At 43.4% G+C, this 47,273-nt stretch carries 41 protein-coding genes and 1 pseudogene; 31 read left to right on the top strand and 11 right to left on the bottom strand.

Annotated elements, in window-relative coordinates; genetic code table 11:
• The 24 genes and pseudogenes from ACGF7G_RS15535 to ACGF7G_RS15650 form a co-directional block, all read left to right on the top strand.
• Window positions 1–117 (top strand): annotated as a pseudogene (locus ACGF7G_RS15535) (class A beta-lactamase); the annotation flags it as partial.
• 231 nt (window positions 118–348) lie between these two features.
• Entirely contained in the window at window positions 349–642 is a 294-nt protein-coding gene (locus ACGF7G_RS15540; RefSeq protein WP_133813015.1) for a DUF1778 domain-containing protein, read from the top strand.
• Window positions 626–1,141: an N-acetyltransferase gene (locus ACGF7G_RS15545; protein ID WP_133813016.1), complete on the top strand. Its 516-nt coding sequence runs from the start codon at window positions 626–628 to the stop codon at window positions 1,139–1,141. The genes ACGF7G_RS15540 and ACGF7G_RS15545 overlap by 17 nt, the downstream gene beginning before the upstream one ends.
• Before the next feature lie 313 nt (window positions 1,142–1,454).
• Window positions 1,455–3,176 (top strand): phospholipase, encoded by a 1,722-nt coding sequence (locus ACGF7G_RS15550; RefSeq protein WP_387466660.1) that lies wholly within the window; start codon window positions 1,455–1,457, stop codon window positions 3,174–3,176.
• A gap of 387 nt (window positions 3,177–3,563) precedes the next feature.
• Window positions 3,564–3,935 (top strand): VOC family protein, encoded by a 372-nt coding sequence (locus tag ACGF7G_RS15555; RefSeq protein WP_207627138.1) that lies wholly within the window; start codon window positions 3,564–3,566, stop codon window positions 3,933–3,935.
• Window positions 3,936–4,664: 729 nt separating this feature from the next.
• On the top strand, window positions 4,665–5,201 hold the full coding sequence (gene tssB, locus ACGF7G_RS15560) for a type VI secretion system contractile sheath small subunit (RefSeq protein WP_387466661.1): 537 nt from the start codon (window positions 4,665–4,667) through the stop codon (window positions 5,199–5,201).
• 7 nt (window positions 5,202–5,208) lie between these two features.
• Window positions 5,209–6,690 (top strand): type VI secretion system contractile sheath large subunit, encoded by a 1,482-nt coding sequence (tssC, locus tag ACGF7G_RS15565; protein ID WP_133813025.1) that lies wholly within the window; start codon window positions 5,209–5,211, stop codon window positions 6,688–6,690.
• 66 nt (window positions 6,691–6,756) lie between these two features.
• Window positions 6,757–7,251 (top strand): type VI secretion system tube protein Hcp, encoded by a 495-nt coding sequence (locus ACGF7G_RS15570; RefSeq protein WP_036847187.1) that lies wholly within the window; start codon window positions 6,757–6,759, stop codon window positions 7,249–7,251.
• A 54-nt stretch (window positions 7,252–7,305) separates the two neighbouring features.
• A complete protein-coding gene (tssE, locus tag ACGF7G_RS15575; RefSeq protein ID WP_387466663.1) occupies window positions 7,306–7,746 on the top strand; it encodes a type VI secretion system baseplate subunit TssE in 441 nt (146 codons plus the stop codon).
• An 11-nt stretch (window positions 7,747–7,757) separates the two neighbouring features.
• Window positions 7,758–9,569: a type VI secretion system baseplate subunit TssF gene (gene tssF, locus ACGF7G_RS15580; RefSeq protein ID WP_387466665.1), complete on the top strand. Its 1,812-nt coding sequence runs from the start codon at window positions 7,758–7,760 to the stop codon at window positions 9,567–9,569.
• Window positions 9,560–10,531 carry a type VI secretion system baseplate subunit TssG gene (tssG, locus tag ACGF7G_RS15585; RefSeq protein ID WP_387466667.1) on the top strand — a complete coding sequence of 324 codons (972 nt, stop codon included), beginning with the start codon at window positions 9,560–9,562 and terminating at the stop codon, window positions 10,529–10,531. The genes tssF and tssG overlap by 10 nt, the downstream gene beginning before the upstream one ends.
• A gap of 21 nt (window positions 10,532–10,552) precedes the next feature.
• Entirely contained in the window at window positions 10,553–12,559 is a 2,007-nt protein-coding gene (locus ACGF7G_RS15590; protein WP_387466669.1) for a type VI secretion system Vgr family protein, read from the top strand.
• 33 nt (window positions 12,560–12,592) lie between these two features.
• On the top strand, window positions 12,593–13,177 hold the full coding sequence (locus ACGF7G_RS15595; RefSeq protein ID WP_387466671.1) for a DUF6931 family protein: 585 nt from the start codon (window positions 12,593–12,595) through the stop codon (window positions 13,175–13,177).
• A gap of 11 nt (window positions 13,178–13,188) precedes the next feature.
• Window positions 13,189–13,488 (top strand): PAAR domain-containing protein, encoded by a 300-nt coding sequence (locus tag ACGF7G_RS15600; protein ID WP_021323682.1) that lies wholly within the window; start codon window positions 13,189–13,191, stop codon window positions 13,486–13,488.
• Window positions 13,489–13,501: 13 nt separating this feature from the next.
• On the top strand, window positions 13,502–14,599 hold the full coding sequence (tssA, locus tag ACGF7G_RS15605; RefSeq protein ID WP_387466673.1) for a type VI secretion system protein TssA: 1,098 nt from the start codon (window positions 13,502–13,504) through the stop codon (window positions 14,597–14,599).
• Window positions 14,592–15,254 carry a type VI secretion lipoprotein TssJ gene (locus tag ACGF7G_RS15610; RefSeq protein ID WP_387466675.1) on the top strand — a complete coding sequence of 221 codons (663 nt, stop codon included), beginning with the start codon at window positions 14,592–14,594 and terminating at the stop codon, window positions 15,252–15,254. Before tssA ends, ACGF7G_RS15610 begins: the two co-directional genes overlap by 8 nt.
• Before the next feature lie 4 nt (window positions 15,255–15,258).
• Window positions 15,259–16,656 (top strand): type VI secretion system baseplate subunit TssK, encoded by a 1,398-nt coding sequence (tssK, locus tag ACGF7G_RS15615; RefSeq protein WP_387466677.1) that lies wholly within the window; start codon window positions 15,259–15,261, stop codon window positions 16,654–16,656.
• Window positions 16,653–17,276 carry a DotU/TssL family secretion system protein gene (locus ACGF7G_RS15620; protein ID WP_387466679.1) on the top strand — a complete coding sequence of 208 codons (624 nt, stop codon included), beginning with the start codon at window positions 16,653–16,655 and terminating at the stop codon, window positions 17,274–17,276. Before tssK ends, ACGF7G_RS15620 begins: the two co-directional genes overlap by 4 nt.
• 15 nt (window positions 17,277–17,291) lie before the next feature.
• Window positions 17,292–20,795, top strand: a complete 3,504-nt coding sequence (locus ACGF7G_RS15625; protein ID WP_387466681.1) for a type VI secretion protein IcmF/TssM N-terminal domain-containing protein — start codon at window positions 17,292–17,294, stop codon at window positions 20,793–20,795.
• Entirely contained in the window at window positions 20,788–23,334 is a 2,547-nt protein-coding gene (gene tssH, locus ACGF7G_RS15630) for a type VI secretion system ATPase TssH (RefSeq protein WP_387466682.1), read from the top strand. Before ACGF7G_RS15625 ends, tssH begins: the two co-directional genes overlap by 8 nt.
• 181 nt (window positions 23,335–23,515) lie before the next feature.
• A complete protein-coding gene (locus tag ACGF7G_RS15635; RefSeq protein ID WP_387466683.1) occupies window positions 23,516–24,760 on the top strand; it encodes a hypothetical protein in 1,245 nt (414 codons plus the stop codon).
• A 3-nt stretch (window positions 24,761–24,763) separates the two neighbouring features.
• Complete coding sequence (locus ACGF7G_RS15640) at window positions 24,764–25,390, top strand: response regulator (RefSeq protein ID WP_387466685.1); 627 nt, start codon at window positions 24,764–24,766, stop codon at window positions 25,388–25,390.
• Window positions 25,391–25,393: 3 nt separating this feature from the next.
• Window positions 25,394–29,002, top strand: a complete 3,609-nt coding sequence (locus ACGF7G_RS15645) for a transporter substrate-binding domain-containing protein (RefSeq protein WP_387466687.1) — start codon at window positions 25,394–25,396, stop codon at window positions 29,000–29,002.
• Between the two features lie 372 nt (window positions 29,003–29,374).
• Window positions 29,375–29,956 (top strand): nucleoside deaminase, encoded by a 582-nt coding sequence (locus ACGF7G_RS15650; RefSeq protein ID WP_387466689.1) that lies wholly within the window; start codon window positions 29,375–29,377, stop codon window positions 29,954–29,956.
• 123 nt (window positions 29,957–30,079) lie between these two features.
• Here ACGF7G_RS15650 and ACGF7G_RS15655 read toward each other — a convergent pair whose 3' ends face one another.
• The gene (locus ACGF7G_RS15655; protein ID WP_387466690.1) at window positions 30,080–31,246 is read right to left on the bottom strand and encodes a cupin domain-containing protein; all 1,167 of its coding nucleotides are present in this window, start codon (window positions 31,244–31,246) and stop codon (window positions 30,080–30,082) included.
• A gap of 237 nt (window positions 31,247–31,483) precedes the next feature.
• The gene (locus ACGF7G_RS15660; RefSeq protein WP_387466692.1) at window positions 31,484–31,816 is read right to left on the bottom strand and encodes a hypothetical protein; all 333 of its coding nucleotides are present in this window, start codon (window positions 31,814–31,816) and stop codon (window positions 31,484–31,486) included.
• A gap of 551 nt (window positions 31,817–32,367) precedes the next feature.
• Here ACGF7G_RS15660 and ACGF7G_RS15665 point away from each other — a divergent pair.
• Together ACGF7G_RS15665 and ACGF7G_RS15670 are read left to right on the top strand one after the other, a co-directional pair.
• Window positions 32,368–33,246, top strand: a complete 879-nt coding sequence (locus ACGF7G_RS15665) for a PhzF family phenazine biosynthesis protein (protein WP_387466694.1) — start codon at window positions 32,368–32,370, stop codon at window positions 33,244–33,246.
• A gap of 144 nt (window positions 33,247–33,390) precedes the next feature.
• A complete protein-coding gene (locus ACGF7G_RS15670; protein WP_387466696.1) occupies window positions 33,391–34,722 on the top strand; it encodes an aspartate aminotransferase family protein in 1,332 nt (443 codons plus the stop codon).
• Window positions 34,723–34,838: 116 nt separating this feature from the next.
• Here the strand turns inward: ACGF7G_RS15670 and aac(3) are convergent, their stop codons facing one another.
• Window positions 34,839–35,669, bottom strand: a complete 831-nt coding sequence (gene aac(3), locus ACGF7G_RS15675; protein WP_387466698.1) for an aminoglycoside 3-N-acetyltransferase — start codon at window positions 35,667–35,669, stop codon at window positions 34,839–34,841.
• A gap of 268 nt (window positions 35,670–35,937) precedes the next feature.
• Here aac(3) and ACGF7G_RS15680 point away from each other — a divergent pair, with 268 nt between their 5' ends.
• The gene (locus tag ACGF7G_RS15680) at window positions 35,938–37,113 is read left to right on the top strand and encodes a P1 family peptidase (RefSeq protein WP_387466699.1); all 1,176 of its coding nucleotides are present in this window, start codon (window positions 35,938–35,940) and stop codon (window positions 37,111–37,113) included.
• 130 nt (window positions 37,114–37,243) lie between these two features.
• Here the strand turns inward: ACGF7G_RS15680 and ACGF7G_RS15685 are convergent, their stop codons facing one another.
• Together ACGF7G_RS15685 and ACGF7G_RS15690 are read right to left on the bottom strand one after the other, a co-directional pair.
• Window positions 37,244–37,399 (bottom strand): type II toxin-antitoxin system RelE/ParE family toxin, encoded by a 156-nt coding sequence (locus ACGF7G_RS15685; protein WP_387466701.1) that lies wholly within the window; start codon window positions 37,397–37,399, stop codon window positions 37,244–37,246.
• Between the two features lie 231 nt (window positions 37,400–37,630).
• Complete coding sequence (locus ACGF7G_RS15690) at window positions 37,631–37,897, bottom strand: LCI family antimicrobial peptide (protein ID WP_387466702.1); 267 nt, start codon at window positions 37,895–37,897, stop codon at window positions 37,631–37,633.
• 435 nt (window positions 37,898–38,332) lie between these two features.
• Between ACGF7G_RS15690 and ACGF7G_RS15695 the strand changes: the two genes are divergently transcribed.
• The 3 genes from ACGF7G_RS15695 (at window position 38,333) to yafC (ending at window position 41,891) form a co-directional block, all read left to right on the top strand.
• Window positions 38,333–39,565: an ABC transporter permease gene (locus tag ACGF7G_RS15695; RefSeq protein ID WP_387466703.1), complete on the top strand. Its 1,233-nt coding sequence runs from the start codon at window positions 38,333–38,335 to the stop codon at window positions 39,563–39,565.
• Window positions 39,566–39,666: 101 nt separating this feature from the next.
• Window positions 39,667–40,851, top strand: a complete 1,185-nt coding sequence (locus ACGF7G_RS15700) for an HlyD family secretion protein (protein WP_387466705.1) — start codon at window positions 39,667–39,669, stop codon at window positions 40,849–40,851.
• Between the two features lie 143 nt (window positions 40,852–40,994).
• Entirely contained in the window at window positions 40,995–41,891 is an 897-nt protein-coding gene (gene yafC / locus ACGF7G_RS15705) for a DNA-binding transcriptional regulator YafC (protein WP_387466706.1), read from the top strand.
• Between the two features lie 89 nt (window positions 41,892–41,980).
• Here yafC and ACGF7G_RS15710 read toward each other — a convergent pair whose 3' ends face one another.
• The 4 genes from ACGF7G_RS15710 to ACGF7G_RS15725 all read right to left on the bottom strand — a co-directional run bounded on the left by ACGF7G_RS15710 (window position 41,981) and on the right by ACGF7G_RS15725 (window position 45,046).
• A complete protein-coding gene (locus tag ACGF7G_RS15710) occupies window positions 41,981–43,081 on the bottom strand; it encodes an alkene reductase (RefSeq protein WP_387466708.1) in 1,101 nt (366 codons plus the stop codon).
• A gap of 70 nt (window positions 43,082–43,151) precedes the next feature.
• Window positions 43,152–43,958 carry a 2,5-didehydrogluconate reductase DkgB gene (gene dkgB / locus ACGF7G_RS15715; RefSeq protein ID WP_387466709.1) on the bottom strand — a complete coding sequence of 269 codons (807 nt, stop codon included), beginning with the start codon at window positions 43,956–43,958 and terminating at the stop codon, window positions 43,152–43,154.
• A 265-nt stretch (window positions 43,959–44,223) separates the two neighbouring features.
• A complete protein-coding gene (locus ACGF7G_RS15720) occupies window positions 44,224–44,376 on the bottom strand; it encodes a hypothetical protein (protein WP_387466710.1) in 153 nt (50 codons plus the stop codon).
• A gap of 262 nt (window positions 44,377–44,638) precedes the next feature.
• Window positions 44,639–45,046, bottom strand: a complete 408-nt coding sequence (locus ACGF7G_RS15725; RefSeq protein ID WP_133813054.1) for a type II toxin-antitoxin system HicB family antitoxin — start codon at window positions 45,044–45,046, stop codon at window positions 44,639–44,641.
• 362 nt (window positions 45,047–45,408) lie between these two features.
• On the opposite strand from ACGF7G_RS15725, the gene ACGF7G_RS15730 reads away from it, so the two are divergent.
• Window positions 45,409–45,618, top strand: a complete 210-nt coding sequence (locus tag ACGF7G_RS15730) for a P1 family peptidase (protein ID WP_387466712.1) — start codon at window positions 45,409–45,411, stop codon at window positions 45,616–45,618.
• Window positions 45,619–45,766: 148 nt separating this feature from the next.
• On the opposite strand, the gene ACGF7G_RS15735 is transcribed toward ACGF7G_RS15730, so the two are convergent.
• Both ACGF7G_RS15735 and ACGF7G_RS15740 read right to left on the bottom strand, forming a co-directional pair.
• Entirely contained in the window at window positions 45,767–46,645 is an 879-nt protein-coding gene (locus ACGF7G_RS15735; RefSeq protein ID WP_387466713.1) for an Insecticial toxin, read from the bottom strand.
• Window positions 46,646–47,036: 391 nt separating this feature from the next.
• Window positions 47,037–47,273, bottom strand: a 237-nt coding sequence (locus ACGF7G_RS15740) for a carbohydrate-binding protein (RefSeq protein WP_387466714.1), incomplete at its 5' end; no start/stop codon positions are given.

A 47,273-nucleotide genomic window follows, 5' to 3' on the forward strand; every position in this document is an offset into this window, starting at 1 on the left:
GAGGGGGGTTCACCTGTCATTCTGGCGGTTTATTTTACCCAACATCAGAAAGACGCTGAATCACGCCGTGATGTGTTGGCTTCAGCAACGCGGTTGGTGATGGCACATTTAGCCTAATTTTTCCTGGAATGCTAAAAGTGTAAGTGGCAGCAACGTTGCACCCCTAATATTATGTATTTTGATAGCCTGTTTCCAGATCAATCAAATTGTATACTTTATGATTGATTGATAATTAAGCTCACCTCTGCAAATGTGTGTCATTATGGCAAACAAATTGACAATTGTGCTTTTTGTGTGCCATAATGACACTAGTACGAATTTATCAACACTACCAATAAAGGTAACATTATGGTCACTAATACAGAGCGTAAAGATACTCGCCTGGTTGCACGAACATCTACAGAAATACAAGAAATTATTCAAAGGGCAGCCGATTACTGCGGTGCAACCCTTTCACAATTCCTTATTGAGTCAGCAATGGATAAGGCCCTTAACGTAATTGAACGAACCGAAACATTGCATTTATCAATGGCTGGTGCGGATGCCTTGTTAGCTGCGCTGGATAATCCTCCAAAAGCAAGCAAGAAGCTGCTTAAAGCGGCCCAGGGTTACAAGGATGTAGTAAATGTCCATAACCATTGAAGAGATAACCCATCAACACAATCGCAAAGTGTTTGATTGCGGCATCAATGAATTAAATCAGTTCTTACAGCAGCAAGCCCGGCAGAAAACAGTAAAGCACAGAGCAAAAACTTACGTGGCCTGCCGGAGTTCAGCACTCACAACTATCATCGGTTACCATACGCTAACGGGATATTCAGTTACAGTACCGCCTGCTTGCAGAGAATATAAAAATTATCCTCATCCACTTAATGCGGTAAAACTGGCTCGACTTGCTGTGGATTGTTCGCACCAAGGACAGCGATTAGGCGAAAAGTTACTGGTTGATGCTATCTATAGAACGGTGTTGGTCGCACAACAAATATCAGCCATTGGACTATTTGTTGATCCGATGACTCCGGAAGTCATTCCGTTTTACCAACAGTATGAATTTTTATCCGCCGAACCCAGTGATCCTTCACGTCTAGAAATGTGGCTACCCATTAAAACCTGTATTGAGGTTGCCAGCACCTTGTTGTGAGTGAATGATTGGAAAATACCAAAACACGTATTTTTTCATTTTACAATTGGGTTATTTCAAAGCAAAACAGCAATTTTTCAACTTTTATAGAATACCTGTTTGTTCATAGTTTATAACTTCAAAAGCTGTGCTGTTCGCCAGCATCGTTCTTTCTAAACTATTAGTTTGATCCCATTAGAAAGAGTGAAATGAGTCCGGTTTTATCTTTTTTAGCCTCCCCCCTCAAAAATTAGCTATGATTATAAATAGCTTGCCTGATGCTGGCAGGCTGTTGATTGATATATAAGAAAATTGTTTCCCGGAGGATGTATATATGAATTTATTGGATGGTTTACAAAAAAAACTGGACGGTTACTTTAATAAAACAAGTGAAAACAACTATGTAAAAATATTTGACACTCCCAAAATATGGGGGCTTCCTTTTGGAAGGGATATAATGCCACAGGCTGTTAAAAGAGAAGCGGAATTTGAAGATGCTGTTGTAAGCATTCTGGAAAACATGCGTTACCGCTGTGATATTTCCTCCTTAAATGCCCCAGATGCAGAGTGGAGAAAAGTTATCCTGGCAGCTATTGATCGTGCATTTACAAAAAAAATAAACAGGAAGGACAGAACTCAGATAAGGTTCTTATTCGCTCAAACACCGACATCTTTGTTAAACGGTGTGAGTTCATACTTTGAAGGTACTCCTGAATATCTGGCATTGAAGAATGATATTATTAAATTAATTCAGGGAAGGGGAAATAATTGGGAGTGTATACCTGAAATATGGATTGGTAGATTTTACAGGATAACAGACGGACTTAAAGTATCATTAGAGAAGAAACTGCTGTCAGAAGATATGATTCCAGAAGCTGATACCAGAATGACATGGAATCATACAAAAATCATCGCAGTTGATGGAGTTGAATCATTTGTCGGGGGCCATAATTTAAATATGGATCTTTTTAAAAATTACCCTCCAGTGCATGATGTCTCTGTTAAAGTTATAGGGGCGGCATCATTAAGCTCACAATTATTTTTAAATAACATGTGGGAAGCTGATACAGACCTCTTAACTAAAGAATTCTTTGATATAAATACAAATAGCTGGGTTAATGCAGATGGTATTGTGGGAAAGCCGGAAGATCCATTAAAAAAAGAGCACATTGCTGAATATATAAGCAAAAAACAAGAAGAAGGTCTAAAAAATCCACCTGAGGACCCGGAATATAAGAAAGCAAGCAGGATATTATCCGTAGGTAAATATTGGTCTGGGCCTAGTATGCGAACGGATTATAAAAAAGGCTCTGAAATAATGAAAGAGTTTATAATAAAGAATGCAAAGAAAAAAATTCGCATGTCCCAACAGGATCTTGTCAGTGCATGGAAAAAACAGTGGCGAGACCATCATGTGTGCCGATGGTTGATCGAAGCATTACTTTCCAACCCTGAGCTGGAAGTTCAAATTGTTGTATCGCCACTTGATGCGGCAGCAGGTGCTTCTGGTGATCAATATTCTTTTGGTTCTGGCGCCAAAAGAACGTTTGAAATATTTAAATACTATTTGACACATGATGAGCATACCGATGAGAAACTGGAAGATCCGGATGGAATCAGGCAAGCTGCACTGAAAAGAATAGAAGTTGCCCCTTTTTTCTTTACAGACAAAGTGCCTGAAGATCTTTTGATTGAAGGTACGACATACAAATGGCCAACTGCGGAGGAAAGTTCTTATACTTCTACACTAAAAGAACCGTCTCTCTCTGAAAGACCTCCACAGGTAGGTGCTATAGGACGCCCATTCCGGTCTTTAATTAAAGGAAGTGGTCCGGTATATCCCAAAGTCCCCCCAGCTCCTGGGAATCATGCAAAAGTAACAATAATTGATGATGAACTATACGTGGTTGGTTCTGATAATCTCTATCCGGGATATCTTTCGGAGTTCAACTACCTTATTGAGGGAGAAGATGCGGTGAAAGCTTTCATAGAATCTTACTGGGAACCGTTGTGGAAATACTCAGGAACACATTCATTTAATTATAAAAATACCTGATGTAAGTAACAAATGTACTGTATATTCCCGCCAAATGTTGGTGGGAATATGGTAAGAGCTTCAAACCTCTAGCACCTGCGTTATTCTTTCGTTGGTTTCCAGGAGTACCGCGAACGGAGCTGAAACTGAATCAGTCGTTTGATTATGTTCAGGATTGCCAATCCAGATTTTTATCCTCTGCTGTCTTGCTTTGAACGACTGCTAAGTCGGTTTCGTGTCGTCGACATGGAATTTGTGAAGACAGTCATTACATGTATATATATACATGTAATCAACATTACGTTAAAATGATAAGTGCAATACAGTAACAAACTGTTACATGTTGAGTTATATAACAGTTTGTTTTTACTTTCTTATATTGAATCAAGCTTACATGAGAATGACATGATGACAGTATCTCCCAAACCCAACCTACAGCTTGTCTACGTATCTGATATCGAACGTTCGACAGCCTTCTACGAAACAATTTTCAATGCTAAACCGGTGTTTTCTAGTCCCCGCTATGTGGCATTTGCTGCCGATGGTGAAGCACTGTTTGCTATTTGGTCTGGTGGAACCAAGCCAGATGTCGCGGTTCCGCGGTTCTCTGAGATCGGTATTATGTTGCCATCTCACGAAGATGTAGATCGCCTCTTTGAGGAATGGCGGAAAAATCCCGACATCAAAATCGTGCAGGAACCTTACACTGAAGTCTTTGGCCGTACTTTCCTCGTTGAAGATCCTGACGGTCATATTATTCGGGTATGCCCCCTAGATTAGCAAAAATCGCCGTAAACCCTCGTCTTGTCCGGCAGGGCGAGGAGCTGCCATATGTACCTAAAATTGACATTTCACTTGATTGGATTAATGTTAATCACTATGACTCAATATTAATCGTAATCAATCACAGTGCAAGGCGCTCTCCGATCTAACTCGCTTATGGTAACAATGGATTATTTTTCAGAATTGAAAATAATATTTATTCATATCATTTTCATTCCCTATTTTCCACTCTGTTATTTCCATTTAATTAAACACTTTAAAATCTAACAAATTGATAATCAATATAACCATTTCAGGTTAATTATGATAAAAATCATAATTAACCCTTTAATTAAATCTATATTCTATTTTTTCTGACTAATCAGAATTCCACTGCTATAAATAACAGATTAAAAAATAGGACAAGTATGAAAATACACTTTACTTACAATGCATGATTTTTAATTTAATCTTTAAATACAAATAGTTGAATTAATTTAAGAGATTTTCGATATTATATTTAATCCCATAAGTATTGCATTAAATTAATATACATGAGAACTTATTTACCAGCCGACACACGGTGGAGTTTAAATATCATTAAATGTGTAACAGCAGATTAGATTGCTATAAATAGACGTTAATTGATCTCTTCGTCTATCTCATCTTGTTCGGTTATTCAATCAGGTTTGGTGCGGTTTAACGTAAGTTTGCACTTCCTGTCATATATAAAGGTATAAAGGTGCCATGAATACTCAACGTAAGCTTGATAAAGTGAGACCGCCCCGAGTTCAGATTACTTATGATGTTGAATTAGGTGGTGCGGTCGAGAAAAAAGAATTGCCTTTGGTCATTGGTGTCATTGGTCAATTTGCTGAACAATCAATTCCTATGCGTGAACGCCGTTTCATGCATATTGATAAGGATAATTTTAATGCGGTAATGGAAGGTATGACACCTTCATTGGAATTACAGGTTGAAAGTGCACTGCCTGGTCAAAGTGGATTTATTAATGTCGATTTGCAATTTAAATCAATGGCGGACTTTACCCCTGAGAATTTGGCGAAGCAGATTGAACCGTTGCGTAATTTGCTGGAGGTTCGCAGCAAATTAAGCGATCTGAAAGGCCGCACATTGAGCAATGAAAAATTGCGTGACCGTCTGGCGGATATTCTTGCTGAACATGCGGACAAATTACCGCAAGTAAATAATGAAGAGACAGAAACGCCAGCCACAGAAAATACGGCGGATGATGTCACTCCGGAAAATAACAATGCACAATGAGGAAAACATGGAACAGAGCGTTGTTGAACAGCAAGAATTGAAAACGCCGGAAACAAGTGGTGATTTTCTTGATCAGATTATTGATAACACCCAAGCTATTCGCCGGGAAGCCGATCGTGATCGGGTCAAAAGCCAACTCGACCAGTTTCTGACCGAAGTAACGTCAGGTTCGCTGGTGGTTTCTGGTGATTTAGTAAACAGTATTGAAGAGCGTATTGCCGCGATTGACGCGCTGATGTCCGCTCAACTGAGCCTGGTGTTGCATCACCCGGAATTCCAGCGTCTGGAATCGTCTTGGGTAGGGCTTAAAGGATTACTCGACCAGAGTGAAACTGATAATACCCAGATCCGCATGTTGAACGCGACAAAAACCGATTTGATTAAGGACTTTAAATCGGCGTCTGATTTCGATCAGTCAATGTTGTTTAAGAATGTTTACGAGTATGAGTACGGCACCTTTGGTGGTGAACCTTACTCAGCATTTGTCGGTGATTTTGACTTTGATAACAGCCCGGAAGATCTTTACTTACTGGAGCAGATTTCCCATGTGGCCGCAGCAGCCCATGCACCATTTATCAGTTCAGCCAACGCAGGCATGTTGGGGCTGAATGATTTTGGTGAACTGCCACGTCCACGTGATTTGTCCAAACTGTTTGAAACATCCGATTATCTGCGCTGGAAACGTTTCCGGGAATCTGATGATTCCCGCTATGTCGGCTTGACTTTGCCGCGAGTGATTGGCCGTTTACCTTACGGGGCAAAAACCATCCCGGTTGAACAGTTCTGTTTCGAAGAGCGGGTAAAAGAAGGGGACAGCAGCAGTTATCTGTGGATTAACGCTGCTTATGCATTGGCAGGCCGCATGGTGGCTGCATTTGAACAATATGGCTGGTGCGCGGCGATTCGCGGTGTGGAAGGCGGAGGATTGGTAGAGGCATTGCCGACCCATCATTACGCCTCTGTGTCTGGTGAAAAGATGCTGCAATGCCCGACTGAGGTGGCCATTTCTGATCGCCGTGAAAGAGAATTAGCGGAATTAGGGTTCATTCCTCTGGTTTATTATAAAGGTACTGACTATGCCGCCTTTTTCTCGGTGCAGTCGCCTAACAAACCGCGGAAATATAATTCCGACCTGGCAAATGCCAACGCAAAATTATCGACACAATTGCAATACATTATGACGACTTCTCGTTTCGCCCATTATTTGAAAATGATCGTGCGTGACAAGGTGGGTAGTTTTATGTCCCGCGGAGAATGTCAGTCTTATCTGCAAAGTTGGATCAACCAATATATTGTTGGCTCTGATACTGTCGGCGCAGAAATTAAAGCCAGTCATCCATTGCGTGAGGCAAGGGTTGATGTTGTTGAAGTTCCAGGAGCACCTGGAACATATCGAGCGGTAGCTTATTTAAGGCCGCATTTCCAATTGGAAGGATTAAGTATGTCTTTACGGCTGGTTGCTGATTTACCGCCGTCATCGGCGGCTTGATTATTCTATTTATTAAGATTTGTCCTATTTGTTTTTATTTATTACAACTAACTGGAGTAGTTAATTATGAGTTCTTCAATTTTTTTACAAATCGACGGTATTAAAGGTGAAAGTACCGACAGCAAGCATAAAGACTGGATTGAGCTGGAGCATGTCAACTTTGGTGCGTTCAACCACGCACGTATTGCAGACAGTGGTAAACGTAAGATTACCGTTGGTGCAGCGGGTTTCCGTACCATTGACTGTGTGAAGGTGATGGACATCAGTTCTATCAAATTGCTGTCCGCAGTAGCGCAGGGTACGGCGATTAAGAAAGTGAAACTGGAAATCTGTACGATTTTCAAAGGGGAAATGCATCCTTACGCGGAAGTGGAAATGGACGAATGTATTATTTCCGACGTCCATGAAACCTGTTCACGCGGTGGTGAATTTCCACAAGAGCAGTTTTCTATCACCTATTCCAAAATTAAATGGACATTCACCCCACTCAGCCCAGATGGAACCAAAGGCAACAAAGCAGGTCCAGAAGGTTGGGATCTTATCGAGAACAAGAAACAGTAATTTTTACTGTTTACTGCCGGCCTTTGGCCGGCGGTTTCTACCCGGAAAGATATTATGATTCAGCCCTCATTTCTCCATTGTCTGAAAGACGATTACCCACAAGATGAAAAACGTGGTGTAACGCTGAACTGGTCACGTCAGGAAGTCGTACAAAGCCTGATTTTCGATTTGAGTATGCTATTTTCATCAAGACCGATCTCTGCAAATTCACCATTATTTGGGGAGTTGCCGAAATCAGTTTTAAACTATGGTGTTTCCGATGTCATTAATGTGGATATTTCCGATGATGAACGTATTGATGCACTGAGCAATAATATTTACCAGGCTATTTCCTGGTTCGAACCACGCTTGAAAAATGTCGTTATTACATTACAGAAAAATACGCCGGAGAATATTACTTTCTGGGTGAATGGAGACTTTTTCAATGAACAGGTGGTATTTTCTATTTCATGGAGCAGTACCGCATATACCTATTCAATTTCATGGGATAAATAATAATAAACAATATGATGCTATTACCACAGAAAATACTGACTTATTACAACCGGGAATTAAATTATTTAAGACAATATGGCGCTGCGTTTTCTCAGCGTTTTCCTAAAATAGCCAAACGTCTTGGATTCGCGGAGGGCGTTTCGGAAGATCCGCATGTCGAACGTCTGGTGGAATCTTTTGCTTTTCTAACGGCAAAAATCCATCAACGTATTGATGAAGATATGCCGGAGCTAAGTAACGCAATGTTGGAAGTGCTAGCGCCGCAATTTTTACGTCAGGTACCGTCGGTATCGCTGGTGCAATTTCAACAGGATCCGCAGACATCCGGCGTTACCGGGATGATGTCGGTAGCACGGCATACATCATTGATTTCTCAGCCGGTAGGTGATGTGGCATGCCGTTTCCGTACAGTATATCCACTGGAAATGTTGCCGTTAGATTTAACGCACGCGGAGCTGACGCCGGACCCTTACGACCGGGATTTTATCTTAACGTTGAATTTTACGTTGTGGCCAGGCGCCAGTTTTCAGGCTCGCCATATCCGTTTGTACTTACATGGCGCACCAGTGCTGACTCACAGCTTATATGAATTGTTGTCGGCACAAGTTAAGCAACTGGAATACCGGTTGGGTGAGCGCACATTCGGCATGAATAGTCGGGATATTCAAGTGGTGGGTTTTGATCCACAAGACAACTTGTGTGCCGATGATTTATTGATAAATCCAGCTCACCACCTGTTCCGCGATTATTTCAGTTTTCCGGAAAGATTTTTGTTTCTGGATATTCCGCTGCCTGATGCCGGTTTGATCACCAGTTCATCAGGCGAATTGCAATATCGTTTCCGGCTTAAGGATTGCATCGCGTTGCGTCGTATTGAACGCATGAGTGATAAAGTCAGCAATGAAACCTTCCGGCTGAATTGCGTACCCATCGTCAATCTGTTTCCTCATCAGGCGGAGCCGATTATTCCGCTGGAGACCGAGCATGAATACCTGGTTCAGCCGGATGCACGTCGTCCACAAAGCATGGAAGTTTATACCATCAATCAAGTTGAGGTTATCAGCCGTCAGCAGGAGCAATTGAGTTCCAGACCGATACCGTCGTTATTTGGCATTGAACATACACAATATGACGAGCAGATTCCGTTGTTCTGGCAGGCGTCACCGCGCCCCTCACTAAGACATGACGACACAGGGATGAATATGTTCATCGGTTTTTCTGATAGTCGCGGCGAACATCTGAAACCAGAAACCGATGTGGTGATACTGAGTCTGACCTGTACCAACCGCGATGTACCACAGCAGTTGAGCAACGGTCATCCTGACGGTGATTTCGAATCGGAAAGTGCCTTGCCAGGTGTGAAAATTCTGGGATTGATCCGCCCCCGATTGCCGGTACGCCCACAACCCAGTTGTGCGTTGAACTGGCGGCTGGTGTCGCAACTTAATTTGAACCAAATGTTACTGAGTGGTCCACAGGGAGTTCAGTGCTTAAAAGAGACGCTGGAACTCTACAACCTGCTCAGTGATCCGGCCATATCGAGGTTGATTGCACAGTTGCAGCAGATTGCTATTGCGCCGGTAAGTGCACGCTTAAACCCCGCAGACCCTTATTCTCTGGCGAGGGGGCTGGAGGTAACACTGACCTTTCAGGCACAAGCGGGCGAATTTGTCGATTTTTATCTGTTTTGCAGTCTGTTGGAACGTTTTATCGCTATGTATGCACCAATTAACAGCTTCACGCAAACCGTCACACAGTTAGAGACGGTTAATAATAGTACGCGTCGCTGGCCACGTCGCAGCGGGAAACTGACATGGCTTTAGTAAGCAATAATGTAGAAAACAAAGTGCGTTTGGTGGGCGGTCGTTTTTATCAAAATGTACGTCGGTTGCTCAAACGTCATCGTCAAAATGAAGAAACAGTGATCGTCCCTGATGATGTGGTGCAATTCAGCTCTGTACCAACACTGGAGGCACCGGAAAGGGAAGTAGAATCCCTGATGCCTCCTCAAGAGGGGCATGAACAGTATCGCATGGCGGTACATCACTTTGGCCTGTTAGGGACTTTTGGTGCATTACCGTTGCGCTATACCGAATGGCTGATCGACAGGCGTTATCGCTATGGTGATGAATCAGCTCAGGCATTTATTGATATTTTTACCCATCGGCTGCTGAGTTTGCGTTTTCAGACATGGCAGAAATACCGGTTATACGTCAACGCAGAACTGCAAGGCGCTCAGGCACTGCCGGCAGTCATTGCAGCGGCAGCCGGACAATTGACCGAGAGCAAAACCCAACGCACTCATCCTGCTTGTGTTGGATTACTGGCGACACCGGTTCGCACAATGGTGAACTTACAGCATCTGTTGCAGCGGGAATTTAACATGCCGGTCAGCATTAATCCCTTTAAAGGGCGCTGGCAATATGCCGAACCGGCACATTGTTGTTGCCTGGGCCGCAGTCTGTTGGGTGATAACCCGATGTTGGGTCATGCTTATTGGGATATTCAATCTGGGTTTCATATTCAGTTGGGGCCATTTTCCGCCTGGCAGCACGCCGCTTTTATGCCGGGAAATGAAAAACATCGCAGATTGACGCAGTGGGTATGGCAATTTGCCGGGCCGCTGCTCTCCTTTTCACTGGAATTACTGGTGCAGCATAGTGGGCAGGGCAATATGTTAAATGGCAGCCGCCGATTGGGGTGGGATGGTTGTTTAGGGGATACCGGGGATAGCAATATTCAGCGTGTTTATTTGGCTGAATGTGCGAGTCCTTACGCGGTTTGAATAAAAAATGCAGGTAAAAATATGCTGTTAGGGCAAAAAAATCGTTTTTTACAGGTTATCGGTAGCCTGTCGGATATTGTGGCGCTGAGTAAAATCGAAGGTGAAGAACACCTGTCTCAGCCTTATTCATTTTCTGTTCAGCTCTATTCCAGCGCAGACTGGGACAAGTTGGAGCCTTATATCGGTAAATCACTGGCATTTCGTATTGGTGAAGCGCCAAATTACCGTATTGTGCATGGCATATTGACTGAATTACAGCAACACGGTTTTACCGACGGCCAGTTTTGTTATCAGGCACGCATTGAACCGTGGCTGAAAATGCTGACGTTAACCCGCAATCTGCGCGTTTATCAGCGCATCAGTGTGCCGGATATGGTATGCGATATTTTCCGTAAACGTGGGTTTAACGACGTTGAACTGGCGTTAAAAAGCCGTTATCCGAAGCTTGAATATTGTATGCAATACAAGGAATCGGATTTTGACTTTGTGACGCGCCAGCTGGAACAGGCGGGTATTTTCTATTTCTTCCGTCATGAAGAGGGGCGTCATGTACTGGTGTTGGCTGATCACCCTTCGACATTTACTAATGCGCCTTTAGCCGTATTGCCGTATCAATCGAAGATCGGCGATCAGCAAGGATATGGGCTACGCGCCTGGCATATTCATCGCATGATTATCCCAGGTTCAGCGGAAATGAATGGTTATAACGTTAAAAACGCCGCAGCAGTCAGCGCCAGTGCCAAAGCGAACAGCGGCTATTCCGTCAATCCCAAGCTTTCTATCTATGACGACCGACGTCAGGAGGAGCGTAATCAACTGGAGGCACAGGCGGCGTTGTGCATGGAACAGTGGGAATCACAGTCACACTACGCACGTGCCGTTAACAGTTATCCTGGTTTACAGGTTGGGCATCAATTTACGCTGAAAGGACATGCCAGTGCCGATGGTCGATATGCGGTGGGCCACCAGCAATTAAAAGCGGAAAGTAACCTGGAAGAAGGCGGATTACTGTTTTCGTCGCAAGTCGCTTTATTTCCGGCGAATAAAGTATTTCGCCCACGTCCTTCTGTCATCCGGCCCTATATTTCCGGAGTGTTGTCTGCGCTGGTTGTCGGTCCATCGTCAGAAGAGATCCATACCGATGCTCAAGGGCGTATCAAAATCCAGTTTCACTGGGATAAAGAACACAAAAAAGATGATGACAGTTCTTGCTGGGTGCGAGTGAACCAATTCTGGAATGGCGCAAAATTTGGGGCGCAATTTGTACCACGTGTGGGTAGTGAAGTACTAGTAAGTTTTGTTGACGGCGACCCGGATAGTCCGTTGGTAACCGGAACAGTTTATAACGGTGTGAAGATGCCCCCGTTTGGGCTGCCAGGGCAGAAAACGCAAAGCGGCATTGCCACGCGCAGTAGCGCAAAAGGTACGGTGGAGCAAGGGCATCAGCTCTGTTTCGAAGATAAAAAAGGTGAAGAATTTATTTTGCTTCATTCACAAAAAGATATGCGTCTGAAAGTAAAGAATGATTTTTCGGCGCAGATCGATCGCAACGCGCAATGGGAAATCGAAGAAAAACGCGATACCCAAATTAAAAAGGGCAATGACACGTTAATTCTGAGTGAAGGTAGTGCGTTAACCGAGGTAAAAAAAGGCGACAAGAAGCAAACGTTAGATCGCGGCAATTTCACCACGACCGTTAGCGCAGGTAATTACACACTGGAAGTATCCAGAGGTACCGCTAAAATTAATGTTGGTCAGAAATGCACGATTACCGCAAGTCAGGGGATTGAGCTGAAAGTCGGCGCCAGCAAATTATCGATTACCCCAGCAGGAATTACCATCAAAGCACCGTCTGTCACAGTAGAAGGTTCAGGAAAATTGGCGTTAAAGAGCAGCGGCATAGCGGAACTCACCGGGACCACAGTAAAAGTAGCAGGCAGCGCCATGGCACAATTAAAAGGCGGCATTGTTCAGGTGGATGCTACCGGCATTGCTATGGTGAAAGGGATTTTGACCAAGATCGGTTAATGCAGGATCAACGGATAATAAGAGTTTAGAACAATGGTTAAATTACGATACTGCCAACTTTCTCCACAGGCGGAATTGGTATTACAACAACATGCAGTACATGAACAGAATTTATCGGCGCTCAATAAGGAAATGTTGTGGCAAGACGCAGTGTTCTACACCATTTTCATGTTGCCGTATGCTCAGGCTTTAGAATTGGCATTGACATTTATCTCCTGCGTTTACGAACGAGACCTGATGCAAGAACAGCGTTTGTTACTGCAACAAGTACGGTGCTGGCGCGCTAATGGCGGTGATCCGCTGCGTCATGAGTTATTCGAACAGGCGCAGATTGTGGGGTTTGATAACCCGATTTCCTGTCTGGCGCTTTCAGTTTTCTGGAATGAAGGCAGCATGACAACACCCGATCTGGAAGCGGTCTATCCGCAACCGTGGCAGTCACTTGCAGTATTGGCAGATACGTTGTGTCTGATCCTGCATGTCTATGGCGAACAACCGGAACAGCAAGCGCTGTACATTGAACAATTTTTTCAACTGGCACACAGCCAACTGAAGCAATTGCCACCGTCACAGGATCAGGGACGCAAAAACTATCTGTACCACGAAGCCACGTTATAAGGAGAACAATGATGCCAATGCCAGCAGCCCGTGTGGGTGATATGCATATTTGTCCAATGATGTCGCCGGCGGTACCACCAATACCCCATGTGGGCGGACCAATTATGCCGCCAGGCGTACCAACGGTACTGATTGGTGGTTTGCCGGCAGCAACAATGGGATCCCTGTTGGTGTGTGTCGGACCGCCGGATACGGTGGTGATGGGCAGCCCGACAGTGTTGATTGGTGGGAGACCCGCGGCCAGACTTGGTGATCTGTGCGCGCATGGCGGCACAATTACCACAGGTTACCCGCTGGTGATTATTGCCTGAAATGGAAATCACTGTGAATTTAGCACAAACAGATATCGCCCGTTTTTTACATCCTATTTCTGCTGATGAACCGGCAGGATGTGATATCGAATACGAACCTATTTTTGAACAAATAAATGCGGCACGCGAAACCGATGAAGAGTTTCTCCAGGACGATACATGGGGATGTGAAACCCGTCAGGCTGATTGGATACAGGTTTCAGCGTTATGTCAGGAAGTACTGGAAAAACACAGTAAAGACTTACAGATAGCGTGTTGGTTAACCCAGGCACAAGGGGAGCTGTATGGTTTGGAAGGTATCGCCGGAGGTATCACGTTACTGACCCGCTTGCTGGAAACTTTTTGGCCGGTGCTTTATCCGCCTCTGGATGATGATGAAGAAAACAGTGCGGATGCCCGTCTCGGCCGCCTGAGTTGGCTGGATAAACAACTGGTGAAACAGTTGGACAATCTGACACTGACTGATGATGACAAATTGAGCCTGAATGTCTGGCAACGGGTGCAATATTTTGAACAACGTATCGCGGTTAATAGTGAATTACGTGCTCCTCTGATCAGTGATGGCTATTTTGGTATCGCTGAATGTGACGACAGTATTCGCACCATACCAGCCGGGCGGTTTAACCGGTTACTGGAACAGGCCGAACAGGTCCGCAACGCACTGGAAGCATTGCAGCAAATCATGCTGGGTTTGTTGCCAACATCCGGCAACAGTATGAGCGCCAGTACGCAGCATCTGCAAAGTTTAGTGGCATTAATCGAACGTTTTCGTGAAATTGTTGCTCCGGGATCAGCCCAGAAACACAGCAGTGAAGAAACCGTGCCAGGAGGAAAAGAGTCAAACGGCATTAACACGACTTTTTTGGCGGAAGGTCGGACACATCATGAAATGCGCGCTATTGCCATTGAGCAAATGATCAACATCGCCAATTATTTTCGACAGAATGAACCTACCAGCCCAGTGCCATATTTAATGGAGCGAGCAGCACGTTGGGCGAATATGGGAATGGCCGAATGGCTGGAGGAAATGATGGAAGATAATACCTCCGCGCTACAAGAAATTATGCGCGTGATAAAAGGGCCGGATAAAAACAGAGGACAAGATGAATAATATAAATTTTTATAATGTCATTAAACGCAGCTTTTTAATATTAACAGTAATTTTTCTAATAAGTGGTTGCAGTGATTCCATTTCCAATAATGAAAAACGCTTGCAGGCGATTGAACAGGCCAAACCGGTTTATGCCAGTAATGCTATTCGTTTAAAAATGACTGCCGATGCGCAACTGAATGTTTTTAATAATATGCCGAATAGTTGCACGATATTAATTGCTCAGGCGGAAAAACGCGAACAACTAGACAAATTACTGGCTAATCCGGTGTTGTTACGTAATTTATTTGCCGGCACCGGTGCGACAGAACAGATATTACAGCTTGATAATTATGTGATGATGCCGGGGCAATCTGTCTCTTTACATATTGATAGAGCAGAACAGACACGTTATATCGCACTGATTGCCGGTTATTACCCTGCACCAACAAATCGTACTCATGTACGTGTGTTATCACTACCATTGCGTCTTGAGCCGCACGGTTGGTGGAATAAATCTTGGAATGCTGAATTTATTCCGATGAATGTTGAGCTGATGTTGGGGCGTTATGCCATTACCCACAGTGATTTCTCCGCAGGCAACGCTGGGGATGAGGTGATTTTCCCCGGACAGACAGCCGGATCCGGCAATGACAGAAACCCATTGAGGAAGTAACGTCATGTTTGAATATAAACCGATGTATTGGTATTCAGGATTGTATTTACAGCCGCAGCACTTTCAGGCGCATGAGCTGCAACATGAATACTGGCAAGGACGTTATCAGTTACTGACTCAACCTTATGCGTTTGGTGTGGTGAAGTTAGCGTTCAATCTGGCTGCGCTAAGTGATGAAGTGCTCAGTGTCCATAATGCCTCGTTCATTTTTCCCGACGGTTGTTATGTGGATTGTGGTGTCAATGGGGTACTCAGTGCCCGATCATTACGTGATTGCTGGCTGGTACGCGAAAAACCGCAGCGCATTTATGTCGGCTTGCGTATGTTCAGCCACAATCAGAGTAACGTCACCGGCATCACGGATAGCGGAAGTGTCGGTAATATTACCAGCCGTTGGGTAACATGGCCGCAAGAACAGCATATGCGGGATGCTTTTGGTGAGGGGCCGGAAGCAGAAGTACAACAACTTACCTATAACTTACGTTTTTTCCTGCACGATGAGATTGCACAAGCAACGGGTTATACCCTGTTGCCAGTGGGTCAACTGCACTGTACCGGTGACGGCATTGAGTTGGATAACCGCTATCTGCCACCATGTTTGACGCTATACGCTGCGCCACAACTGGGGCAACGCATTGAACAACTGTGCCAAGAGCTGACCGGACGTGTCCATCAACTGGAAGAATTGAAACGTCCACAAACGTTGGAAGGGGAAGTTTATACCCAGGAAAAAAGCACACTATTGCTGACATTACGTACTCTGGCGCGTTATGTCGTGCAGTTGCATCATTTTCAGGAAGCTCGGGATGTGCATCCCTTACAGATTTTTGGGCTATTGCGTCAATTGATCAGCGAGCTTTCCTGTTTTACCGACCGTTGCTCTTTTTTAGGGGAATGGAACGGGCAGGAAGAAATGCTGGAAAAATATCAGCATCTGAATCTGGCCCTGACTCTCGATAGTTGTGAACGGACAGTTACCGATTTACTCAATGCGTTGGTGCTGGAGCCAAATACGGTTATTCCTCTGCAACAGGAAAGCCGCGGTTATTATCATGCCATGTTTAATGTTGCGGGAGCCAGTGAACAGCAGCGAGCTTATCTGGTGCTGCGTTCTGACAGCTTTACCCATAGCGAACGTGACATTCCTGACGATCGTTTGATTAAGCTGGCTGCGGCAGAACAGATCGACGGCATTATTAATCGTGCTTTGCCTGGTGTACGTTTGTATTACCAGGAAATTGCGCCGCATGGTTTACCTAACCGGACAAATACATGTTATTTCCGGGTAGAAAATCGTGGTGCTCTGTGGCGACAGATAGAAGAGAGTGAGCGTGTGGCGGTGCACTGGGCTGATGCGCCAGACGATTTACAAATAGAGATCGTTATAGTGAGAGCATCATGATGCGTTTGTTAGATTGTTACATTCCGGTATTCACTGGTGTGCTGCGCATGATCCAACAGCAGGTGAATCAAGCCGAAGAGTTGCGGCAAACACTGTTAGCCGCGCTGACGCAGGCACAAAATAAAGCGCGTCAGCAAGGTTATGGATTGCAGGATATCGAAGAGGCAAACTTCGCCGTGGTGGTTTGGGCAGATGAAGCCATTCTGTGCGCAGGTCAAAAAGAATTGAGTGTTTGGCGACAATCATCATTGCAGGCAGAGCTTTATGATGCCGAGCTTGGTGGAAACACGTTTTTTGATCGTCTTGCCGCGTTGGTGCCGGATAATTACCAGGTTCGGCTAGTCTATATTTTTTGTTTGCTTTCTGGGTTTTATGGTCGTTATGGCAAACGTGACAATCTGGAATTGCATAATATTATTCATCAGGAATTAGAGAATCTTCCTGATACTTTGCGTCGTTATATTTCCTTAGAAAATCATCGGCTAATGAATACATGCGATAATCTTCTGAAAAATAGACGATCCAATAATAAATGGAGAGTTAAATTAATATTATTAATGTTATCTCTTATATTAATTTATATTTTCATCAACGTCTATTTATTGAATATTGGCCGATAAATTCGGAAATTAAACATGAAAAAGTTATTTTATGCCATTGGCTGGTTCTGCGTGATGGCTATCTTTCTGCTACTCAGTTTAGCTATTGCAGTAGCGCTTTCATGGCCGACAATAGGTGGCCTGTTATTGTTTCTTTTCCTATTACTATTGTTATTAGTGCTGCGTGGAGCAATGGCATTCTTACCGCAGATAACGAATAAACTGCGCGGGGTAAATAAATTCTGGCGGAAGGGAAATAACCGCCTGGAATATTTACTGTATCAGCACTGGTGGTGGGGAGGACGTTTACAAAGCTGGCGCCGGTTTCGTTCGCTGTTACACCGTAACGGATCTATGCCACCGTGGTTTATGGTGGTGGGAGAGCGTGGTAATGGTAAACAGGGACTATTAGCTCACTGTAATGTGGTGCCAATGACAGGGAAGAATCTGCCATCGTCTACAGAGAATAACTTTACCTGTCGCTGGTGGTTTTTCCGCCGTGCTATGTACATGGTGGTTTCTGGTCGTTATACCGAAGGGCAATCGTTGTACCGGCAAGCATGGCTGCGTCTGATACGCTGGATCGCGCAAGTACGTAAGCCCGCCGGTGTATTGGTTTGTCTGTCAGTGGAGCAGTTGCTAAAAAGCGACAACAGAGCGCTGTATATAGCAGCACGCAATGTGCGGGCGCAGTTGGAGCCATTACAGATACGTCTGGAACGCCGCCTGCCGGTTTGGTTGATCCTCACACATAGTGAAACATTGCCGGGTTTTAACCACTGGTGCGCACAACTATCGGTAGAACAACGTGCTGAATTGCTCGGCAATTTTATTGAGCATCACACGGATAGTCATGTCACCGATGTGCTGGACAAGAGTATGAGCACTATTGTCAACGCTTTGAAAGCTATGCGCCTTAAACTGCTCAATCAGCAACGGCAACAGCCCGAAGCGGAAGTGTTGGCGTTACCGGAAACTGTTACGCAACTGCAACCGGCACTGGGCTACTACCTGAGCGCATTATTTGATCATGACCATTATCTGGAACATGGTCTGTTGAGTGGCATGTTTTTTACTGCGGAACATCAGGCAGAACCTCAGCAAATTGAAGGCGTTTTTAGCCACCGTTTATTAGGAGAATATCTGCCCGAGCAGGTTCACCGTAATGATGCCGTTTTACTGACAGGTTGGCGAACACTGACCAAACGTGCGTTGATTGTCATATTCAGTTTGATGCTGGTGTACGGAGCAGGTAACGCATTAGTCACTACCTGGCGTGGTGTCATGCAGCTTGAAAATATCCATGGGACAAACCCGCTTGAGCGCAGTTACTTGCGTTATCGGCAGGTTGAATACTGGTTGCAGGAAACCCTGTCACATCTGATTTTTTATCCGGTTACCCATACGATTGAACAACGTATGGCGAGGGACTATCAGCAACAAGCACCTGTTAAAGCATTCAACCCGGAATCGGTGGTTACACACTTGCTTACACGCTTCCATAACGCTGAGGCACCACAAAAACGGCTGTTGGCTTTACATTGGGCGCGTTTTATCAATATTGAACAAGCAATGGCGCATGGCGCTCCGCTGGAAACTTTGCAACGTATGCCAGCTTATTCTGCTTCACTGTTAAGCGGTGAAAATGATCCTTTATCGGCAGAACAGCGCGTGGCTCTGCGTCTGGCGCAATATCAGCAGGACAACGCACAGCAGGAATTTGATCAATGGCGGAATGTATTGCGCTCCTTACTGGAGGATACCGGTAATTGGCAATGGCTTTTAGCCGACGAACAACCCGCAGGAACACGTTCGCTGACGCTGGCTGATTTCTGGCCGCTGGCCAGCGATGATGCCACCAGAATTAACGCTCGTATTCGCGGCATTTATACCCGGGCAGGTGAGCGCGATATTCAGGCTACTCTGGATGAACTGGCACAAGCGCTTCACAGACCAGCGGTTTTTGTTCCTTTGCAGCGCTCGTTTCATCAACAGTATCAGAATCAACGCCAGTCAGAATGGTTAGCATTCGCCCAAGTTATGCCACAAGCGGAAGAGTGGGTACGCGGCAAGAAAAACTGGAGAGCGCTGATATTGGCAACAGGTCAATATGATAGCCCCTATATCGCTTTCTTAAAGCAGTTGGAGAGTGACTTATCTACAGTGGCGCAGGAGGATCAGCAGCCTTGGTTGCAGACGCAACAGCGTTTATGGCAACTGCATGGTTATGTGCAAAAAAGCAACGTGATGCAGCGCGTTTCACTGGGAAACATCTCTTTGCGTCAGCGCATCATGTCATGGCTTGGCATTTCACCACAGATCTCTGTGCAGCTGGATGACAACACGCTGACACGCTATCGCGCCTACCGGCAGGCTGTACAGTTAAATAGCCAGCGTGAATTGCTCAGTGATATGGAAACAGGGTTGTTGGTCAAAAATGCGCTGAGTAGCGAGAAAGGGGAGCTGAATGATAACGGTTTACGGACCTTATTTAATCTTTTCACTCTGTGGCGTCATGAGACCGAAAATAAGCAGAATGAAGTTGTCAATGAAACCTTGTGGCGACTCTATCAGGGTGATGCACATCTGGTATTGCGTTATGCATTCTTAAGTGCCGCCAGCCGTTTGCAAACACAATGGGAAAGCAAAGTGATCTGGCCGATGGAAAAATTAAGCAAGCAGGAACTGTTTGATGGCCGGGAATTGAACGCACGGCTGTATGAGTACAGCAATGCGTTTGTGCGGGATACCGCAGAGTATGCGCTGGATATTCGTCCTGAGGGTATTAAACGCCAGGCAATAGAAGATGTGGTCTTTCCGTTTAACGATGATTTCATTTTCTATATCAATAACCTGATCCAGCCGAACAACATGCTTTCATCGACATCTGATATTCGTCGTCGCCTGCAAGAGAAACTCAACTTGCTGGAAAGTGAGCGTGAACTGGCGACTGAGCAGCAGGAACCGAAACAGGATCAATCGGCGGAGGTGATGATTACCAGTCAGCCAGCGACTGCCAATCGAGGAGCCCGGGTATTGCCGGTTGGCAGTTCAGTGACGCTGAGTTGTGATGATGGTGTACAGCAGCTCAAAAGCATGAATTTCAATGACAGCAGGACCTTGCACTGGCGTCCGGGATCATGCAGCAAGGTACAGATTGAGGTGTATTTCCCCGACTTTACGCTAAGTAAAAACTACGCTGGTACTGATGGTTTGCTGCAATTTATCCATGCCTTTTCCAGTGGTGAATTGACGCTGGCGGCACAGGCATTCCCGCAGCAACGCGATGAATTAAGTGCGCTGGGGATCAATAACATCACCGTGCGCTATCAGATCAGCGGAGGGAAGGAAGTTTCAGCATTGTATCGGCAATGGCAACAACATCAGCAGCAACAAACGGTGTTGTTGGAACAACGCAACCGACTGGACAGCCAGTTATTAAATTTAAGTGAACCGGTAGTGGCGAAAGGAACCTTTTCTACGTTGCCGTTACAGATCACCACATATTGGAATGAATTAAGGAAACCTAAAAGTGAGTAGTTATCTTAAACAGATCGTCAGTAAATTAACGGTGGAAGCGCGTCAATGTCTGGATGAGGCCGCTAATCTGGCAGTACGGCGCACCCATCATGAAGTGGAAATTGAGCATCTGTTGCTGGCTTTGTTTGAAAAACAGATGCCAATGATGGAACAGGTGTGTCACCACGGTGGTATTGATGCTATTGCGTTGCTGAATGCCTGCCAGCGGTCACTGACGTTATTACGCAGCGGTAATCATCGTCCTCCGGTACTTGCGACTAACTTGACAGAATGGATGGAGCAGAGCTGGATGTACGCCAGTACCCACTGGGGGGCGTTGCAGATTACCCAACAAGCGCTGATTGCGGCACTGATAATGAATCCGTCACTGCATCATTCACTCACATCGGAGCTACAGCAGGCGTTACAGTGTAACACTGATGCTATAGAACAGTGGCTGCGTACACAGGTAAATACAGAACCGCAACACATCACAGCTCCCGTTGGGGATAAGACCCAATCCGCGTTGGCGCAATACACTCATCACCTGACGCAAGCGGCGCGTGATAACAAACTGGATCCGGTTTTAGGCCGTGAACGGGAGATTCGCCAGTTAATTGACGTGCTACTGCGTCGTCGCCAAAACAACCCGTTATTAACCGGCGAAGCCGGTGTCGGTAAAACAGCGCTGATCGAGGGGCTTGCACAACGTATTGTTGATGGCCGTGTACCGGAAGTGCTGGCACAAGCTGAATTATTCACGCTGGATATGGGGCTGTTACAAGCGGGGGCCAGCGTAAAAGGTGAGTTTGAAAGTCGCTTGCAGAAATTATTGGATGAAGTGAAAGGGTATCCCACACCCGTGATTTTGTTCATTGATGAAGCTCATACTCTGATTGGCGCTGGTGGTCAGGCCGGACAAAACGATGCGGCCAATCTGTTGAAACCGGCGTTAGCACGTGGTGAATTGCGTGCTATCGCGGCAACTACTTGGGCGGAATATAAGAAGTACTTTGAGAAAGACGCAGCATTAGCGCGTCGTTTCCAGGTGATCAAAGTTGAAGAGCCTTCGATCGAACTGGCGATAGCCATGTTACGGGCTATGACTCCGGCGATGGAAAAGCATCATGGCGTCAAAGTACTTGCAGAGGCGGTGACAGAAGCCGTTGTATTATCCAGCCGTTATATCAACGGACGTCAGTTGCCGGATAAATCGGTGAGTCTGTTGGATAGCGCTTGTGCCCGTGTTGCTGTTTCACAGACTGACGAACCTGCACCGATTGAAGATCTGCGTGCCATGTTGGCAAACATTGCTACCGAACAGGAAGCATTATTGCGTGAAGGTGGTCATGAAACCCAATTACAGAAGTTGGCACAACGTCAAACCGAATTGCAGGTATCCCTGGAGAAAATTTTGCCGGAATATCACGCTCAACGTCAGTTAGTGAACGACATCCTTGCCTGTGAGGAACAACACGACGAACGGTTACCTGTGCTGCGTGCGGAACTGCGTCAACGTCACCATCAGCATGCTTATGTATTTGACTGTGTTGATGCTGCCTGTGTCGCCGATATTGTTGCCGGTTGGACCGGGATACCTCTTGGCCGGATGGTGGAAAATGAACGCGATGTGCTGCGTCAGTTGGAAACGCGCCTTAGTCAGCGGGTAATGGGGCAAGATCATGCACTTAGTCAGATAGCCCGTCAAATTCGGATTGCTAAAGCACAACTGGCTGATCCGGTAAAGCCAACCGGTGTATTTATGCTTGCCGGTCCTTCTGGTGTGGGGAAAACCGAAACTGCCCTGGCATTGGCGCATGAGTTGTATGGCGGTGAACATCATCTGATCACTATCAACATGTCGGAATATCAGGAAGCACATTCTGTTTCCGGTCTAAAAGGTTCTCCCCCAGGATATGTTGGTTATGGACAGGGCGGAGTGCTGACTGAGGCGGTTCGCCATCAGCCCTACAGCGTGGTATTACTTGATGAGGTCGAGAAAGCGCACCCCGATGTACTGGAGCTGTTCTTCCAGGTGTTCGATAAAGGCATGATGGAAGATGCTGAAGGGCAGCAGATTAATTTCCGCAATACGTTGATTATCCTGACCACTAATGCCGCATCGGATTTAGTGATGCGTGCAGCGATGCAAGGCGTGAAAATACAGGGGGAAATTCATCCGGCAACACTTGAAGATATTCAGGAAATTATCCGGCCGGAACTGCAACGTATTTTTACGCCTGCGTTTTTAGGTCGCTTGCAGGTCATTCCTTATTTGCCGGTACATGGCGAAATTCTGCATGCCATTGTGCATCATAAACTGAATAAAGTTGTGATGCGTTATCGTCAAGCAACCCAATGCGAATTGCACTATAGCAATGCGCTGGTGGATTTTATTGCTGAAGGATGCCGGATCGCGGAAAGTGGTGCCCGTGAAATTGATAACCTGTTAACCCAGTTCGTCTTGCCGCTGTTATCAGATCAATTGCTGTTAGGAGATGCGCCAGTGAATGAGGATGTACGCCTGGATGTTATCGAAGGCCAAATACAGTTATCATAATAACAAAGGAAACTATAACCATAAAACTATCAGGCATGATCAATTAGGGTAAAAAGCGGCCTTCTCTGCTATTATTACCTTATGATGTAACATTTAGTGTTACGTATTATCTTGTGATGTAATATTGAATGTTGCATATTATCTTATGATGTAACATTCAGTGTTACGAAATGAGATCCTGATGAAAATGAAAAAGATAGTGGTCTTTTGGTTTATTTTTACGCTAGTCAATTTTGCGCTGGCATTGCTGAGTTTGCAAGTGCGTGATGTCTGGAGCCTGTCGTCATTGGTGTGGTTTCCGGCGGGCCTGTTACAAGGTATTTTTTGTGCCAGGGCACCACGGTACTGGCCTGTTTGGTTAATAACGAGTGCTCTGATTTCGCTAACAGCCAGCCAATGGTATGGCAGACCGGTGGGCGTCTCGCTGATATTTTCTTGTATCAATGTAGTGATGCTGGTAGTAACAGGGTTGGTCTGGCAATTTTTCTACGGTGTAATGTGGGCCCCGAAGCGGGCAAGTGACATCTTCAATCTGACAGTACTTTGCTCGTTAAGCGGAATTATTGAGCGATTTATGGCGAAGTGGGTACTTCATTTATTGGATTACCCTATCGATATATCTATTTCATTACCGATTGTTGTCGGCTCTGTGTTGAGTTATCTGCCGTTTACGTTTTTTGTTATTTCTTTCATCACCTACAAGAAAAGTCGGGCTGAAGACAGGAAAACCTATGGTTTATGGTTGGTAGCCGTGTTTGCCATGACAGCATTGTTTACCAGCCCACCACCTGAAACCGGGAAAATACATTGGCAAGGAGTAGCGCTCCTATTTTCCTTCGGCCTGCCGATGCTACTGGCGTTAAGAGGTGATTTGCTGGTATTAAGCGGCTTTTTATCCTTATGTACGGTAGGGATTGTGAGTGCAACCATTTTTGGCTTTGGGCCATTCGCATCCCGATTAATGAGCATCCAACAGAACGTGCAAATTGCGGCATGGTACAGTACCGCATTTACCCTGCCTGCGTTGTTATGCTGTAGTTGTTTATATAACACAATCAATGCATTACATCGCCGTAAAGCGCATTTTTTGTTAATGAGAGCTATGCTGGAGCAAGAACAGATTAATTGTTTTCGGTTAAGTGCCGACGGGCATCTGTATTGGCATCATGACGCGGCCTGGATGCGGTGTGGTAAAGCCCCCGTCTGCTGGTCGCAGTTACTGGCTTGGGTGCATACAGAAGATCGGCAGAAAATCGAACAGCTTAAACGTTCCGTCTCGCGTATACCCCAGACGTTAAAAATTCGGATTGCTGATGGTAAAGGCGAATTTAACCCGGTGATTATCGCCTTGATCGTTCATGTAGGCGAAAACGCCGGTTTTATTGAAGGAACTATGCGTGAAATAGAGAATAATATGGAGAAATAACCAATGTCGAGACAAGTCATCATTGCTGACGATCATCCAGTCTTCTTATTAGGACTACGCACCGTATTGGCAACATTACCCGAGAATTATCAGGTTGTGGGGGAGGCGCATGATGTGACTACACTTTTTTCTCTGCTGGAAGAAAAAGAGGCGGATATGCTGATTACGGACTTCAATATGCCAGGTAATAACCAGATCGACGGTTTGCGGATGATTAGCCGAATTCGTGAGCAATATCCGAATTTGCCTGTTGTGGTGATCACGATGATCAGCGACCGGAAGATAATAGCTTCATTAATTGATTATAAAGTGAAAGCGATTTTGAACAAAAACAGTCTGTCTCACGAGTTAGTGAAAGGATTGTACAGTACAACAGGGCACGATAAGCCTTATTTGAGCAAGCAATTTATTGAATCTCCGGACGAGGAAGTGGTAAAGGCGCTGACCGGCAAAGAGCTGGAAGTCATTAAATTATTGGGGCAAGGGTTGAGTGTGAATGATATCGCTGCACGTTTATACCGTACCAAGCAGACGATAAGTGCACAAAAAATTAGCGCGATGAAAAAACTGGGGTTAGATAATGAAGCCGCGCTTTATAATTATTTGCATCAGGTTGGATTGGGATTGTAATAGATGAAAGGCGGTCGAAAAGGATCACGATGGTTAGCTGTATTGATACTCCTGTTGCCATTATCTGGCCGGAGTCTCAATCTGTTTGAATACCGTAATGCGCAAGAGCTGCCTTCAGACGGGCTACCGGTGGAGTTTTATTCGAATGTCATCACTCAGGAATTTACGCCATTACCCGTCAAATTACCTATCGAAGAACAAGGTATTTCGGTTTTACACTTTCCAACACTAAAAGTCGGCATTCTCTGCTGCATTGGTGCGCCATTGGTGATCCATCGTTGGGATGGCAAGTTGGAAGGGATTTACGCTGACTATCTGCGCCTGATTGAAACCGTATTAAAAAGGCCAGTGGAGGTACGGCTGTTTGGTAACTGGGAATCAGCCTATGCGGCATTACAGCGTGGAGATATTCAGTTGTTATCACATTCTGCTTCACCCCAGATGGAAAATAGGAAGGATGACACTTACCCGATTCTGGTACAACCGCTTGCCCTGATTGTGCGCAAAGAACAAGTCAATAAGCCGTTTGCACAAATGAATATTATGGCAGTACCAGGCAGTAACCCGAATACCATTGAGCAATTGCGTAAACATTACCGCAGTGTTTTGGTGGCGAAAAACCAACAGGAGGGAATACAAGCAGTGGTGGATGGTGAAGTTGATGCCTATCTGGACGGACAAAGCCAGATTGCCTATTTGCTGGCTTTTCGCCCGTTTACAAAGCTGACTTACCGTCGGGATATTTCTCAGGGAGAGCGGTATGATTTTCTTGCCCACAACGGGGATGGGATGGTTGAGACCATAGATCTCATCCTGACTGCTATTCCTCACGAAATCAGAAATAAGGTTTATCAACGTTGGGTTTCCGGGCTGGCTCTGAGCGGCAATAACGATACGATGACCTTTACGCCGCAAGAAAAAACCTGGATTAAAAAAAATCCGGTCGTCAATGTCGCGATTAGTCGTGCCGCTCCGCCTTACTCATTTCTGGATAAAGATGGGCAACTCACTGGCCTGGATGTGGATATTTTACGTTTGCTGGGAGAGAAAAGTGGCATTACCTTTAATTTTATCCCGGCGGATGGCGCGGTGGGGGTCAAAAAACTACTAAAAGATGGCGAAGCCCAAATGACCTCGTTAGTTAGTACGCCGGAACGTCGTCGTTGGCTCTCTTTTAGTCATCCCTATGGTACTGTGGAATGGGTGATGATCACTCGCAATGAGCGTAATGCTCCCTATGAGTTTGAACAACTTAAACACCATCGGGTAGCGATTCAGCGCGGTCATGCTCTCCTGTCGGTATTGAAGCAATATCCGGAGATCTTCGTCATGGAAGTTGATAATGTGACGCAAGGTGTTGATATGGTGCTAGCCGGGGCAGCAGATGCAACTTTTGATAGCTTGATAAGTGCTGATTATCTGCAAGCAAGTCATTATGGTACCAATATTTCTATTCAGTTTTTTGAAGGCTCATTGCAACCGGAACAATACGCCATCATACCCACTTATCCTCAATTGATTGATATATTGAATAAAAGCATTGATGCATTACCGCCAAATGAGCTGCGGGTGTTGCGCCTGAAGTGGTTATCTATGGGAAATGTGACCACCTATGCTGACAATAAAATTTCTCCCTGGGTGAAATTGTGGGGAGGGGCGTTATTTGTCATTGCGTTGAGTTCGGCCTTTTGGGGGAGTTATCTTGCCCATCAGATCAGACGACGTAAAAGAGCGGAAAACAACTTACAGGATTTGCTGACGTATTGGGAAACACTATTCAATAACATGCCTACGCCAATGTTTGTCTGCGATCCGACCATGTGCGTTACGGCAGCAAACCTTTATTTCCGCCGCGAGATGAACACTCGCGGATCTGATGTGATTGGTCGTAGTCTCTTTTCTCTGTGCTTTTTAAAACCTGCCGATGAGCAAGATATCAGTATGATTTTTCTGCACTGTCTGGAAGGGGCGCCTGCGCATTTCTCCGATCGTAGCATTGCCATCCGGGGGCAGGACAGAGATGTTTATTTGTGGCTTGAAAGTTACAGCAATACCGAAGGCGTTGTTCAGGGAATAATTGGTGGTTGGTTTGATGTGACCGAGCGTAAATTGTTGGCGCAAGAACTGCGTCAGGAGCGCGATAAGGCTGAACTTGCCAGTTTGGAGAAATCAGATTTTCTGGCACACATGAGCCATGAGATCCGCACTCCCTTGCAAGCAATTATCGGTATTCTCGATCTGGAGGTAAAACAGCAACCTCTGCCATCTGCACCATTACATATCGCATGGCACGCTGCAATGTCTTTACAGGGAATAATCGGTGATGTGCTGGATTTTTCCAAGATAGAATCTGGACGTATGGTGCTGAATCTAAAACCAGAATCATTGCAGGAAGTTCTGGGAAGTTGTGTGGTGGCTTTTAGTCATCGCGCTAAGGAAAAGGGGCTGTTTTTTGCCCGGCAATTCGATTTACCGTCTGAATATTACCATCAGCTGGATGCAACACGTGTAACTCAGATAGTCAATAACTTACTGGGTAATGCTATTAAATTTACTGAACAGGGTGGTGTACAAATCAGCGCCAGCTATCAGCATATGCCAGAGAGTAACCAGGATGAAATCACGCTGGTGGTTGCAGATACCGGTTGCGGTATCCCAGAAACCATGTATGAAGCTGTTTTGCTACCCTATGTACAAGTGACGCAAAACTGTGGTGGTAAAACCGGCACTGGGTTAGGGTTACCCATCTCGGTACAGTTAGTTGAATTAATGGGTGGTAGCCTGAAAATCACCGGTGCACCCGGTGGTGGCGCGCAGGTTACAGTAACGTTACCACTTATGTGTAGTGCGGTTGAGAAAGAAGCAGTAAGCGAAAAAACTGAAAATATTGAAGGGGAAATTCACGAATCGCTGAATATCTTGGTTGTTGATGACTTACCTGCCAATTTACAGGTGCTGTCGTTGCAGTTAGCCCCATCGGGTCATCGTGTCGTATTAGTTGAAAGCGGAGAACAGGCGATGAATCTGATGGAAGAGGGGTATTTTGACCTCGTGCTGACGGATTGCCAGATGCCGGTGATGAATGGTTATGAACTGGCTCAGTTATTGAGAAAACATGAGCGACTACGGCAATTACCCCCGTTTATTATTCTGGGGTGTACCGCGAACGCATTTTCTACTGAGCAAGCTCGTTGTCTGGACGCGGGAATGGATGGTGTATTGACCAAGCCATTGGTACAAAGCAAATTGTTGGCAGAAATCAACCGTTATTACCGACAAGTAAATGATAAAATCACGTTACAGTTTGATGAGATTCAGGCGCTGGCCCAGCGAGATGTTACTGTAGAGTACCAATTACTCAGTGCAGTGTGGCAAGGGATGTCGGAAGATATTGCAGAACTGAGACAACCGGAAAATCAACAAATACATGAAAAAGTCACGCATCACGCACACCGTATGAAAGGCGCTTTTGCTCTGCTGCAATATCAGCAAGGAATACGTATATGTCTGCGTATTGAAAAGGGTGAACGTTATGATGAGAAGACGATTGAGGTTTTGTTGACTCGTGCGGAATATTTCCAACAACAGATTGAACAGCAATTGGAAAAGTGAATGGGAAAGCACTCTTATTCCCGCCTTACTCGCAGTTATTTTCTAACCAATAACAATCTGTAATAAAATATTTCTCAATTATTTCTGGCTTTTCATTAACCATATCTAAGAAATACAAAATTATTTTATTATTATCATGATAATAAAAATATAGATTAAGATCTTTGACAATTTCAATAACTGAACATAAGGTTTATGTATCAGTGGAAAAATTAACATATATTTAATTTCACCAGAATTAAATAATAAATTAACAGTATTATTTATTTTAAATAATATTGTTAATGGTAGATATTATGCAAGTTGTAATTTTTATTTTTCACTCCATCGTAATAGAAGGTCAATAAAATTACAACCAGGAAAGGATTAATCATGAATAAAACCCGCAGAAAATTATTGGCAATGATTGGTGTTATGAGTATCAGTATATCTTTTATCACACAAGCAGGAGAGAAAAAAACACAGATCACCAATAACATATTATCAAAACAGGAAATTGCCGAACATGAAAAATATATGCAGGAGGCAATAAAAGAGGCCATAAAGAATCCAAAGTACCCTTTTGGCGCTATAATAGTTAACAGAAATAGCGGGGAAATATTAAGTCGTGGTGTGAATGCAGGTAGAAGTAATCCTATCTTGCATGGGGAAATTCAGGCAATAAATCATTATATTACTCAATATGGCAACCAGGGATGGGAGAATGTTACGCTGTATACCACAGGAGAACCTTGTTCGATGTGCATGAGCGCCTTGGCCTGGCTCGGGATCCGTGAAGTAATATGGGCAACATCTATCAGTATTATTCGTAATGCAGGGATCCGTCAGATTGATATTTCTGCGCATGAGATTGCAGAAAGAGCATCGTCATTTTACAGCCCAATAACTTTAGTCGGTGGGATCTTGGCAAATGAAACAGATAAATTGTTTCTTGAACGTAACAGAGGTAAATAATTGAAGTTATTGGAAATGAAATCATTAGCTTACCCGGTAATATCAACCACATCAGCCTCTCATAAAGCCCCGAACATTCGGGGCTGAGGCTTATTTTCGGTACAACATAATATGATGGATATATCAGGTCCTGCGGCGCGATATAACCAGCTTATCCTTGGGACGGTCTACCCAATCGGCAATCTTATTGTTGAAATTATCCGCCAACAGATAAGATGGCGTTTTAGCTAACCAATCGGATAGTGAAATATCTTGGTAGATGCCGTTATCCAGCACAACAAGCACTTTAAGATCCTCATTCCCAATATTCTCGATATAGTGACCAAATCCTTGTGGCACATAGCCGACATCGGTCGGTTCATATTTCTCGGTTTGGGCGTGTCCGTGGGAACCAAATACCGTCATACGCCCTTTGCCTGAAATGTAGTATTGCCATTCATTGGCATTAGGATGCCAATGTAACTCACGTACTGCGCCAGGTTTGATGATCTCTATGATGCCGGTAATAGTTGTAGAAATAGGAAACTCCAGCGATGACACCTTATGAATACTCCCTGCATCGTTTTCGAAGAAGGGTTTTTTCTTCATGAGCTCATACCGGTGGGTGAGTGGTGCATTATTCAGCCCTCCGTCGTTAACCGGCAGAGGCAGTTTTGGCGGTATAGCACCACCGACGATATAAGCTTCCCCTTGTTTGATTTTAGAAAAAACCTCTGCCGGCATGTTAACGCTTTTTTCAAGCACTTCTCTCGGTATATGCGTCACCCAATCAGTGATACTGAAAGTGCCAAATTCTGAGAAGTGCCCGTTATCGAAAGTCAGCACAAAATGTGCGCCATCCTCAAGCGCCTGAATAGAATGGCCGTGTCCTTTAGGAAAATACCACACATCACCGGGGCCAAAATCCGCCACTTCACATTTACCCTCCGGATCAATAATAGTAATACGTGCATGGCCTTCAAGCATAAATGCCCATTCAGCGGCAATGGCATGCCAATGGAGTTCACGCACACCACCAGGTTCAAGTGTCATATCAACACCGGCAATACCTTCGGATATCGGGAATTGTTCCACCGTAGCTTCGCGTGCCCATCCATATTCCAATACCCGTTTTTTACTGTTTGTGAATTTATATTTATATAAGCTTTTGGCATTTCCTGGCGATTTATTGTCAGGTGAGACAAGATTACGTTGATCATCAGCAACAGCGGATTTAATCATATTGCCCATCACGCTGGCTGCTGCCGCGCTAACTGCGGATGCCTTCAAGATATCACGACGCGAGAACATATTGCTTTCTCCAAATAATAAGTACCTGCAAGAATGGTTGCAAGCTGATGTATATCAATCTAATTTTTCTAAATTAACCGTTGTCACGAAAGGGAAAAATCAAAGGTGACTTATTAATAATAGTAAAAAATGGATTTTAAAATGAGGAAAAAAAGCTTATTTGTGTTACCCGATGAGGAACAGTAAAGAAATTTCTGAACAAAATTCACCTAACGAAAAAGTTCACGGAACTCATTATCAATTTTCTGAATTAAATTTCTTTAATGTTAGAATATTGCATTCGTAAAATTTATCATTAGGAATGAAATGAAGGTTCAGAAACAGCACTCTCCGTGCGGCCAGCACATCTTTTGCCAAAATCTTTTCACAAGCTATTTCCATTTGCGTTGTCGCATTTTTTATTACCCCAGAAGGGGCTTTTATTCTTACAAAATACTCCAATAAATCAACACCATTAGCTCTGACTGCATATACATAGCCTTCATATAGCGCAGCATAGTTCATTGCGATAGAAAGTTCTTTCGATGTTGATATTCCACCTATCATTTGTCCTCCATCTTGTATTTTCATGCCCCAGTGAAACGGGGAAGAAATCCCATATTGAATATTTGTTCAGGCGGACGAGTATCAGCCCGATAAGTTACACGATTATTTGGCATGTTAATTTTTCCATGTTAAAAAATACGACTAAAAATATTGTTCCATATACAAAATCAAATATCGATTTCTTCTTTACATTAGATAAATCATATGATGACATCCCTATTTTATTTTTCTGACAAGTCATAAGAATACTATTAACACAATTAGCTTAATGTTGAGTTATTTCATGAATAGTTTAACTTAATTAGTTTTTTAAGTTTCATCACATATCTTTATATCGAGATTATTCTTTTTATAAACCTCGTAACGCACATCACGGTTGTGTTGGTCGTTGGCAATGTGTCGTAAAACGATCACTATGCCTGAGCACAAGAAGCATTACCTGACCGATATTGCTGTAATTAATGATGGATTGTTTGACATCAACCTACCATTTTGCCATATTTTCTGCTCTTAACATCTTTCTTAACATACTTACAAATTACTTTTCACTTTTGGCACTATAATAAGGAAATTTTATGTCACTCGTACCCTTTAAGCAGATTGATGTGTTCACTCACCAGCCTTTCAAGGGAAATCCCGTTGCCGTTGTCATGGATGCAAGGGAACTCTCACCGATGCAAATGCAGGATATTGCTAACTGGACCAATCTTTCTGAAACTACATTTGTCCTCCCGGCAGAAAATCCATTGGCAGATTACCGTGTACGGATTTTTACCCCTAGCAGCGAACTCCCTTTTGCGGGTCATCCTACAATAGGTACCGCATATGCTCTTCTTGAAGCCGGTTTAATTAAAGCGAACGGGGGGCAACTGATTCAGGAATGTGGGGTAGGGTTGATTACACTGAACGTGGCCGAAACACAAGAGGGCCATACAACAATCACATTTGAACTGCCAGAACCGACTATCACACCGCTCAATACCGAGCAAACAGAACACCTTGAAAACATTCTCGGTTGTCAGCTAGATCGCACGTTGGCACCTGCACTTATTGATGTTGGAGCCCGCTGGATTGTCGCTCATACCACAGGAGCGGAAGCCGTGCTGGCAACAGAACCTGATTATGCAAAGTTGAGTGAACACGACACTCAAATGAACATTACTGGGATTTGTCTCTATGGTGCCTATTGTGAAGGGGCAGAAGCCGATATTGAAGTGCGCTCTTTCGCTCCTTCATGTGGTGTGAATGAAGATCCTGTATGCGGAAGTGGAAACGGCAGCGTTGCGGCATTCATGCGCTATCACAAAGTCGCTGTGATTGACAATAAAATTGTTCATTCATCACAGGGCAAAAGGCTTGGCCGCTTGGGCAGCCTGCGGCTCAGTCACTCTAACGGTAAGATTTTCGTCGGTGGCAGCGCGGTAACCTGTATCAATGGCACCATCACGGTCTAAAGAATGTTAAATCCCACACTATAATGTGGTTCGGTTCGTACTTGTAGAACAGCCCACATAAAACCCAAAAGTAAAATTTATTGTTGGCGAAAGTAGACGAGTTGAACTAAACTCAAATTTTACTTTTGTGAGAGGAAGTTAACTATGTCTGAAACCCGTTTTTCTGAGTCGTTAAACCTGAAATCTCACTGGATGCCATTCAGTGCTAACCGAAATTTCCACCGCGATCCGCGTCTTATCGTTGCTGCCGAGGGGCAATGGCTAAAAGACGATAAAGGACGCCAGATTTATGACAGTCTGTCCGGTCTTTGGACCTGTGGCGCAGGTCATACTCGGACAGAAATTCAGCAAGCTGTCGCGGCTCAATTAAGCACCCTTGATTACTCACCAGGCTTTCAGTTCGGTCATCCCTTGTCGTTTCAACTGGCAGAAAAAATTGCCAATTTAACACCTGGTGATCTCAATCACGTCTTTTTCACCAGCTCAGGTTCTGAGACTTTAGACACCTCAGTCAAAATGGCGCAAGCCTACTGGCGAGTGAAAGGCCAGCCCACGAAAACCAAACTGATTGGCCGTGCACGTGGTTATCATGGTGTCAATATTGCGGGTACCAGCTTGGGAGGGATTGGTAGCAATCGCAAAATGTTCGGGCAGTTGATGGACGTGGATCACTTACCCCATACGCTACAAACCGATATGGCGTTTACACCAGGTATGGCAAAAACCGGTGGCGTGGAGTTAGCCAACGAGATGCTCAAGTTGATCGAACTGCATGATGCCTCCAATATCGCAGCGGTTATTGTCGAGCCTGTGGCCGGTTCCGCCGGTGCAATTATTCCACCTCAAGGGTATCTACAACGTCTGCGTGAAATTTGTGATCAACATAATATTTTGTTGATTTTTGATGAAGTTATTACCGGCTTTGGTCGCATGGGGCGCTGGACTGGTGCTGAGTATTTCGGTGTGACGCCAGATATGCTTAACTTTGCCAAACAAATTACCAACGGTGCCATTCCTCTGGGAGGCGTAGTGGCAAGCAGTGAAATTTATGAGGCCTTTATGTCTCAGCCACTGCCGGAACACCTTGTAGAGTTTAGTCATGGTTATACCTACTCGGCACATCCGGTAGCCTGTGCCGCCGGGTTGGCAACCTTGGATCTGCTGGATAAAGACCATCTCATCCAGCGTTCTGCTGCGCTTGCTCCTCATTTCGAAGCGGCCCTTCATGCTCTCAAAGACTGTCCAAACGTGACTGACATTCGCAACTGTGGCTTAATAGGGGCAATTCAGTTGGCGGCCCGTGACGGTGATACCGCTGTGCGTCCTTTTGATGCTAGCATAGCGCTTTGGAAAGCGGGTTTTTACGTACGTTTTAGCGGAGATGCGCTGCAATTCGGGCCTATGTTCAACGCGGAAAGGGCAGATTTGGATCGTCTCTTTGACGCTGTCGGCGAAACATTGCATCACATTAGCTGATAAAGGTAAGGAAGAAACTCATGATCGTATTTATCAACGATCATGAGTTTGGGTAACGATACTTAACTTATATCTTATCTTTTGGAAAATTGATTTCCTGATGAACTGCGGCAACTTTATTTTAATAACGCTGAATTTGACTCAATCCAATGTACAGCAAAAGGCAAAATCTCGGCTGCGGGCACAAGCAAAGTTTTTGCCTTTCCGACAACAGATAGACCGATAATGTCTGGATAAGCTGAAATAAAATCAGCCACAATTGTTGAAAAATACCCTTCAAGTAAATTTTGCGAAACAGGTGTCACGGTATCAAACTCTTCAATCATTTCCCAAATTATCAAACCGTCTTTTAAGAAAGGTACAGGCATATAACGAATTTTTTTATTCGGAATATCGGCCAAATGTTCAGCATGATGTAATAAGCTCATGGTGTCGTAAGGAGCACCAAGCATTAATATTTTACCTTTTTGTTTCACTAACTTGGCGAAAGGAGAGTTATCACCATAACCGTACTGTAAGGAATGATTATCTGTATACCATTTAGCTCTTTTGCCAATCGCTGAGACGGATGCACCGGGATTACCACTTCTCAATGAACCTGGATATGTGCGAATAAATTCTGCTAATATTCCATGATCTGGGCTGGCTCGGCTAAATTTAGGATCAAAAGGATTAATATCGATTTTAATTTTTTCAGATAAATATCCATTTGCGTCTACAGCATCTTCATAATTCTGATTCCAATTAACATAGGACAACAGTGTTCCATTTGAGCCAATAGTTTCTAATATGGCAGTAATGACATCATCAGGTCCGTTGATACAAGCACCTAGACTACGCATACTCGCATGTAGCATGACGTCATCATTCTTCTGTAATCCTAACTTGGATAGCTGTTGCCTCAACAAACTTTTTGTCCAATACTTATCATTGCCAATTATCAACATGTATACACCTAATATATTTTCGCATTTTCAGAGAAAGATCTATTTATCATTTAGAAATGTAAAATCCCGATGAGTCTGATACTACAGTCATATTTCCTTTTTTCAACAAAAAAACACCCATAGAAAAGTTTCAAATCATACAGTTTTTTGCCTGTTGAATGAGTAAGGCTTATAATGAAGAAGAGAGGTGAACCTTCTGTTTTACGGGTTGTCAACCCTGTAACAAAAGCGTTCATATTCCACATCAATGGCACAGACAAAGGATATTATGAAAATATTAAATACTATGATCTTATCTATATCGACAATGATCGCTTCTAATTCTTTAGCCAATGAGACTAGAGCAAGGGATTTAGGCATTCCTTTCTCTGGAGTAACAGGCAAGTATAATGCGATTACAGATGTTAGTGGTGTAAAAGTTGGCTATTCAACCATAATAGAAGGTAGTGGAAAGCTAGAGATTGGAAAAGGACCAATAAGAACAGGCGTGACAGCTATATTGCCAAGAGGAAAGAAATTTAGCCCGGTATTTTCGAGTACATTCTCTTTAAATGGAAATGGAGATATGACAGGCAATCAATGGGTCAAAGAAAGTGGTTTTTTGGAAACACCAATATTGATAACCAACACTCACAGTGTTGGTGTTGTTAGAGACTCAACAATTAGCTGGATGATTGATAATAACCTAACATCACCACTAAAAGATGACTTATTTTGGTTATTACCTGTGGTTGCAGAAACATGGGATGGAATATTAAATGATATAAACGGTATGCATGTAAAAAAAGAACATGTATATAGTGCGTTAAATAGTGCTAAATCAGGGCCGATAGAAGAGGGTAATGTCGGCGGGGGAACCGGAATGAACCTTTTTAAGTTTAAGGGAGGCACAGGTACTTCATCAAGAATTCTAGATAAAAAAGATGGAGGATATACTATTGGCGTTCTTGTTCAAGGCAACTTTGGTGATAGGGATGACTTGATTATTTCTGGGGTTCCAGTTGGTAAAGAAATACAGGATCTCAAGCCGATATATCATGGAGACAAGAAAAAAATAAAGGATGCCGGTTCTATAATAGCAGTGGTGGCCACAGATGCACCATTAGCTCCTCACCAATTAGAAAAAATAGCTAAAAGAGTCTCTCTTGGGCTTGCAAAGGTAGGTGGGGTAGCCAGAAATACGAGCGGTGAGATATTTATTGCATTTTCAACCGCAAATAATGATGCATTCTCCAGAGAAGATGTAAGAACAATAAAAATACTGCCAAATGACAAACTAGATCCTTTGTATGAGGCAACAATCAATGCAACAGAAGAGGCAATAATTAATGCTATGATCGCAGCCAAAAAAATGGTTGGGAGAAATGGCAATACTTCGTTTTCCATTCCTAAAGATAGAGTTAAAGAGATATTAAAAAAACATAATGTGCTTAGTATCATCTGAAATGTATTAGTTCAGACCCGATCTGAAACTTCGATTTGAAAAGAAACGAGTTACTGACTTTGATTAAAGATTCTTGGTTCAGCAGATACCTTTGCTGGGCCAAGATATTCTGTAATGCTTAATGTGGTAACTAACGCCCATTTTTACGGAGTTCCGATATATATTTTAGGGACTGAGCCGGTCCCCATTGTTGTAACGTAAATCGGCGAATTTCAATCAGATCTGATTGGGCATCCGGAGTTAAGCCGAAATGGGTTTTTGCTTCATTGGCTGAAAGTGCGTCCATTGTTATTACCTCTCAATATCGTTCGATTCGTTCAGTATAATTTATTTGAATTACTTTAGTTAAAGATACATAACTATCTAAAGGTATATAATGCAATGCAATCAATATTTTTAATTCGGTGAATTCACATGATAAAAGCAAAAAAACCGTTATTTTTAACGAGGTTTGTCAGCGGTCTGTAGTAAAACCCTCCCTTCAAAGAAGGAGGGATACTATCTCCAAGCCAGATATTTATGCGGCTTCATATTTAGCGATATAACACTTTCCTGTATATTTATAACCTTTAAAATACCATTTTCCAGTTGAATCACTAAATACATTATCAAACCTATAACGATCTTTAACAATATATCTAGTATACTTACCGCTGTCCCAGTGTGGGGCCTTATCTTTACATGTATTATAAGAAAAATCTACATTTGCCGATGCAACCCCAATTCCTCCGGTTAATGTAATACCTGCGGCTAATGCACCAACTGTCAATAATTTCTTGAACATAAAAACTCTCCATTAATAGTTTTAGAATTTGCAGTTTAAGTGTATTACTTATCAAATCACATTTGATAATTCAAACTAAGTCTAGATCATCATAAGTGACATTGCAATATTTAATGATTAGAAAATACTTGTATATTTCGCTCTGGATTAGAAACCCATCTTCTATTATAATAATTTACAATGAATCATGATTTTAATATTAGTCACATAAAGAAAATTATTTATTTATAATTGTAATGCAACTCACTGACATTATATATATTTAAGTCAATCGAATTACTATTAATTTCTTAGTGTTATTAGAAGTCGGCTATTTTAGTAAATAGGCTATTATTTCTGATGAATATAAATATTAAAGCGGGGAATTTATAAAAAACAATGGCTCTTATAAATTCTACTTGCAGCGTGAGTTACGTATGATTGATGGTCAGTTGCATGAAACCAAAGGGATGGCAATCCATGCATGATAATAGTCAGTACGGCAATTATGGCATGTCGGTATTAATGATATGGAGAGAAGCCTGGCGTAACTTAATGGCAACGGGGAGAAGTACTCTGCTTGCTTTATCGGGTATTGCTATTGGCTGCGCGTCTGTTGTGGCATTTGTTAATACTGGGAATAATGCTACACTTGCTGCGTTGAAGATGTTCAGCGGGCTTGATATCAACGTCATTACAGCAGACCTGAACTCCTATGATCATGGGGTTGATAGTTCATCAATTAAAATGGCCGACCTGACAACGGCTATTCCTGGTTTATCTTCCGCAGCACCCTGGATCTACTATCCTTCTCCCGGGCGTTATAATGGGAAAACAGAAACATTTACCATAATAGGGTCCTCTGCGGAACTTGAGAAAGTTATGCAATTGCGACTTCGTCATGGTCGATTTATCTCTGATTATGATCAGCACTCGCCTTATCTGGTCATTGGCAATGAAGTAGCCGTCACCCTTGGTCAAAGGAACCCATCCCGTATACTCGGTAAGCAGATTCAGATTGGCAATTATTTATACACAGTGATTGGCATTTTCGATATAAAAGGGCAAAACCCCATCTTTCCTTTTTCTCTGGATTCGGTGGTGATTGCCCCTATAAATGCCATGCGCAAAATATCACCCAATACTGATCTGAATGGCATCATCGCTCGCACCATAACAACCACCACCACAGAAACCGATGCAAAAGATTTATTGGCGTTGCTCAAGCACAAGTTTCCAGCGGTTGAAATTGATGTTCGGGTAGCTCAACAACTACTGAAAGGGCAGGCAGATCAAAACAAAACCTTTTCTTTTATGTTGATCGGGTTGGCGGGTATTTCGCTACTCACTGGCGGCATTGCGATTTCAAATGTGATGCTCATGAACGTTTCGGCTCGACGAAAAGAGATTGGGTTGCGTATGGCTTTGGGTGCAAGACCCCATGATATCCGGCACCTTTTTTTGTATGAAGCGGTAGCACTGACTTTAGCCGGAGCAATACTTGGTACACTGACAGGTGTCATCGTCTCCTTTCTTTTTGTCCTTTATTCTGGCTGGTCATTTTCTCTGGCCCCTTTATCCATTCCTTTAGGGATAGGTAGTGCGATTGTGGCAGGGCTTATCTCCGGCTTTCATCCCGCACATAAAGCTTCACAGATGGAACCCGTACAGGCATTACGTGATGATTAAGAAATTTGAACAGAAAAAATTGCAGAGTAGGGAGATAACACTCAATGATTAAACGTTATCGATGGGCTATAGCTGGCATATTTGTCGTGGTGGCCTGTTTTTTGGCCTTTTTGTCCTCAGAACAATCGCCAGCTCAGGAATCAGTGCAGTGGATTGAAGTAAAACAAGGTCTGATAGAAAAACAACTCGGTCTGGTAGGTAAACTGCAATCTGGACGTCTTGAGACCATACCCGCTCCATTTGATGCCATTATCAAGCAAGTCTTGGTCAAAGAAGGGCAGCGGGTGAAAGCTGACCAGACATTAGTTACGCTTGATACCCGAAAGCTTGATATTGAGCTTCGGCAAGCGCAAGTTGAGATGATCAAAGCCTCATCTGCCGTTGACCAATTGCATGACTGGGAAAACAGCCAAGAAGTCATTCGGGCCAGAAGAAACGTCGAAAATGCGAACCATATGGTTATAGAATTGAAAGATAATCTCGTAAAAACACAAACTCTTTTTTCACGGGGTATCATTCCACAAATGGAAGTGGAAACCCTCCAGCAACAACTTCGCCGACAACTAATGGAACTCTCTTCAGCGCAGGACGATCTTACGTCTATTAGACAAAAAGGAAGTCTTGATAATTTAAATGTCGCAAAGATGGAGCTTCAAAATGCAACAAGCCGCTATCAGGCGCTACAGGAACAATACTTACATAAAGAAATCAAAGCGCCATTTTCGGGAGTTGTGCTTAGGGCAGCACAGGAAGAAAGTAAGAAGCTCTTAACGATTCAGACAGGAGTTCGAGTTACCGAAGGGATGCCCTTACTGGAAGTTATGGACACCACACAGTATCAGGTACTGGCACAGGTTGAAGAAACTGATCTCGCCAAACTCAAAGAAGGGCAGACAGTAAAAATTAGTGGGGAGGGATTTTCTGACCACCCGCTGGATGGCGAAATTGAAACCATTGCTATGCAAAGTGTGAGTACGGACAAACTAGGATCGGCGATTTATTATGATGTTGTGATTAAAGTGACTTCATCCATGAGCCAGGGTTATCCCGTAAGACCCGGTATGAGTGCCAAAGTTAATATTGTTATTTACCGCAATGAACAGGGAATGGTTGTACCAGAAGCCGCACTCACTCACGATAGCAATGGACAATTAATAGTAAATTGGCGCCCGGATTTAAAACGTCAGGCTGTGTCTCGCCAGGTAACTGTAACCGTTGGAGAGACTATGCCGGAAGGTATGGAGGTCCATGGATTGGAAGAGGGGTTTATCGCACTGCCTCGTTGAAAACCATAATTCGAGATATATAAACGCCTTCTTAGTCCTGATTATCTTCATAGCAAACGTTTACTGATGGCATTTAGTATGAAAAAATGGTTTGATAACATAAATATTTAAAATGCCAACATTCTTTTACAATATAAGCAACAATGAAAGCAAATTCAGAAGAACTGACAATTTTCGTGTCAGTCGTGGAAAGCGGGAGTTTCAGTCGTGCGGCGGAACATCTGCAATTAGCAAACTCCGCAGTGAGCCGTTCTATAAAAAAACTTGAAAAGAAACTAGGTGTGAGCCTGCTCAATCGCACAACTCGCCAGCTTAGTCTAACCGAAGAAGGTAAGCGTTATTTCCGCCGAGTTCAGCATGTACTACAAGAAATGGCCGCCGCTGAAACTGAGCTTATGGAATCTAAACACATTCCAAGTGGTTTATTGCGTATTGATGCTGCAACACCAGTAGTATTACATTTACTGATACCACTAATTAAACCTTTTCGCGAACGCTACCCAGAAATAACGTTATCATTGATTTCTTCGGAAACTTATATCAATCTGATTGAGCGCAAAGTGGATATTGCCATTCGTGCAGGCAACTTAACCGACTCCAGTCTACGAGCCAGACCACTTTTTTCCAGCTACCGAAAAATCGTCGCCTCTCCTAAATATCTGAAAAAATATGGCATACCGCAATGCATTGCTGAGTTGAAAAACCATATTTGTCTTGGTTTTACCGAACCGGTATCACTTAATACATGGCCGATAGCTTGTCAGGACGGGCAACTACATGAAATAACAGTGGGACTTTCTTCTAACAATGGTGAAACCCTTAAACAACTCTGTGTAACAGGTAATGGTATCGCGTGTCTGTCTGATTATATGATTGATAAGGAGATTGCCAGTGGTGAACTTGTTGAACTACTGGCTGAAAAACGTTTATCCGTCGCGATGCCTTTCAATGCTGTATATTACAGTGATCAGGCTGTAAGTACCCGAATCAGAGCATTTATTGATTTTCTGAATGAATATGTAAAAACAGCGTTTAAATGAGTAAGTATCACTCTCCAAAGACTGGGGATTACCGAGTTTATTAAAAACAATTTTCCCACTCTAAAAGAGTGGGAAGGTATCTATTTCTACTAGCTTATAGCCAAATAATCGGTATAGCCATCCTCATTACCCCCGAAAAATTTCTCTTTTATCGGTGGGTTTAGTTCTAGCCTATTGGCAAGACGATATGGTAAATCTGGGTTAGCAATAAAAGGGCGGCCAAATCCGATCAGATCCGCCCAGCCTTTAGTTAGAGCTTCTTCAGCGCGTTCCAAAGTGTATTTTCCAGAATATATCAGCGTGCCGTGATAGAGTATGCGAAAAGCTTCTTTAAAAGCTATTGGCATGACGGGAGCGTCTTCCCAGTCAGCTTCAGCAATATGAATATAGGCTACCCCGATATCATTTAGCACACTCGCGGCAGCCAGATAAGTTGCTTCAGGAGTATTATCTTCTGACCCCATCAGGGTTGTAAGTGGTGCCAGGCGAACACCCAGCTTATCTTTCCCTATTGTGGTCGCTACTGACATAGCCACTTCACTCAAGAAACGTAAACGATTTTGTAAAGTTCCACCATATTCGTCATCTCGTAGGTTAGTCTGAGAATCAATAAACTGATTAATAAGATAACCATTCGCTGCATGAAGCTCTACGCCATCAAAACCTGCTGCAATAGCATTATTTGCCGCTTGAATATAATCACTTACGATATCTGGAATTTCATCAAGCGTCAGTGCTCGAGGCTGCGAGTGTTGTACCATTTCACCGATACTATGTTCAGGTCCACGGCCTTCCACATCCAGAAAAACTTTTACACCTTTTGCTTGAAGGGCCGAGGGGGAGACAGGTGCAGAATTATTAGGTTGTAGAGTAGTGTGTGAAACACGTCCTACATGCCATAATTGAGCAAAAATTTTTCCTCCTGCTATATGTACTGCATCTGTTACTTTTTTCCATCCTATTACATGCTCAGACTTATAAATACCTGGCGTCCATGCATATCCTTGTCCCTGTTGGCTGATTTGTGTACCTTCGCTGATAATAAGTCCTGCACTGGCTCGTTGTGCATAATATTTAGCCATCAAATCAGTAGCTACACCGTCTGTTCCAGACCGCGAACGTGTCATCGGCGGCATAACAATACGATTAGATAACGACAGACCATTCAGAGAATAACGTTCAAAAAGCATAATATCTCTCACTCTTCATTAATTATTGATTTTGATTTGTGTATATGGACATATTAAGAAATAAGGGCAATTAGTTATCCCATTGAGGAGCAAGATCTTTTGGACTAACGAGACGTTCATTACAATCAAGTGTGGCGATAGCCGCCATATCGTCTGCATCAAGTTTAAGCTCGGAAGCGCTCAGATTACTTTGTAAATTTTCACGCTTAGTTGAAGAAGGGATCACGCTATAACCTAATGCTATCGCCCAAGATAAGATCACCTGTGCAGGAGTGGCCTGATGTTTTGTGGCTATGCGTCCGATAACCTCATCCTGAAGGGCTTTACCATAAGCGAGAGTCATATAGGAAGTGATATGAATTCCGTGATCTTTCGCCCAAGCCGTCACATGACAATTTTGTAGATATGGAGAAAGTTCAATCTGATTCGTGGCGATTTGTTCAATACCTACTGCATCGATAGCCTGTTGCATTAGATCGATCGTAAAGTTTGAAACCCCGATTTCACGTGTCAACCCCATATTTTTGGCGTCCAGCAACGCATTCATTATTTCATCAACACTGACAACGTTATTTGGTGATGGCCAATGAATTAACGTCAAGTCAACATAATCAGTGCGCAGCTTCGCTATACTTTCTTTAAGACTTGGTATCAATTTTTCTTTACTCAGATTTTCTGTCCAGATTTTTGTCGTGATATAGATATCTTCACGGGCTACACCACTTTCTTCTATGGCTTGTCCTACCGCCATTTCATTTTCATAAATCTGTGCTGTATCAATCGCACGATACCCCAATTCAAGGGCATTTTTTACTGATGTGATCACAGCATCATCTTTCAGACGAAAAGTACCTAATCCAAATGCAGGAACAGACATAATAAACCTCATGTAATATTTGATTAAGAAAGGTTTTATTATCATGAGGTAGATTTCAATAAAAAAGAGCAATAAATGCAGAAGTCTTTTGCTAGGATGACAAAAATATAATCTAAAATTGGTGCAACGATAACTCACCGCGAAAAGGGGGGACTACTAAAAGGCGCTCAGTCTGATTGATTTTTTGAAGAGCCAGAGGGAATCATGAACTTATTAATCCACGCATATTATTTAACTTATGTTAATCAGAGATCTACTTCATAAGTCATAACCTATTATCAGGCATATCCATCATGACATTAAGCAGTGTCACCTGGCGCTGCGAGAGACGCCTCAACGCCCCCGATTTAAACAGCATACTGTCGATGACAGCGGCACGATTAAGTAACTGATCGACATGCGATAGCAGCCGCTCCATCGCCCAACCAATGATGCTTGCCTGATAGTCCCTCTGGCATCAACAGTTAATTAAACATGGTTTGCTCAAACCTCGCCGCGAAGCTTCCCTTTAAACCGAGCTTGAATTTAAAGGCGGGATATAAAATTTGTTTATCGTTGTAGATTATTTAACATAATATACATTAGGCGCACTATGCGTGTAGCAGCAATATAGTCATGTATTATTAAAAGAAAAAGCCCGCTAACAGCAGGCTTTTCATGGTTTTGATAGAGGGATTATCTTACGAGTGTTTCGACAGCTCACGCCGAGCCAATTCAGCCAAGAATCCGCTGCGGCTATGATACTCACGATGTGAGTTCACGTATTCATCAATTCTACCCAACAAAAATTGAGGCATAGTAATGTTTAGCTTGATGGCTTTTCCATCGTATTTAGTTAAATCCATATCAACATAAGCCCAACTACCGCCAGTGCAATCTTCATTGCTTAGATGGTCAGCAACAGTTCTGGCTTGTACTGGAGCCTCACCCTTTTCGCTCATGTATTCAAAATAAGTATCTAATGCGTTTTGAGCATCGCTAATAGCGTCGTCAATGGTATCGCCAGCAAAGTAACATCCGATCACGTCTGGCACAAAACCAGAAAACGATCCGTCGTCAGCCTGATGTAAATAAATAGGATATCTCATGCTTACACCTTCTCTTTGATTAAAGAGCGGCCTTTCAACCGCTTAATTAAGTTATTTCAGTCCTGCTTGTTTAAGTATTTTAGTAAGGTTTGAATAGATAGCCACATAATAGGATTCCTTGTGTATAAATAATTGTAGTCAATATAAAATTATCTAATGATTTCTGTTACTCCGTCAATTGAGAGAACTATATTTCTTGTCATAAGTACATACATCTCTATCTAGCCTTAAATATCCCCTTTCATTTATCAAGCTGAATTCCTGCCAAAGATCACAATTTGTTTGGTCGTCTTTGCTATGATTTAGCTCTAATAACATTAATATATTTTATGAATGACTTTTAAGATTAAGGTGTGGAATTTATGTATAAGACAAATGGAACAATTCTGGATGTACCGGGTATCAAGGTTGGGCATGCTGAAGATGAGTTGAAACAAACCGGTTGTAGCGTAATTATTTTCGACGACGGAGCTGTTTGTGGTGTTGATGTCAGAGGCTCTGCTCCGGGGACAAGGGAAACCGAGCTTTTAGATCCCATTAATACTGTTCAGAAAGTCAAAATTTGGGGTTAGAGGTTATACTGATTTAGCAAATGCTTCTACATCCAGTGACGTACCAAGTGTCACCGGTGCCAACAAAGAGGCACGATGAAATCCAAAACGTCTTACCACCCTTTTAACTCATTCGTGAAAAGGGTGATTTGGTCTGAGCTGGTAGGGTTTATTTTTTTCGACTAAAGCTAGCCATACCCGGTTTTTCAGGATTAGGAACAAAACCCGGATTTCCAGCGCCTGGCCTCCAACTCACTTTCATTTTTGCACCAACCTTGTTGTAAAACTTTTCTAATTCATAAATATCATTGGCTATTATCCATTTTCCTTTACAGATGATAGCAACTGGGAACTCTCCAGGTTCGGCAACAGCTTTGACAATCCCACCACGTTTCTTGACTTCTTCTCTCTCTTTGTCCATAGCAAAAGCAGGATAACTTACCTGAGGACCATGCCTGATAACATTATGTTCTATATCTTCAAATGGTCGGTTTAAATCAGATTGGGCAATAAATCGGTTAATGAGATCAATTATTTTCTCTTCTTCTAATGAAGCAGATGGAACTGAATGTGGTTGCGTCGTGAAACTAATCATGTCATGCATATCATAGTCACCCGTGAAAGGCAGCGCGGCCCAGTTCTCTTTTCTTTTTAAGGAAGAAAGACTTGCCTCGAGATTGTTTAAATCTATTGGGTAAATTCTTCTGTCACCACTGCTCATATATATGCCTTTAAGATGACCACTTTTTTTATCCCAGTGACCGACATAACCCTCAATAGATGCCTTCCGTACCTTATTTATGACATTTGAAGCTTCATCTCCAGAATACGCTTTTCTAATTGAACCAGGCTTAATTGTTTTTTCAAGAATATCGTGTCCTTTCGCGGCGGCACCTTTACTCAGCGTTTTCAGAGTTGGTTCACCTGCTGCCCGAAAACTGACAGCAAAATTACCCATTTTAGACGCTTTTTCAATCGCCTTCATGTGCCCTTCCCAAATAAATTCTCTCTTAACTTGCTGGCGAACACCAAAGTCATTCTCGAACATACTTATAAATCCTTTGAATAGTCTAAGCGCGGAATAATAAAAATAAGATTAATATTAACTTATTTAAATGTCCTCCACTCTATATTGTATATTTATATAAAATAACTCTAAACCAAGTTAATGCCTACATCACGATTAAATATTAATTTTATGACAAATCAGAAACTGTAAACACAACGCTAAAAGTCCACTTCGGTAATGAAATTGTTGGAATTTCATTGCGTAGTGCTCAAAACGCTATACCCAATAAATTTCAAATTGCAGCGCGGCGGCAAGAGAACGCAGCCAACAAAGCAGCAACTTGAAAGATGACGGGTATATATGCAGAATAAAGAAAGAAATAACACCACCAGTACATATATTGTACTGGTGGCTTGGGTTTAATTAATTATTAAATTTTTATCCAGGGATAAGCATCATCAGATGTTCCAGCGCCGTCAGGTACGGTTCCCCTATTCCACCATTTAGCTTCCCAGTTTTGACCTTTCCAGCTGACTCTATCGCCAGCTTTATACTCATTATTTGCATCCCATGTTGGGTAATCTCCGCCCTTGTCCTGATCACCCGGATCAACATTGACACCTTTGAAGTAGAATGGCGTCATATCTATTTTTTGGGTAATTAGCTC

Source organism: Photorhabdus sp. RM323S (genome assembly GCF_042879375.1).
Lineage (GTDB): Bacteria > Pseudomonadota > Gammaproteobacteria > Enterobacterales > Enterobacteriaceae > Photorhabdus > Photorhabdus tasmaniensis.

Bases quoted from the DNA above. Each gene is read 5' to 3' on its own strand.
- tssG (WP_387466667.1), top strand. From the start codon at position 9,560: ATGGCTTTAGTAAGCAATAATGTAGAAAACAAAGTGCGTTTGGTGGGC.
- ACGF7G_RS15710 (WP_387466708.1), bottom strand. From the start codon at position 43,081: ATGCTTTTTGAACGTTATTCTCTGAATGGTCTGTCGTTATCTAATCGT.
- tssE (WP_387466663.1), top strand. From the start codon at position 7,306: ATGATTCAGCCCTCATTTCTCCATTGTCTGAAAGACGATTACCCACAA.
- ACGF7G_RS15635 (WP_387466683.1), top strand. From the start codon at position 23,516: ATGAAAATGAAAAAGATAGTGGTCTTTTGGTTTATTTTTACGCTAGTC.
- ACGF7G_RS15650 (WP_387466689.1), top strand. From the start codon at position 29,375: ATGAATAAAACCCGCAGAAAATTATTGGCAATGATTGGTGTTATGAGT.
- ACGF7G_RS15600 (WP_021323682.1), top strand. From the start codon at position 13,189: ATGCCAATGCCAGCAGCCCGTGTGGGTGATATGCATATTTGTCCAATG.
- ACGF7G_RS15610 (WP_387466675.1), top strand. From the start codon at position 14,592: ATGAATAATATAAATTTTTATAATGTCATTAAACGCAGCTTTTTAATA.
- ACGF7G_RS15690 (WP_387466702.1), bottom strand. From the start codon at position 37,897: ATGTTCAAGAAATTATTGACAGTTGGTGCATTAGCCGCAGGTATTACA.
- ACGF7G_RS15540 (WP_133813015.1), top strand. From the start codon at position 349: ATGGTCACTAATACAGAGCGTAAAGATACTCGCCTGGTTGCACGAACA.
- tssB (WP_387466661.1), top strand. From the start codon at position 4,665: ATGAATACTCAACGTAAGCTTGATAAAGTGAGACCGCCCCGAGTTCAG.
- ACGF7G_RS15660 (WP_387466692.1), bottom strand. From the start codon at position 31,816: ATGAAAATACAAGATGGAGGACAAATGATAGGTGGAATATCAACATCG.
- ACGF7G_RS15645 (WP_387466687.1), top strand. From the start codon at position 25,394: ATGAAAGGCGGTCGAAAAGGATCACGATGGTTAGCTGTATTGATACTC.
- ACGF7G_RS15735 (WP_387466713.1), bottom strand. From the start codon at position 46,645: ATGTTCGAGAATGACTTTGGTGTTCGCCAGCAAGTTAAGAGAGAATTT.
- ACGF7G_RS15685 (WP_387466701.1), bottom strand. From the start codon at position 37,399: ATGGACGCACTTTCAGCCAATGAAGCAAAAACCCATTTCGGCTTAACT.
- ACGF7G_RS15640 (WP_387466685.1), top strand. From the start codon at position 24,764: ATGTCGAGACAAGTCATCATTGCTGACGATCATCCAGTCTTCTTATTA.
- ACGF7G_RS15655 (WP_387466690.1), bottom strand. From the start codon at position 31,246: ATGTTCTCGCGTCGTGATATCTTGAAGGCATCCGCAGTTAGCGCGGCA.
- tssK (WP_387466677.1), top strand. From the start codon at position 15,259: ATGTTTGAATATAAACCGATGTATTGGTATTCAGGATTGTATTTACAG.
- ACGF7G_RS15625 (WP_387466681.1), top strand. From the start codon at position 17,292: ATGAAAAAGTTATTTTATGCCATTGGCTGGTTCTGCGTGATGGCTATC.
- ACGF7G_RS15665 (WP_387466694.1), top strand. From the start codon at position 32,368: ATGTCACTCGTACCCTTTAAGCAGATTGATGTGTTCACTCACCAGCCT.
- tssF (WP_387466665.1), top strand. From the start codon at position 7,758: ATGATGCTATTACCACAGAAAATACTGACTTATTACAACCGGGAATTA.
- ACGF7G_RS15620 (WP_387466679.1), top strand. From the start codon at position 16,653: ATGATGCGTTTGTTAGATTGTTACATTCCGGTATTCACTGGTGTGCTG.
- ACGF7G_RS15720 (WP_387466710.1), bottom strand. From the start codon at position 44,376: ATGGAGCGGCTGCTATCGCATGTCGATCAGTTACTTAATCGTGCCGCT.
- yafC (WP_387466706.1), top strand. From the start codon at position 40,995: ATGAAAGCAAATTCAGAAGAACTGACAATTTTCGTGTCAGTCGTGGAA.
- ACGF7G_RS15725 (WP_133813054.1), bottom strand. From the start codon at position 45,046: ATGAGATATCCTATTTATTTACATCAGGCTGACGACGGATCGTTTTCT.
- ACGF7G_RS15555 (WP_207627138.1), top strand. From the start codon at position 3,564: ATGACAGTATCTCCCAAACCCAACCTACAGCTTGTCTACGTATCTGAT.
- ACGF7G_RS15670 (WP_387466696.1), top strand. From the start codon at position 33,391: ATGTCTGAAACCCGTTTTTCTGAGTCGTTAAACCTGAAATCTCACTGG.
- ACGF7G_RS15550 (WP_387466660.1), top strand. From the start codon at position 1,455: ATGAATTTATTGGATGGTTTACAAAAAAAACTGGACGGTTACTTTAAT.
- ACGF7G_RS15570 (WP_036847187.1), top strand. From the start codon at position 6,757: ATGAGTTCTTCAATTTTTTTACAAATCGACGGTATTAAAGGTGAAAGT.
- tssC (WP_133813025.1), top strand. From the start codon at position 5,209: ATGGAACAGAGCGTTGTTGAACAGCAAGAATTGAAAACGCCGGAAACA.
- ACGF7G_RS15730 (WP_387466712.1), top strand. From the start codon at position 45,409: ATGTATAAGACAAATGGAACAATTCTGGATGTACCGGGTATCAAGGTT.
- ACGF7G_RS15590 (WP_387466669.1), top strand. From the start codon at position 10,553: ATGCTGTTAGGGCAAAAAAATCGTTTTTTACAGGTTATCGGTAGCCTG.
- ACGF7G_RS15695 (WP_387466703.1), top strand. From the start codon at position 38,333: ATGAAACCAAAGGGATGGCAATCCATGCATGATAATAGTCAGTACGGC.
- ACGF7G_RS15680 (WP_387466699.1), top strand. From the start codon at position 35,938: ATGAAAATATTAAATACTATGATCTTATCTATATCGACAATGATCGCT.
- dkgB (WP_387466709.1), bottom strand. From the start codon at position 43,958: ATGTCTGTTCCTGCATTTGGATTAGGTACTTTTCGTCTGAAAGATGAT.
- ACGF7G_RS15595 (WP_387466671.1), top strand. From the start codon at position 12,593: ATGGTTAAATTACGATACTGCCAACTTTCTCCACAGGCGGAATTGGTA.
- ACGF7G_RS15545 (WP_133813016.1), top strand. From the start codon at position 626: ATGTCCATAACCATTGAAGAGATAACCCATCAACACAATCGCAAAGTG.